This is a genomic window from Novosphingobium sp. 63-713 (assembly GCF_001898925.1).
Lineage (GTDB): Bacteria > Pseudomonadota > Alphaproteobacteria > Sphingomonadales > Sphingomonadaceae > Novosphingobium.
The window spans coordinates 740,006-796,202 of the sequence record NZ_MKVS01000047.1 but is presented as its reverse complement, the minus strand read 5'-3'; the positions used below and the strand labels follow the sequence as shown (position 1 = coordinate 796,202).

At 64.7% G+C, this 56,197-nt stretch carries 52 protein-coding genes; 13 read left to right on the top strand and 39 right to left on the bottom strand.

The window, feature by feature from the left end; all coding sequences use genetic code 11:
• Positions 1–141 precede the first annotated feature (141 nt).
• The 4 genes from speB to BGP00_RS22080 all read right to left on the bottom strand — a co-directional run bounded on the left by speB (position 142) and on the right by BGP00_RS22080 (position 5,030).
• Entirely contained in the window at positions 142–1,179 is a 1,038-nt protein-coding gene (gene speB / locus BGP00_RS22095; RefSeq protein WP_292689069.1) for an agmatinase, read from the bottom strand.
• Between the two features lie 102 nt (positions 1,180–1,281).
• Complete coding sequence (locus BGP00_RS22090; RefSeq protein ID WP_168604350.1) at positions 1,282–1,806, bottom strand: helix-turn-helix domain-containing protein; 525 nt, start codon at positions 1,804–1,806, stop codon at positions 1,282–1,284.
• 216 nt (positions 1,807–2,022) lie between these two features.
• Positions 2,023–3,540: a hypothetical protein gene (locus tag BGP00_RS22085; protein ID WP_292922001.1), complete on the bottom strand. Its 1,518-nt coding sequence runs from the start codon at positions 3,538–3,540 to the stop codon at positions 2,023–2,025.
• 2 nt (positions 3,541–3,542) lie between these two features.
• Positions 3,543–5,030, bottom strand: coding sequence for a DUF4139 domain-containing protein (locus BGP00_RS22080; RefSeq protein WP_310013037.1), 1,488 nt, complete (start codon positions 5,028–5,030; stop codon positions 3,543–3,545).
• A gap of 76 nt (positions 5,031–5,106) precedes the next feature.
• Between BGP00_RS22080 and BGP00_RS22075 the strand changes: the two genes are divergently transcribed.
• Positions 5,107–6,267 carry a DUF2157 domain-containing protein gene (locus tag BGP00_RS22075; protein ID WP_292689064.1) on the top strand — a complete coding sequence of 387 codons (1,161 nt, stop codon included), beginning with the start codon at positions 5,107–5,109 and terminating at the stop codon, positions 6,265–6,267.
• Positions 6,267–6,824, top strand: a complete 558-nt coding sequence (locus tag BGP00_RS22070) for a GDYXXLXY domain-containing protein (RefSeq protein ID WP_292689062.1) — start codon at positions 6,267–6,269, stop codon at positions 6,822–6,824. Before BGP00_RS22075 ends, BGP00_RS22070 begins: the two co-directional genes overlap by 1 nt.
• A 21-nt stretch (positions 6,825–6,845) precedes the next feature.
• Here BGP00_RS22070 and BGP00_RS22065 read toward each other — a convergent pair whose 3' ends face one another.
• Both BGP00_RS22065 and BGP00_RS22060 read right to left on the bottom strand, forming a co-directional pair.
• Positions 6,846–7,862 (bottom strand): winged helix DNA-binding protein, encoded by a 1,017-nt coding sequence (locus tag BGP00_RS22065; protein ID WP_292689060.1) that lies wholly within the window; start codon positions 7,860–7,862, stop codon positions 6,846–6,848.
• Between the two features lie 214 nt (positions 7,863–8,076).
• A complete protein-coding gene (locus tag BGP00_RS22060) occupies positions 8,077–9,366 on the bottom strand; it encodes an adenylosuccinate synthase (protein ID WP_168604346.1) in 1,290 nt (429 codons plus the stop codon).
• Positions 9,367–9,675: 309 nt separating this feature from the next.
• Here BGP00_RS22060 and BGP00_RS22055 point away from each other — a divergent pair, with 309 nt between their 5' ends.
• Positions 9,676–10,512: an alpha/beta hydrolase gene (locus tag BGP00_RS22055; protein WP_292689229.1), complete on the top strand. Its 837-nt coding sequence runs from the start codon at positions 9,676–9,678 to the stop codon at positions 10,510–10,512.
• A 61-nt stretch (positions 10,513–10,573) separates the two neighbouring features.
• On the opposite strand, the gene BGP00_RS22050 is transcribed toward BGP00_RS22055, so the two are convergent.
• Positions 10,574–11,317 carry an SDR family oxidoreductase gene (locus tag BGP00_RS22050; protein WP_292689058.1) on the bottom strand — a complete coding sequence of 248 codons (744 nt, stop codon included), beginning with the start codon at positions 11,315–11,317 and terminating at the stop codon, positions 10,574–10,576.
• A gap of 87 nt (positions 11,318–11,404) precedes the next feature.
• On the opposite strand from BGP00_RS22050, the gene BGP00_RS22045 reads away from it, so the two are divergent.
• A complete protein-coding gene (locus BGP00_RS22045) occupies positions 11,405–11,785 on the top strand; it encodes a helix-turn-helix domain-containing protein (protein ID WP_292689056.1) in 381 nt (126 codons plus the stop codon).
• Here BGP00_RS22045 and BGP00_RS22040 read toward each other — a convergent pair.
• The 3 genes from BGP00_RS22040 to BGP00_RS22030 form a co-directional block, all read right to left on the bottom strand.
• On the bottom strand, positions 11,782–12,900 hold the full coding sequence (locus BGP00_RS22040; RefSeq protein ID WP_292689054.1) for an ATP phosphoribosyltransferase regulatory subunit: 1,119 nt from the start codon (positions 12,898–12,900) through the stop codon (positions 11,782–11,784). The two genes, BGP00_RS22045 and BGP00_RS22040, sit on opposite strands and share 4 nt — an antisense overlap.
• Positions 12,901–13,240: 340 nt before the next feature.
• On the bottom strand, positions 13,241–14,833 hold the full coding sequence (gene serA, locus BGP00_RS22035; protein ID WP_168604342.1) for a phosphoglycerate dehydrogenase: 1,593 nt from the start codon (positions 14,831–14,833) through the stop codon (positions 13,241–13,243).
• A gap of 77 nt (positions 14,834–14,910) precedes the next feature.
• A complete protein-coding gene (locus tag BGP00_RS22030) occupies positions 14,911–16,038 on the bottom strand; it encodes a phosphoserine transaminase (protein ID WP_168604341.1) in 1,128 nt (375 codons plus the stop codon).
• 263 nt (positions 16,039–16,301) lie between these two features.
• Here BGP00_RS22030 and BGP00_RS22025 point away from each other — a divergent pair, with 263 nt between their 5' ends.
• Positions 16,302–16,979: an extensin family protein gene (locus BGP00_RS22025; protein ID WP_292689052.1), complete on the top strand. Its 678-nt coding sequence runs from the start codon at positions 16,302–16,304 to the stop codon at positions 16,977–16,979.
• An 83-nt stretch (positions 16,980–17,062) separates the two neighbouring features.
• On the top strand, positions 17,063–17,923 hold the full coding sequence (locus BGP00_RS22020; protein WP_292689050.1) for a creatininase family protein: 861 nt from the start codon (positions 17,063–17,065) through the stop codon (positions 17,921–17,923).
• Between the two features lie 3 nt (positions 17,924–17,926).
• Here the strand turns inward: BGP00_RS22020 and BGP00_RS22015 are convergent, their stop codons facing one another.
• The 4 genes from BGP00_RS22015 to BGP00_RS22000 form a co-directional block, all read right to left on the bottom strand.
• Entirely contained in the window at positions 17,927–18,676 is a 750-nt protein-coding gene (locus BGP00_RS22015; RefSeq protein ID WP_168604338.1) for a peptidase, read from the bottom strand.
• Between the two features lie 197 nt (positions 18,677–18,873).
• Positions 18,874–19,692, bottom strand: a complete 819-nt coding sequence (locus BGP00_RS22010) for a transglutaminase family protein (RefSeq protein ID WP_292689047.1) — start codon at positions 19,690–19,692, stop codon at positions 18,874–18,876.
• 15 nt (positions 19,693–19,707) lie between these two features.
• On the bottom strand, positions 19,708–20,643 hold the full coding sequence (locus BGP00_RS22005; protein ID WP_168604336.1) for an alpha-E domain-containing protein: 936 nt from the start codon (positions 20,641–20,643) through the stop codon (positions 19,708–19,710).
• Positions 20,644–20,653: 10 nt separating this feature from the next.
• Positions 20,654–22,090: a circularly permuted type 2 ATP-grasp protein gene (locus BGP00_RS22000; protein ID WP_168604335.1), complete on the bottom strand. Its 1,437-nt coding sequence runs from the start codon at positions 22,088–22,090 to the stop codon at positions 20,654–20,656.
• 230 nt (positions 22,091–22,320) lie between these two features.
• On the opposite strand from BGP00_RS22000, the gene uvrB reads away from it, so the two are divergent.
• Complete coding sequence (gene uvrB / locus BGP00_RS21995; RefSeq protein ID WP_292689044.1) at positions 22,321–24,507, top strand: excinuclease ABC subunit UvrB; 2,187 nt, start codon at positions 22,321–22,323, stop codon at positions 24,505–24,507.
• Positions 24,508–24,904: 397 nt separating this feature from the next.
• Here the strand turns inward: uvrB and BGP00_RS21990 are convergent, their stop codons facing one another.
• From BGP00_RS21990 to tsaD, 4 genes are read right to left on the bottom strand one after another with little or no spacing between them, the layout of a single operon-like run.
• On the bottom strand, positions 24,905–25,456 hold the full coding sequence (locus BGP00_RS21990; RefSeq protein WP_292689042.1) for a hypothetical protein: 552 nt from the start codon (positions 25,454–25,456) through the stop codon (positions 24,905–24,907).
• Between the two features lie 25 nt (positions 25,457–25,481).
• On the bottom strand, positions 25,482–27,068 hold the full coding sequence (locus BGP00_RS21985; protein ID WP_310013028.1) for a lipopolysaccharide biosynthesis protein: 1,587 nt from the start codon (positions 27,066–27,068) through the stop codon (positions 25,482–25,484).
• The gene (locus tag BGP00_RS21980; protein WP_292689040.1) at positions 27,065–28,114 is read right to left on the bottom strand and encodes an NAD(P)H-dependent glycerol-3-phosphate dehydrogenase; all 1,050 of its coding nucleotides are present in this window, start codon (positions 28,112–28,114) and stop codon (positions 27,065–27,067) included. Before BGP00_RS21980 ends, BGP00_RS21985 begins: the two co-directional genes overlap by 4 nt.
• Positions 28,111–29,145, bottom strand: a complete 1,035-nt coding sequence (gene tsaD, locus BGP00_RS21975) for a tRNA (adenosine(37)-N6)-threonylcarbamoyltransferase complex transferase subunit TsaD (protein WP_292689038.1) — start codon at positions 29,143–29,145, stop codon at positions 28,111–28,113. Before tsaD ends, BGP00_RS21980 begins: the two co-directional genes overlap by 4 nt.
• A 151-nt stretch (positions 29,146–29,296) precedes the next feature.
• Here tsaD and hemC point away from each other — a divergent pair, with 151 nt between their 5' ends.
• Genes hemC through BGP00_RS21960 form a run of 3 tightly spaced genes read left to right on the top strand, consistent with a single transcriptional unit; the run spans position 29,297 to position 31,916 of the window.
• Complete coding sequence (gene hemC / locus BGP00_RS21970; protein WP_292689036.1) at positions 29,297–30,250, top strand: hydroxymethylbilane synthase; 954 nt, start codon at positions 29,297–29,299, stop codon at positions 30,248–30,250.
• The gene (locus BGP00_RS21965; RefSeq protein ID WP_292689034.1) at positions 30,247–30,993 is read left to right on the top strand and encodes a uroporphyrinogen-III synthase; all 747 of its coding nucleotides are present in this window, start codon (positions 30,247–30,249) and stop codon (positions 30,991–30,993) included. The genes hemC and BGP00_RS21965 overlap by 4 nt, the downstream gene beginning before the upstream one ends.
• Entirely contained in the window at positions 30,990–31,916 is a 927-nt protein-coding gene (locus tag BGP00_RS21960; protein WP_292689032.1) for a hypothetical protein, read from the top strand. The genes BGP00_RS21965 and BGP00_RS21960 overlap by 4 nt, the downstream gene beginning before the upstream one ends.
• On the opposite strand, the gene BGP00_RS21955 is transcribed toward BGP00_RS21960, so the two are convergent.
• Both BGP00_RS21955 and BGP00_RS21950 read right to left on the bottom strand, forming a co-directional pair.
• On the bottom strand, positions 31,913–33,166 hold the full coding sequence (locus BGP00_RS21955; protein WP_292689031.1) for a UbiH/UbiF/VisC/COQ6 family ubiquinone biosynthesis hydroxylase: 1,254 nt from the start codon (positions 33,164–33,166) through the stop codon (positions 31,913–31,915). The genes BGP00_RS21960 and BGP00_RS21955 overlap by 4 nt on opposite strands.
• A gap of 25 nt (positions 33,167–33,191) precedes the next feature.
• Positions 33,192–34,844 carry an alkaline phosphatase family protein gene (locus tag BGP00_RS21950; protein WP_292689028.1) on the bottom strand — a complete coding sequence of 551 codons (1,653 nt, stop codon included), beginning with the start codon at positions 34,842–34,844 and terminating at the stop codon, positions 33,192–33,194.
• 294 nt (positions 34,845–35,138) lie between these two features.
• Here BGP00_RS21950 and BGP00_RS21945 point away from each other — a divergent pair, with 294 nt between their 5' ends.
• On the top strand, positions 35,139–37,139 hold the full coding sequence (locus tag BGP00_RS21945; RefSeq protein ID WP_292689026.1) for a protein-disulfide reductase DsbD domain-containing protein: 2,001 nt from the start codon (positions 35,139–35,141) through the stop codon (positions 37,137–37,139).
• Positions 37,140–37,582: 443 nt separating this feature from the next.
• On the opposite strand, the gene BGP00_RS21940 is transcribed toward BGP00_RS21945, so the two are convergent.
• From BGP00_RS21940 to ccoN, 10 genes are all read right to left on the bottom strand, one after another.
• Positions 37,583–38,896 (bottom strand): radical SAM protein, encoded by a 1,314-nt coding sequence (locus BGP00_RS21940; RefSeq protein ID WP_292689024.1) that lies wholly within the window; start codon positions 38,894–38,896, stop codon positions 37,583–37,585.
• A gap of 62 nt (positions 38,897–38,958) precedes the next feature.
• Complete coding sequence (locus BGP00_RS21935) at positions 38,959–39,192, bottom strand: hypothetical protein (RefSeq protein ID WP_292689022.1); 234 nt, start codon at positions 39,190–39,192, stop codon at positions 38,959–38,961.
• Positions 39,189–39,362, bottom strand: coding sequence for a cbb3-type cytochrome oxidase assembly protein CcoS (ccoS, locus tag BGP00_RS21930; protein ID WP_292689020.1), 174 nt, complete (start codon positions 39,360–39,362; stop codon positions 39,189–39,191). Before ccoS ends, BGP00_RS21935 begins: the two co-directional genes overlap by 4 nt.
• Positions 39,359–41,506, bottom strand: coding sequence for a heavy metal translocating P-type ATPase (locus BGP00_RS21925; RefSeq protein WP_292689018.1), 2,148 nt, complete (start codon positions 41,504–41,506; stop codon positions 39,359–39,361). The genes ccoS and BGP00_RS21925 overlap by 4 nt, the downstream gene beginning before the upstream one ends.
• A gap of 15 nt (positions 41,507–41,521) precedes the next feature.
• Positions 41,522–42,019: a FixH family protein gene (locus BGP00_RS21920; protein WP_292689016.1), complete on the bottom strand. Its 498-nt coding sequence runs from the start codon at positions 42,017–42,019 to the stop codon at positions 41,522–41,524.
• A 23-nt stretch (positions 42,020–42,042) separates the two neighbouring features.
• A complete protein-coding gene (gene ccoG, locus BGP00_RS21915; protein ID WP_168604425.1) occupies positions 42,043–43,491 on the bottom strand; it encodes a cytochrome c oxidase accessory protein CcoG in 1,449 nt (482 codons plus the stop codon).
• 11 nt (positions 43,492–43,502) lie between these two features.
• The gene (gene ccoP, locus BGP00_RS21910; protein WP_292689014.1) at positions 43,503–44,459 is read right to left on the bottom strand and encodes a cytochrome-c oxidase, cbb3-type subunit III; all 957 of its coding nucleotides are present in this window, start codon (positions 44,457–44,459) and stop codon (positions 43,503–43,505) included.
• A complete protein-coding gene (locus BGP00_RS21905; protein ID WP_168604319.1) occupies positions 44,446–44,622 on the bottom strand; it encodes a cbb3-type cytochrome c oxidase subunit 3 in 177 nt (58 codons plus the stop codon). Before BGP00_RS21905 ends, ccoP begins: the two co-directional genes overlap by 14 nt.
• Complete coding sequence (ccoO, locus tag BGP00_RS21900; protein ID WP_168604318.1) at positions 44,619–45,380, bottom strand: cytochrome-c oxidase, cbb3-type subunit II; 762 nt, start codon at positions 45,378–45,380, stop codon at positions 44,619–44,621. Before ccoO ends, BGP00_RS21905 begins: the two co-directional genes overlap by 4 nt.
• A 12-nt stretch (positions 45,381–45,392) precedes the next feature.
• On the bottom strand, positions 45,393–47,051 hold the full coding sequence (gene ccoN / locus BGP00_RS21895) for a cytochrome-c oxidase, cbb3-type subunit I (protein WP_168604317.1): 1,659 nt from the start codon (positions 47,049–47,051) through the stop codon (positions 45,393–45,395).
• A 488-nt stretch (positions 47,052–47,539) separates the two neighbouring features.
• Here ccoN and BGP00_RS21890 point away from each other — a divergent pair, with 488 nt between their 5' ends.
• On the top strand, positions 47,540–48,241 hold the full coding sequence (locus tag BGP00_RS21890; protein ID WP_168604316.1) for an OmpW family outer membrane protein: 702 nt from the start codon (positions 47,540–47,542) through the stop codon (positions 48,239–48,241).
• A gap of 181 nt (positions 48,242–48,422) precedes the next feature.
• Here BGP00_RS21890 and BGP00_RS21885 read toward each other — a convergent pair whose 3' ends face one another.
• From BGP00_RS21885 to flgM, 6 genes are all read right to left on the bottom strand, one after another.
• Positions 48,423–49,121 (bottom strand): Crp/Fnr family transcriptional regulator, encoded by a 699-nt coding sequence (locus BGP00_RS21885; RefSeq protein WP_168604315.1) that lies wholly within the window; start codon positions 49,119–49,121, stop codon positions 48,423–48,425.
• A gap of 359 nt (positions 49,122–49,480) precedes the next feature.
• Positions 49,481–50,254, bottom strand: coding sequence for a sigma-70 family RNA polymerase sigma factor (locus BGP00_RS21880; RefSeq protein WP_292689010.1), 774 nt, complete (start codon positions 50,252–50,254; stop codon positions 49,481–49,483).
• Positions 50,251–52,386, bottom strand: coding sequence for a flagellar biosynthesis protein FlhA (locus tag BGP00_RS21875; RefSeq protein ID WP_292689225.1), 2,136 nt, complete (start codon positions 52,384–52,386; stop codon positions 50,251–50,253). Before BGP00_RS21875 ends, BGP00_RS21880 begins: the two co-directional genes overlap by 4 nt.
• A gap of 3 nt (positions 52,387–52,389) precedes the next feature.
• Positions 52,390–53,346 carry a transglycosylase SLT domain-containing protein gene (locus tag BGP00_RS21870; protein WP_292689009.1) on the bottom strand — a complete coding sequence of 319 codons (957 nt, stop codon included), beginning with the start codon at positions 53,344–53,346 and terminating at the stop codon, positions 52,390–52,392.
• Between the two features lie 138 nt (positions 53,347–53,484).
• On the bottom strand, positions 53,485–53,838 hold the full coding sequence (locus BGP00_RS21865; RefSeq protein ID WP_292689007.1) for a flagellar protein FlgN: 354 nt from the start codon (positions 53,836–53,838) through the stop codon (positions 53,485–53,487).
• A 3-nt stretch (positions 53,839–53,841) separates the two neighbouring features.
• Positions 53,842–54,165 (bottom strand): flagellar biosynthesis anti-sigma factor FlgM, encoded by a 324-nt coding sequence (gene flgM, locus BGP00_RS21860; RefSeq protein WP_168604311.1) that lies wholly within the window; start codon positions 54,163–54,165, stop codon positions 53,842–53,844.
• Between flgM and BGP00_RS21855 the strand changes: the two genes are divergently transcribed.
• Positions 54,155–54,397, top strand: a complete 243-nt coding sequence (locus tag BGP00_RS21855) for a hypothetical protein (protein ID WP_292689005.1) — start codon at positions 54,155–54,157, stop codon at positions 54,395–54,397. The two genes, flgM and BGP00_RS21855, sit on opposite strands and share 11 nt — an antisense overlap.
• Here BGP00_RS21855 and BGP00_RS21850 read toward each other — a convergent pair.
• The 3 genes from BGP00_RS21850 to BGP00_RS21840 form a co-directional block, all read right to left on the bottom strand.
• Entirely contained in the window at positions 54,357–54,914 is a 558-nt protein-coding gene (locus tag BGP00_RS21850) for a flagella basal body P-ring formation protein FlgA (RefSeq protein ID WP_292689003.1), read from the bottom strand. The genes BGP00_RS21855 and BGP00_RS21850 overlap by 41 nt on opposite strands.
• Before the next feature lie 80 nt (positions 54,915–54,994).
• Positions 54,995–55,474, bottom strand: coding sequence for a hypothetical protein (locus tag BGP00_RS21845; protein WP_292689001.1), 480 nt, complete (start codon positions 55,472–55,474; stop codon positions 54,995–54,997).
• The gene (locus tag BGP00_RS21840) at positions 55,471–56,148 is read right to left on the bottom strand and encodes a MotA/TolQ/ExbB proton channel family protein (RefSeq protein WP_292688999.1); all 678 of its coding nucleotides are present in this window, start codon (positions 56,146–56,148) and stop codon (positions 55,471–55,473) included. The genes BGP00_RS21845 and BGP00_RS21840 overlap by 4 nt, the downstream gene beginning before the upstream one ends.
• Positions 56,149–56,197: the final 49 nt, after the last annotated feature.

Sequence of the window (56,197 nt, the reverse complement as noted above, 5' to 3'; positions counted from 1 at the left end):
TATCTCGGCAAAGAAAGGCCGGGAGGGCATGAGGCACCCTCCCGGCTGTCATTGTAGGGAATACCTACGCCATAGTCATGATTAGGCGGCGATCGCAACGTCCCTCCGGCAAGTTCATGCCATGGTTGCGCGGCCCATCGCCTAGGTGCGCAGCGCAACCAGACAAAGCAGTTGAAACAGCATCTGCGCCCCGGCCTGCGCAGTGATCGTGCCGGGGTCATATTCGGGCGCGACCTCGACCACATCGCCGCCGATGATGTCGATGCCCGCCAGCCCGCGCAGGATCGCAATTGCCTCACGCGTGGAAAGGCCGCCCACCTCGGGCGTGCCGGTGCCCGGCGCGAAGGCGGGGTCCAGCGCGTCCACGTCAAAGCTGACATAGGTCGGCCCGTCGCCCACCACCTCGCGCGCCTTGGCGATGACCCAGTCGATGCCGCGTTGCTGCACCTCCTCGGCATGGATCACGGTCATCCCGCTGGCATGCGAAAATTCCCAGAGATAGGTCGCCCCGCCGCGAATGCCGATCTGGACGCAGCGGCGCGGATCCAGCACGCCCGCCAGCACCGCCTCGCGAAAGGGTGCGCTATGGTGAAAGCGGGTGCCTTCGTAAATGCCGCCGGTGTCGCAATGGGCGTCGATCTGGACCATGCCCATCGGTCCGCTGCGCTCGGCCAGCCCCTTCATGATCGAGCCCGTGATCGAATGATCGCCCCCCACCGACAGCGGCACCGCCCGCGTGCGTGCGATCATGCGATAGGCCGCCTCGATATCGGCATGGCAAGCGGCCAGATCATAGCGGCTGTTCATCGGCACATCGCCCAGATCGGCCACGCGCAGCATGTTCATCGGCGCGATGCGCAAGGCATGTTCATAGGGCCCGATCCGGTCCACCGCCCGCAAGGCGCGCGGGCCATAGCGCGCGCCGGGCCGGTTGGTCACGCCCAGATCCATCGGCACCCCGATCAGCGCCACATCCAGCCCGCGCAGCAATTCGTAATTCAGCCCGCCCGCCATATAGGGCGCGCCCAACAGCGTCGAAGGATTGGCAAAGGGCCAATGGCGCTTGTCACCATCCTTGAAATTCAGCCCGGCCACTTCGCGGAAATGGGGGTCATGCATATCGGCGCCCCCGGCCCCCGCGTATAATCGGCGCAATTCATCCAGATCGAGCGGCATCATTGTTCACCCCTGCTTTTTATAATGCAGAGATGAGCGCGCCGCCGCCGAAGCGGCAATCGCGCAAATGGCGTATTACCTTATCAGGGCCGCGTATTACGCCGATCAGCCCAGCTTGCGCCCGGCCTGAATCTTTTGCAGCAATTCCAGCGCCATGCCCATTTCCGCCTCGGTCAGCACCCCGGCAAAGGCGTTCTCGATAGGCACCACCACCTTTTGCGCCTCGACCAGCGCGGTCTTGCCCGCTTCGGTGATGAACAGGCCCTGCGCGCGCCGGTCGCTCTCGATGCTTTCCAGCACCAGCAGGTTCTTGCGCGTCAGGCTGGCAATCATCTGGTGGATGGTGGCGCGGCGCATGCGGAACAGGCGGGCAAGCTGGGATTGCGTAACGCCCGGATTGGCCTGAACCAGCCAGAGGATCGAGGTCTGCTTGGGCGTCAGGTCCATCAGCCGCAGCGCCGGATCAAGGTCGAACGAGAGCGCCGCATAGGCAATGCCCAGATTGAAGCCCAGCAGGCTTTCCAGCCCGGCCGTATTGATGGCGCCCGCCAGCCCGTCGGTCTCGGGCGCGTCGGTTTCGGCAACGTCAATATCGTTCAGCCGGCGGCGAGGAGCGCGAGTGTCGAGCACGGCGGGGGAACCTTTCTGGGTGGTAGTGCCAATGACTGTATGGAATATATACAGATTGCACGCCAATGCCAATTTGTGCAGGTGCACGCAAGGCTTTGGGCCGGTTTTGCGCCTATTTTGCAGATGCAAAAGACGCACAAAGCCTTGCGGTTTGCGCGGAGTTTTCACCCAATTGGTCCGGTCAGGCCAAAAAGCCGATGCTTTTCAAAGCGTCCTTCAGCGCGGCAACTGCAATCGATAGCTTAGGCTGACCTTGCCCCCCGCCGGGATCGTCACCGCCCAAAGCGGATGCCCGTCCTGCCGCCCCAGCTTTGCCGAGGCCGAAATCACCCGTGCGCCATCGGGCAGCAATTGCTGCGATTCGAAATGCACCGGCCAGCGGTTGGCATTGCGCGCCGTGGCGGTGATCATTTCCACCCGATCATTGATCCGCCGCGTCCGGCTTTCCAGCCGCACCTGCGGCGAGGTGCCGATCTCGACATTGGCCGTCTCGCCCACCGCCTTGTCCTCCATCGCGCCCTCGCCCACGGGCAGCGCCGCCGCGCCCACCTGCTGCACCACCGCCACCCCGCCAGCGGGCAGCGCAAGGCCCAGCCCATCAGCCTTGCGGTTGGCCATGCGCAGGCGGATGCGCGCCTGCTGGCTCTCGCCGTCTTCGGCGCCCACATCGACATCGGCGCGGTGGATCAGGCCCAATTTCACCCGCCGCGCCGCCATCAGCGCCACCTGCTTTTGCGAATGAGCGGTCACATTGGTGGGCATCGGCACGCGATAGAGCCGCAGATCACCCAGCACTTCCTCTTTCACCACCACAGGAGGGGCCATCATGCGCTTGCTGCCCGTGACCATGATGTCGGCCATCATCGCCACCGGAGCAGGCGGTGCAAAGACCGGCGCGGCCTCATTCAAGGGGGGCGGCACCGGCGAAAGGCGGCAATGCAGCACCAGATCCTGCGCCTCCTCCGGTTCCTCGCGGCTCTCCTCAAACTTCGGCTTGCCGCCCACCACGGCGGCCTGCGCCTGGGCAAATCCGGTCGTGTCGCCATTGGCCAGCGTGACCCAAGCCGTCATTTCTGCGGCCTGCGCGCCGGGGGCCAGTTTGACGACATAATGCGCCTGCCAATCAAAGCCCCAGGCCAGATAGGTCAGCCGCACCCGCGCCTTTTGCGCCGAGGCCGCATGGGTGGCGATGGACAGCGTGGGCCGCGCGTTCAGCCCTTCCGGCAAACCTTCATAGGCGATGGCGTCTTTCAGCCCGCCGCAATTGGCGATCTCGAAACCCGCCTTGGTCTGGACAATCGCCGCGCCATCGGGGGCCGATCGGATGATAGCGGGTTCTTCGCGGGTGTGTCCCTTCGCGTCCGTGCGGCGCAGCGTGACCGGGCGGCCAAAGGCGCGGGCATAGAGATTGCGCGGCGAGAGCAGCTCGGCATCGAGGTTCTTTTCCGAAACCCCCGCGCCCAGCCCCTCGACCAGCGCGGTTTCGGCCAGCATACCCGCCGCCACGCCCTCGAAGCGGATCGTGGCATCGCCCGCCGGGATCGCCACCTCGCGCTCCTCGGAAATCAGCGCATAACCGCCCAGCCATGCCGGATTGATCGCATCGGCCGCGCCGCGATCGGGCGCGCGATAGATGGTCACGGCCACACGGGCCGGGCCGGATGATGTCACCACCTGCTGCGCCGCAAGGGGCGCGGCGGCCATCAGGGCCGCGCCCAGCACAATCGGCCGCACGATCAATACCGCGCGTCGATCTGGGCGGTCAGATTGACCGAGCCTTGCGCAGGGATGGTGATCTTCCAGACCCGCTCGTCGGCATTGCGCATCTCGCCCTTGGCGCTTTCGGCCGAAACGCGCGTGTCATGCCATCCGCGATCCAGCCCCGCCTGCACCACCTCGACCGTCACCGGCACCGCGCGCGCATTGGTCAGGCGGTAGGCCATATGGGTGCGCCAATAGGCCTTGGGCGCGTCGACCGAAACGGTCTCGGCCTTGCCGTCGCGGGTGATGCGATATTGGGCCACGCGTTCCCATTCGGCGCCGTCGATCTTCTCGCGCTTTTCCACTGTGGGCTGGATCTTCACATCAAACGCCTCGCCGGTTTTGAGCGCGAGGGTCGATCCCATCGGCGTGTGGCCGATATTGTCCTCGCCCACGAATTGCGGCGCGCCGGACGCATCGCGCGTATAAACGCGCACCGTGCCCGCAGGCAGCGCATCGCCAAGGCCGCCCTCGCGCGCATTGGAAAAATTGATGACGCTGGCAAAGCTCTGCGCCTCGTCACTGGTGGCTGCCCAAGCGTTGCGATACCAATAGGACTTGGTCGCGCTCGCCCCCTTCACATCCAGAAAGCTGACCTGCTTTTGCTGCGCCTGCGCCAGCGTGGTGGGATTGGCGATGGGGTAGAGGTAGAAATCGCCCACCTGTTCGCGCGCTGCGGCCTGCGTGCCGACGATGCCCGCGGGCCGGGTCGGGCGGAAACGGGGCTGCTCCGCGCCATCGCCCCCCCCACCATCGCCAACTGCGCCCGCCACCAGCAGCAATTTGGCCGCCGGATAGGTCGTGCCGCTGGTGTTGTTCAGCGTGACCCAGCCCTGCACATCCAGCTTGCCCGCCTTTTCATCGAACATGGCGACATAGTCGGCCTTCCAACTGAACCCGCGCGAGAGATAGGACAGCGTCACCGGCCTCCTGCCCCCCTGCGCCGCATCCAGCGTGACCGAAAGCGTAGGCCGCGCCTTCAGCCCCTCGGGCAACTGGTCGAACACCAGCCGCGCATCCATATCGCCCAGCACCTCGATCCGGTTGCCGATCTGGACCAGCGTACCGTTATTATTGGCCAGGATCGTGCCGCGCTCGGTGGTTTCCACGCCCGTGGCGCGGTTGGTGCGGATGATCGTCACCGGTTGCCCCACGCCCTTGTCCACCAGCCTTTCGGGGCTGAGCAGGTCATAATCGAAATTTTGTTCGACCACGGCCGCGCCGGGCGCGGCAATCGTCACCGTCTCGGGCCGGATCTGGGCCGAAACATCGGCAAAATCGGTCAAAGCCCGCCCCTTGGGCAAATCCAGTTGCCGCACATCCTGAACCAGCGCCAGATCATTGTTATAAATCGTGATCGCCACCTGACCCTGCGCATTGACCGGGGCTGCATAGGCGCCCGACGCATAAGTCATCGCGCCCAACAACAAAGGCGCCCAATTTGCCGCCCGCCGCTTCATCATCGCAATGCCCCTTCTCGCCATAAACCTGTGTGCCAAGTTAGCTTGACCTTTACTGATGCCATAGCATGATGATTTTATGGCTGAACGCAAACTGAAGGCATGGGTGGCGGCGGGATTGATCGACGCGGCCGCCGCCGACCGCATCCGCGCATGGGAGGCGCAACACAGTCGCCCGGTCGCGCTCTGGGCGGTGGTGGGGCTGGCCGCGCTGTCGATAGGGCTTGGGATCATCTCTTTGGTGGCGGCCAATTGGGCCGCGATCCCGGGCGAGACGCGCCTTGCGCTCCATGCCGCGCTGATGGTCGGGTTGGCGGCGGCGCTCTGGGCGCTCCTGGCGCAGGGGGGCGATACGGCGCGGCGCTGGGCCGAGGTGGGGATTTTCGTCTTTGCCGCGCTGGGGCTGGGCTTCATCGGCCATCTTGGGCAAGTCTATCAGACCAGTTCGCCGACATGGGTGGCCATCGGCCTGTGGCTGGCGCTGTTTGCCCCGCTGCTGCTGGGCGGGGGTCAGGGCTGGCTATCGGCCGCGCTGCTGGCGGGGGGATGCATTGCGCTGCCTTGGATGCGGTTTGGCGATCCGGCGCTGGGCTTTTCCGGCGGTCAGGCCGGGCCGGGCGTGATCCGGGGCGCGATTGAATGCGCGCTTCCGGTGGCGCTGACGCCGCTATCGGCCTTGATGCTGGGCGGTTCGGCGCGCGGCGGCTTCTGGTTGCGGTTGGGCGAGATCGGCTTTGCCTATGCCATTATCGCTGTCAGCCTGTTCGTGATCGCCTCGGGCTTTGGCGATTGGGGTCATGGCCATTGGGCGGGCGATCCGCAGGGCAATGTGGATACGGCGCTGGTGGCCGTCGCCGGGGTGCTGGGGCTGGCAGGGCTCGCGCTTTGGCAATCGGACCGCACGGTGCAGGGCGCGGCAGGCGCAGCGGTTTTTGCCATGCTGGCACTGGCCATGCTGGCGGCGGATCGGCTGAGCGGTCATGGTTTGGCGATGGGCCTGTTGTTCATGGTGCTGTGGGCCGGGCTGGCGGGGGCGGCGCTCCACGCGCGGGCGCGCTGGGCCTTTCAGATGGCGGTCGCGGTGGTTGCGCTGCGGCTGATCATTCTGGCGTTTGAAGAGGCGGGCGGATTGTTGGCCAGCGGCGTCGGGCTGATCCTTGGCGGGATGCTGGTGCTGGGCGTGGCCTGGGGCGCGCTGCGGATCTCGCGCCGGTTTGCCCCGGCGCGGGGGATCGCCTGATGCGTGGCCTGTTGCGGACATTGGCCATCATGCTGCCGCTGGCGGGCCTTGCCTACACTTGGCACGCCACGCGGCAATCGGCGGCGCAGGGCGTCGAATGGGATGTGGCCGTCACCGGCTATGATCCGCGCGACCTGCTACGCGGGCATTATATTCGCTTCACCTATGTCTGGCCTGATGACAGCCTGACAACACCGACACCGGGCACCGTCACCGATGAAGCCTCCTCGGCCACCCGCCTCTGTATCGAGGGCGAAGCCCCGGCCATCCGCCGCACGATCAGGATGACCGATGAGGATCAGGCCGGGGATTGTCAGGGCATCGCGCGGGCAGCGGGACAAGGCGCCCATCCCGGCCCGATGGCGCCAGGCCAAATCTCGAGCGTTCCGCGCGAAGGCCGCCTGTTCGTGCCGCAAAGCGAAGCGGCCGGGATGGAACGCGCGCTGACCGATCCGGCGCAGCAGGCCATTCTGCGCTTTCGCCTGAAGCCCAACGGGGAGATCATCCCGCTGCGCCTGAGCTTTCAACCCAAGCCGGCGGCCGGCGCGCAGCCTTGAGGCAGGGAGCGGATAGCCCCCTTACACCATGCCCACCCGGCCCGCCGAATTGCCAAGATCGGCAAAATAGCCCGCCATCGCATCGGCGGCCTTGTCGGTCAGGGTGATGAAGGCGCGGCGGCGATCCGATTCATCCTCGATCCGCTTGAGCAGCCCCGCCTCGGTCATCTGGCCGATCCAGCGCAGCGCAGTGGTGGGCGGCACGCTGGAAGCGATGCACAGGCTCGTGACCGACACTTTGGTCTTTTCCACATGAGCGGCGGTCAGGTCGAGCAGCATATCCCATGCCGGATCGGCAAACAGATCGCCGTCAAAGAAACGCGCGCGCATCTGGCGCTGGCGGATCACGCGGCGGACCATGCGCGGATCGGGCATTTCCGGGCGCTGCTGGGCCACCTGCCGGTCGCCCGGGGCATCCTTGCGCGCAGGGTCAAAGCGGAAGGCCGAGGCGGCCTGGGCCGGGACGGTCTGGGCCGCCGCGCCGATGCCGGGGGTCAGCGTGTTCAGCCGCTCGCCGATCTGCGTGACCTGCTCGGTCAGGCGCAGCAGCACCATGCGATCCTCGTCCGACAATTCGCGCACGCGCTTCGTCGGCATCCGCGCCATCACCTGACCCAGCGCGATCAGGCGTTCGGCCCGGCTGGGATCAACCAGAATCTGCGGCCCGGACTGATCAAGGCAACCGAACACATCGTCAAGCGCATTCACGCTGGTCGACACCACCAGCGCCGCGCCCGTCTGGCCCGCGCGCAGATCCAGCCGCGAAAGCGCCGCCATCACCTCGCAATCGACCACCGGGCAATCGAGCAGCACGACATCGCCCAGCGGCATCGCCTCGCCCGAGAGCAGGCGGGCAATCGGGCTGGCCTCGGCCAGGCGGAAACCGGCGCCCTCGGCATCCTCGCGCATCTGATCGCGCAGATAGGGGCGGTCGGCAAAGATCGAAACCTTAAGACGCAGGCCCGAGACATCATGGCCCGAGCCATAGGAGAAATCATCGGCAGCATCCAAAAAACCGGCATAGGGCGCATTGAGCATGATATCCGACTCCGTCTTTCAAGTTCCCAGTAGGAATACTTAGAACCTAGAACAAAGCGGAACACCGTCAAGATCAAAAATGGAACATTTAGAAAACATCCAAGAACAGATCATCCGTTTTGGAGGCAATTCCCGCGCCCGCCGCAAACGAAAAGGCCGCCCGGTCGCTCCCTAAACGCAACCGGGCGGCCCAATCAAACCCTTGGAATCATTATCAATCGATAAAGGGATCGCGCACCAGAATCGTGTCCTCACGCTCGGGGCTGGTCGAAACCAGAGCCACCGGCGTTTCGATCAATTCCTGCACGCGCTGGATGTACTTGATTGCCTGCGCGGGCAGATCGGCCCACGAACGCGCGCCCGCAGTCGTGCCCTGCCAGCCATCCATTTCCTCGTAGATCGGCTCAACAGCGGCCTGATCGGCGGCGTGCGAAGGATAGTAATCCAAAACCTTGCCCCGCAGACGATAGCCGGTGCAGATCCGCACCTTGTCAAACCCGTCGAGAACGTCGAGCTTGGTCAGCGCAATGCCGGTTACGCCCGAAATGGCGCAGGATTGGCGCACCAGCACCGCGTCAAACCAGCCGCAGCGGCGCTTGCGGCCCGTGACGGTGCCGAATTCATGGCCGCGCTCGCCCAGACGCTGGCCCACTTCGTCCTCCAGTTCGGTCGGGAACGGACCCGAGCCGACGCGAGTCGTATAGGCCTTCACAATGCCCAGCACGAAACCGGCCGAGGACGGACCCATGCCCGAGCCGCTGGCCGCCGTGCCCGACACCGTGTTCGAGCTGGTCACAAACGGATAGGTGCCATGATCGACGTCGAGCAGCACGCCCTGCGCGCCTTCGAACAGCACGCGCGCACCGGCCTTCTTCACCGTGTTCAGCCGCTTCCACACCGGCTCGGCAAATTGCAGCACGAAGGGCGCGATTTCCTTCAGCTCGGCGATCAGCGCCTCGCGGTCCACCGCAGGCTGGCCGAAACCGGCGCGCAGCGCGTCGTGGTGGGCGCAGAGGCGGTCAAGCTGGGCATCGAGCGAATCGAGATGCGCCAGATCGCACACACGGATCGCGCGGCGGCCAACCTTGTCTTCATAGGCCGGGCCAATGCCGCGACCGGTGGTGCCGATCTTGCCCGCGCCCGCCGCCGTTTCGCGCAGACCGTCGAGATCGCGGTGCATCGGCAGGATCAGCGGGCAGTTTTCGGCAATCGCGAAATTCTCGCGGTTGATCACCACGCCCTGCGATTCCAGCTTCTCGATCTCGGCCTTGAGCGCCCAGGGATCGAGCACCACGCCATTGCCGATGATCGAGAGCGTACCGGTCACAATGCCGCTGGGCAGCAGCGAGAGCTTGTACACCTTTTCGCCCACGACCAGAGTATGGCCCGCATTATGGCCGCCCTGAAAGCGCACCACCACATCGGCACGGCTGGCCAGCCAGTCGACGATCTTGCCTTTGCCCTCGTCGCCCCACTGGGCGCCGACAACGGTCACATTTGCCATGGATAGAATCCCTCACCCTGCCAAGTAAATCCGGAAGCGCCCTTCGACAGGACTCGGCGCAGCGGATGGGACGGTGGGGCGCGATTCCCAAAGGAAAGCCCCGATTTCGACCGCGCCGTTAGCCAGACTGATGCGCGGCGTCAATGGCCTAACCGCGCGCGATGGGTTATGCTTGGCAAAGTGTATGACAGAAAAGGATCTTGCCTGATGGCATTCCCTCTTCGCCGCGTGATCGGCGGGCTCAGCATGGCGGCCATGATGGCCGTATCGTTTCCGGCGCAATCGCAATTGCTGATGGGTGCGATGATGATGCGCCGCATGGCACGGGCCGCACACAAAGGCACGCCCGCCCCCGCCGCGCCTGCGCATCAGACCATCGCCTATGGTGCCGATCCGATGCAGAATCTGGACTTTACACCGCCCCCCGGCGCGAAAGGTCCGGTGCCGCTGGTGGTCTTTGTCCATGGCGGCGCATGGACCCAGGGCAACAAGGACAATGCCACCGGCAGTTGGAAGGCCCCGCATTACACATCACTGGGCTATGCCTTTGCATCCATCAACTATCGCCTTGTTCCGCAGGTCGGCGTCGAGGATGAGGCGGGCGATGTGGCCGCCGCGCTGGCCCGCCTGATCGCGGATGCGGATCGGCTGGGGATCGACCGGCATCGCATCGTGCTGATGGGCCATTCGGCGGGCGCGCATCTGGTGGCGCTGCTGGGCACGGATGAACGCTATCTGGCGCGGGTCGGCCTCTCGCAGGGAGATCTGGCCGGGGTCCTGCCGATTGACGGGGCGGCCTATGATGTCCCCTCGCAGATGACAGCGGCGGGGTCCTATATGCAGGGCCGGTATAAGCAGGCCTTTGGCGATGATCCCGCCCGCCAGCGTGCGCTTTCGCCTTTGACCTACGCCGCCGCGCCCAATGCCTCGCGCTTCCTGTTTATCAACGTTCGGCGCGAGGATGGGCTGGCGCAGGCCAAAGCTCTGGCCGAAGCGCTGCGCCATGCGGGCGCGCAGGTCGAGACCCAGAGCTTTGACGGGCGCGGATTGCAGGGGCATGTCGAGATCAACCGCCGTCTGGGCGATCCCGACTATGCCGCCACCCCGGTGGTGGACCGCTGGTTGAAGGGGGTGTTTGGCGGTTAGCCAAGCCCGCGCGGCGCCTGAGCGTTGCTTTGCATTCGCGTCAGCCTGAATGCAAAACGCATCAATGCGCGTTGATCATGACGATGGTCTGATCCAGCCGCCCCTCGATCTCGGCGCGGCGCAGGAATTGCACGCGCTCGACATTGATCTCGGCCGGGGTGGGGGTTTGCGCGAAGAGGCCCATCACCTCGTCGATGAAGTCGACCAGCGGCAGATAGCCCTCGCGGGTCGCCTGCCCCGGTGTCAGGTCGGTCTGCACGGCGGGCGGGGCCAGTTCGATCACCTCGACCCGCCCGGCCAGCAGCGCGCGCAGGGCCAGCGTATAGGAATGAAGCGCGGCCTTGGTGGCGTTATAGGTGGGCGTGGAGAGCAGCGGCACAAAGGCCAGCCCCGAGGTCACATTGACGATGGCCGGATTGGCCTGCGATTTCAGATGGTCGATTAAGGCATCCGTCATGCGGATCGGGCCAAGCAGGTTGGAGTTGATCATCCCCTCCGCATCGGACAGGTCGCGGGCGCCGGTCGCATCCTCGAAACGCATGATGCCCGCATTGTTGATAAGCACGTTGAGCGCGGGATAGGCCGCGATAATCTCCCCTGCGGCACGGGCAATATCGGCCGGATCGTCAATGTTCAACGCAAAGCCCGCCATGCCGGGATTGGCCGCGATGATCTCGTCGATCAGGGCCTGACGCCGCCCGGCGATGATGACCTGATTGCCTTGCGCATGAAACCGCTCGGCCAAGGCGCGCCCGATGCCCGATGTGCCGCCGGTGATGAGGATGGTGTTGCCGCTGGTCTGCATGGAATGTCTCCTTTTGGGGTGCGACACTCCATTTACGCCTTCGCTCTCCCGGTTGAAGAAGGCACCCAAAATATTTATACTTACCCTATGGAGAGTAACTATCCCGCAAGTGATCCGCGCGTCGATGCGCTCGTCAACGATCTGATCGGCCGGGTGGCCGACAAATGGACGCTGCTGATTCTGGAAGTGCTGGAGGAAGGCGGCGTGATGCGCTTTACGCAGGTGGGCCGCGCCGTGCAGGGGATCAGCCAGAAGATGCTGACGCAGACCCTGCGCGCGATGGAGCGCGACGGGCTGGTGACACGCACCATCCATCCCGTGATCCCGCCGCGCGTCGATTATGAACTGACGCCGCTGGGCCATAGCCTGAGCGCCGCGTTCTGCGGGGTCTGGCAATGGGCCGAAGCCCATCTGGAGGAAGTGGAAGGCGCGCGAAGCCGGTTCGACGCCCTCCTCAGCGCAGATTAAAGCGCGACCACCTCGCCGCCCTCAAGCCGGTGGGTGGCGCCCAAGGTTGCCGCATCGCAGGCATCGCCCAGCGCCGCCACCGTGCGCCAGCCCACCGCGCGCAGCCGCGCCGCCGCGCCCGTATCATGGCCCAGCGGCAGAAACAGCAGATCGCGCGGCGCCTCATGCGCGGCCAGCGCCGTAATCAACGGATCGGGATAGAGCGAGAAACCCACCGCCGGTTCGGCCGGTTCGCCCAGAATCGAATAGGACCCGCCACGCGCCACCGCGCCGCGCACCCCATCGGCAAAGATCTGGAAGCCAAACCAGCTCTGATATTCAAACCCATGCCGCTCGGTCGGGTCCAGCGTCATGCGCACACCGGCAGGCAGGCGCGCCGCAATCTGGCGCAGCGCGGCGATGCGCTCGTCGAGCACCTCGCCCAGAGCCAGCGCCTCAAGGCGGGCAATCGCGGCGTCCAGCGGCCCGGTGGCGTGGATCAGCGGCAGGTATGCCGCCCCGCCCTCGGTGACCAAAGCGCCCGCATCCTTGGCGTCCAGTTCGCGGCGGACAGCATCCAGTTGCGCAGACGTCAACGGCCAAGGGCCAAGGGCCAAGGCATCGACCAGACCCGGCATCGTGAAATCGACCGAAATTCCGGTGGCCCCGGCCGCCTGAAGCGCCTCGATGGCCACCGCCACCACCTCGCCCGCCGCCGCCGTGCCCGCATGGCCGATCAGCTCGGCGCCGATCTGCAAACGCTCACGCGTGGGGTCGAGGCCATCACCCTTGATCGCCGTCACCTGCCCGGCATAGGCCAGACGCAGCGGGCGCGGGGCATCCTTCAAACGCGTCACGGCAATACGACCCACCTGCGGCGTGATATCGCTGCGCAGCGCCATCATCCGCAGGGACGAGGGATCAATGAAGCGCACCATGCGCCGCGTCTCGATGCCCGCCATGCGGCTGGCCAAGGAGCGCTCGAACTCAACCCCCGGCGGCTGAACCCGGTCATAGCCATGGCTGTCCAGCACATCCATGATCGCGCGCGTAATGCGCGTCGCGGCCGCCGTATCCTGCGGCAGTCGGTCTTCCAGGCCCTCGGGCAGCAAATCGCGGGTTTCGGTGTCCATCATGGGGCGGGCTTTAGCGGGGGTTTGGCGTTTTAGGAAGGCAGAATAGATGCGAGGGACTCGTCCCTCGCGCTCCCATTACTGTCTGCGTTGCGGGTCGGGTTCAGCCAATGGGTGTCAGACGCTCCGTTGGAATTTTAAAGCCTGCGGCGCTTTTTCCGCAACTTCGCCGCGCCGCAGGCTTTTAAAACCATGGTGCCTCCGCCGAACCCCTAGCGCAACCCCATAATGGGATTGCAAAGGGCCCCCGCCCTTTGCCCGCCGGAGGCAAATTCCCAAAGAAAAAGGACGGAAGCCTCATCCGAGACCCCCGCCCTAATTTTTTCAAACCCTAACGTTCAGATCAGAACGCCAGCGCCTTGGCACGCTTCACGCCGGGCAGCTTGCCTGCGGCTTCGAGCACGTCGCCGGCGACCGGGCTATCGACCGAGAGCAGCAGGACCGCCTCGCCGCCGGCTTCGCGGCGACCGAGGTTGAACGTGCCGATGTTGATGCCGTTTTCGCCAAGGAGCGTACCGATGCGGCCGATGAAGCCGGGGGCGTCTTCGTTGACGATATACATCATGTCGCCGGTCAGTTCGGCTTCAACCTTGATGCCGAACAGTTCGACGAGGCGCGGTTCGGCGTTCGAGAACAGCGTACCCGCCACCGAGCGCTCGCCCGCTTCGGTCTTGACCGAGACGCGGATGAGCGTGTGGTAGTCACCGGTCTTTTCAGTCTTCACTTCGCGCACTTCAAGGCCGCGTTCCTTGGCGAGGAACGGAGCGTTGACCATGTTCACCGTGGCCGACTGCACGCGCAGGAAGCCGCAGAGAACGGCCGCCACGATGGGCTTGGCGTTGAGTTCGGTCGCCGCGCCTTCGGTGTGGATCGAGATGCGAGCCACGGCCGAGGGGGTGAGCTGGCCCACGAGGCTGCCCAGCTTTTCAGCGAGAGCCATGTAGGGGCGCAGCTTGGGGGCTTCTTCAGCCGACAGCGAAGGCACGTTGAGCGCGTTGGTCACGCCGCCCGTGGTCAGATATTCGCCAAGCTGTTCAGCAACCTGGAGCGCCACATTGACCTGAGCTTCGGTGGTCGAAGCGCCAAGGTGCGGGGTGCAGATGAAGTTCTTGGTGCCGAACAGCGGCGATTCCTTGGCCGGTTCGGTCTGGAACACGTCGAGAGCGGCGCCCGCAACATGGCCCGAATCCAGAGCATCCTTGAGAGCCGCTTCGTCGATCAGGCCGCCACGGGCACAGTTGACGATGCGCACGCCCTTCTTGGTCTTGGCCAGATTTTCGCGGCTCAGGATGTTCTTGGTTTCCGCCGTCAGCGGCGTGTGCAGCGTGATGAAGTCAGCCTTGGCCAGCAGCGTGTCGAGGTCGGCCTTTTCAACGCCCATTTCCACGGCGCGCTCGGGCGTCAGGAACGGATCGTAAGCGACGACCTTCATGCGCAGACCCAGCGCGCGCGAAGCAACGATCGAACCGATGTTGCCCGCGCCGATCAGGCCGAGCGTCTTGCCGGTGACTTCAACGCCCATGAAGCCGTTCTTCGGCCACAGGCCCTTCTGGGTCTGCTCGTTGGCTTCGGGGATCTGGCGGGCCAGAGCGAAGATCATGGCGATGGCGTGTTCGGCGGTGGTGATCGAGTTGCCGAAAGGCGTGTTCATCACGACAACGCCCTTGGCGCTGGCATAGGGGATGTCCACGTTATCCACGCCGATACCGGCGCGGCCGATCACCTTCAGATTGGTGGCGGCGTCGAGCACTTCCTTGGTCACGCGGGTCGACGAACGGATGGCCAGACCATCATAGTCGCCGATGCGAGCGATCAGCTGTTCGGGGGTTTCGCCGGTGATGACGTCCACATCGCAGCCCATTTCGGTGAAAATGCGGGCGGCGTTGGGGTCCATCTTGTCCGAAATAAGGACGCGGGGCTTGCGAGTCTCGGTCATGGGAATCGTATCCTCATGTGAATGGGGGAAAATGGCGGGGACGACTTGAGCGCGTCCCCGCAAAAAATCAGCTTGGTTTAGCCAGCCTTGACGGTGGCGTAGGCGTAATCCAGCCAGGGGCCGAGGTCTTCGATATCCTCGACATTGACCGTGGCGCCGCACCAGATACGAAGGCCAGCGGGCGCATCGCGATAGCCCGCGATGTCATAGGCGGCATCCGCCTTTTCCAGCACAGCGGCGAACTTCTTGATGAAGTCAGCGTCCGCGCCTTCAACGCTCAGGCAAACCGAGGTCTTCGAACGGGTCGCTTCATCAGCGGCCAGATGCGAGAGCCACGAACGCTCTTCAACGATCTTGTTCAGCGCGGCGGCATTGGCGTCGCTGCGAGCCTGAAGACCCTTCAGACCGCCCAGATCCTTGGCCCATTCCAGCGCGAAAATCGCGTCTTCCACGGCCAGCATCGAGGGGGTGTTGATGGTTTCGCCCTTGAACACGCCTTCGGCCAGCTTGCCCTTCGACACAAGGCGGAACACCTTGGGCAGCGGCCATGCGGGGGTGTAGGTTTCAAGGCGCTCAACAGCGCGGGGGCCGAGGATCAGCACGCCATGGCCGCCTTCGCCGCCCAGAACCTTCTGCCAAGAGAAGGTGGCGACGTCGATCTTCGACCAGTCGATGTCGTAAGCGAACACCGCCGAGGTGGCGTCAGCGAAAGACAGGCCCTCGCGGTCGGCGGGGATGAAATCGGCGTTCGGAACGCGCGCGCCGCTGGTGGTGCCGTTCCAGGTGAACAGCACGTCATTGGTCCAGTCGATCGTGTTCAGATCGGGGATCTGGCCATAATCGGCGCGGATGATCGTGGGGTCCAGCTTGAGCTGCTTGGCAACGTCGGTGACCCAACCCTCACCGAACGATTCCCATGCAAGCGTGGTGACGGGCTTGGCGCCCAGCATGGTCCACATCGCCATTTCGAAAGCGCCCGTGTCCGAACCGGGCACGATGCCGATGCGGTGCGTTTCAGGGAGCTGGAGAATTTCGCGCATCAGATCGATGCAATAGGCCAGGCGCGTCTTGCCGATCTTCGCGCGGTGCGAACGGCCCAGCGACTCGGTCGCGAGCTTGGCGAGATCGTAGACAGGCGGCTTGGCGCAGGGCCCCGACGAGAAAAAGGGGCGAGCCGGCTTCTTGGCCGGAACTTGGATAGTCATGTAGTCTCTCCTTACAGAGAGCACGCGCGGCGTTGGGACCGCGTGGCCCGCCGGCCGCTCTAGAGATCGGCGCGGAACAGTCAAGCAGACTTTTTTGCAACAGATGCGAAAATTTTCCATTGGCCGTGAAGAATTTCGCGCCAATCCGGCAAAAATGCGGCATTTTCCTGCGTAGGCGCCGCATACTTCAACCCGATGATAAACCTCGTTTTAACCACGCGCCATTACCTAGTATCCGGCCGCCACAGGGTTCATCACGCCATATGGAACAGCCCCCTCGTTCAACATTGCTGGCCACGCTCGCCATCACCCTCACGCTGGGCGGATGCGGCGGGGCCATTCCCGACACGCCCCACCGCGCCCGGCCGCAAGCCACCATCGCCTATCAGCCCATCCGCCCGGACGAGGGGCAATGCCTGTCCGATCTGGGCGCCAAGGCCGCCGGTTTCACGCCCCTGCCCGACCAATATTACGGCGCGGGATGCGCGACCTTCAACGCGGTGCGTCTGGCCAGCCTGTCGGGCGACAGCCAATCCTTCAACATTTCCAATCTCGGCCCTGTCACCTGCCCGCTGGCCAACACCTTTGCCGGATGGGCGCGATTCGGGGTGGACCGCGCCGCCCGCGCGATTCTGGGCAGTCCGCTGGTGCGCATCGAAACCATGGGCAGCTACAGTTGTCGCAACGTGGCGGGCACCGACAAGCGCAGCGCCCATGCCACCGGCAATGCCATCGACGTGGCCGCCTTTGTACTGGCCGACGGGCGGCGAATTACCGTGCTGAACGGATGGAATTCGCCGGATCCGGCCGAGCGCGAATTTCTGCGCACCGTTCATCAATCGGCCTGCCGCCGCTTTGGCACCACTTTGGGGCCTGATTTCAATGCCGCCCATCGCAATCATTTGCATGTGGACCTGATGAACAACGGCATCTGTCATTAAACGGGACGGCCGTTAACCATCGTCCAGCTTGACAATGGGGTGCCTCCCTCCAATCTGAACCGCTGTTCGGGAGGGTTTGGGCCATGTTTCGTCAATCAATCGCCATCCGCCGCTGGGCCTGCGCACTGGGTATGGTTGCTTTGGCGGCCCCTCTGTCGGCGGCCCCGCGCATCATCCCGCGTGCGCCCAGCGTCTGGCTCGATGACTATACCACCGCCGAGCTGAAGAGCCGAATAGACAAGGGTTGTCCGGTGGTTATCGTGTTCAGCGGCGGCACCGAAGAGACAGGGCCCTATCTGGCGCTGGGCAAACATGCCGCGCGCATCCGCGCCTATGGCGAGGCTATTGCGCGCAATGTGGGCGATGCGCTGATCGCGCCGGTGCTGCATTATGCGCCCAATCCGCCTTATATAACGCCCTTTCCCGGCACGATCAGCCTGCGCCCCGAGGTCTTTGCCGCCGTTAACGAAGATGTTGCCCGCAGCCTTATCAATGGCGGTTTCCGCCGGATCGCGCTGATGAGTGAACATGGCCCCAGCCAGAAGCCGCTGGCCGAAGTCGCGGCCCGCCTCAATGCCGAATTTGCCGACAAGGGCGCGCAGGTCTTCTACATTTCCGACGGTTATACCCGCGCCCGCCGCGAGATCGAGGCCGCCATCCGCGCCGAGGGCAAGGTGGGCGGCGGCCATGGCGGATTATGGGATACATCCGAAACGCTGGCGGTCGATCCCTCGCTGGTGCGCCCTGGCCCCTATCTGCCCGGCACAATCGACAATGACGGCAACGGGCCGGTCAACGCATTGGGCTATTCGGGCGACCCCACCGGGGCCAACGCGCGCATCGGCCACGAATTTGGCGCGATGCGCGTGCGCCTGGCCAGCGCGGAATTGAGCGCGGCGCTCAAATCCGCCGGAGCTTGCCGAAGGCAGGAGAGCCGGAAATAAGGATCAACCCTGCGCGGCGTGAAACGGAAAATCGGGCAACCCGTCAAGCGCGGCCTTGAGGCTGTCGCTCCAGCTGGCCGAGATCACGCGATACCACGAATCATTGGCCTCGATCCGGCGCTCATACTTGATGCCCAGATCGTCGCGCCCGATCACCACCAGATCCAGCGGCATACCCACCGACAGATTGGCCTTGAGCGTCGAATCGAAGCTGACCATCAGCAGCTTGACCGCATCCTCGAAGGCCATCTTGCGGTCATAGCCGCGCAGGATGATCGGGCGGCCATATTTTGTCTCGCCGATCTGGAAAAAGGGCGTGTCGAGCGTCGCCTCGATGAAATTGCCCTCGGGATAGATCATGAACAGACGCGGCTCCTGCCCCTCGATCTGTCCGGCCAGAATCAGCGTCGCGCCAAATTGCCCGGCCGCCTGCGGGCCGACATCGGCGTCGCGCTCGGCAATCGTCTCGCGCAGCGTCTTGCCCACGATGCCCGCCATCTGAAACATGGTCGAGGCCTCCAGCACGCAATTGTGCCGTTCGCTGGGCAGTTTGAACCGTTCCTCAATCTTGGAGACAACCGCCTGGGTTGTCGCCAGATTTCCGCTGGTCATCAGCGCCACGACCCGCTCGCCCGGCACTTCCCAGTGAAACAGTTTGCGGAAGGTGGAGATGTTGTCGACGCCCGAATTGGTGCGGGTGTCGCTCATCAACACCAGCCCGGCATCCAGCATCATGCCAACACAGTAGGTCACTTTCTTCCCCTCGGGCGCCGGACACAGCGCGAAATGTAGCGCAAAACCCGCGCGAATCCTTAAAGTCGCGGTTGCACAAAATTAGACCTCCCCGTCAAGGGAAGATGGCCTTGATGGCCGACCCTATGGCAAAATGCCAAGCATCCCGTCACCGCTCCCCTGCGTAGGCTCCTATAGGCCGAATGCGCGCAAAGGGCTTACTGTTCCACCACCTGCTGCTGGGCCACCTGCACCGCCACGGACAGCACCGCCGCGCCGCCGCCCTGCGCCATGCTGGTGACGGGCGCGGCATCGCGGTAATCCGCGCCCACGGCCAGGCGCACATAGGTGTCATCCGGGCAGGTGTCATTGGCCGCATCAAAGCCCACCCAGCCCAGCCCCGGCACATGCACCTCGGCCCAGCCATGGCCCGCATCCTGATCCACGCGCCCCTCGATCACCAGATAGCCCGAGACATAGCGCGCAGGCAGGCCCATCAGGCGCGCGGCCGCCATGAACACCTGCGCATGGTCCTGACACACGCCCTTGCCGGTGGCCAAAGCGGCCTCGGCCGTGGTGGCCGCGCCGGAATGGCCCGCCTCATAGACCACCGCCTTATTCACCGCCGCCATCAGATCATGCAGCACGGCAATCGTATTGCTGCCGTCATCGCTGAATTTCGCCGCCAGGGCGCGGATCTTCGGCCCCGGCTTGGTCAATTCGGTGGGATTGGCCAACCGCCAAAGCGGCATGAAGCCGGTATGCGTGCCCACCACGCCCGCCTTGTCATAGGTTTCGATCATCCCCTGCCCGGTGATCGTGATCTCGCCATTGCCCGTGCCCAGCGAGATCAGCGAGACGAGATTGCGGTTGTGATCCTCATAGGAACATTCGATCGCCCCGCCCTGAACCGACAATTGCCAGCCCAGCACCTTTTGCATCGCGCAATCGCGCGGGGTCAGGCGCAGGCGTTGCACCCCATGCCAGACCGGCTGGTCAAAGCGGTAATGCGTCTGGTGCTGGATCGAGATACGCATGAGCTGGCTCCGGGCCTATTCGGTGAAACGGTAATCGGCGGCAATGGCATCGGCCACCAGACGGTTGGTGGCGAGGAATTCGGTGATGAATTCATGCAGGCCATGTTCGAAAATATCGGTGATCGTGGTCTTACCCAGCCTGTCGCTGGCCTCTTTCTGCATCCGATAGGCGGCCGTTTCCTGATGATAATCGCGGCACAGCCATTCCATATTGCTGGTCAGTTTACGCAGGCAATAGGTCAGGCTGCGCGGGAAACGCCCGTCGAGGATGAGGAATTGCGCAATCCCCTTGGGATCAAGCGCGCCTGCATGAAGCCAGCGGAACGCCCGCTCGCCCGCGACGCTGCGCAGCACCATTTCCCATTGCGCATTGTCCAACCGCGACCCCACCCAGGCGGCGGAAGGCAACAGCACATGGTATTTCACGTCCAGAATGCGCGCCGTATTGTCCGCCCGCTCCAGATGGGTGCCGATGCGGGCAAAGTTGAAAATGTCATTGCGCAGCATCGTGCCTTCCATCGCGCCGCGCACGCTGGTGGCTTGCCGCCGGATAACGTCGAGGACATGCCCCAGATCGGCTTCCTTGACCGGCTTGGCCAGCAGCGACTGAAGCTGCATCCAGCTTTCATTGGTCACTTCCCAGACCTCGCGGGTGATGGCGGTGCGCACCATGCGCGCGTTCGTGCGCGCGGCCTCCATCATGGACAGCACGCTGCCCGAATTGCCCGCCCCCCGCAGCAGCCAGTTGGTGATGGCAGGCCCCGACATATCGCCGGTATAGCCATCATCCATCCCCAGCGTGACCAGCACGGAGCGCCATTCATCGCTGGCCACCGTATTGCCGCGCGTCAATGCCATGCGAAAACCGGCGTCGAGCAAGCGCGCGGTGTTCTCGGCGCGCTCCAAATAGCGCGCCATCCAGAAAATGCCCCAGGCGGAACGTCCCAACATATCCTATCCCTTATTCCGCCAGAACCCAGCTGTCCTTGGTGCCCCCGCCCTGCGAGGAATTGACCACCAGCGAGCCTTTCTTGAGCGCCACGCGGGTCAGGCCGCCCGGCGTGATGTTGATGCCATGGGGCGAAACCAGCACGAAGGGCCGCAGATCGACATGGCGCGGGGCCAGTCCCGCCTTGGTAAAGATCGGCACGGTGGAGAGCGAAAGCGTGGGCTGGGCGATGTAATTGTCCGGGTTGGCGCGCAGCTTCTTTTCAAAGGCGGCGATTTCTCCCTTGCTGCTGGTCGGCCCGATCAACATGCCATAACCGCCGCTGCCATGCACCTCCTTCACCACCAGTTCGGGCAGGTGATCGAGCACATAGGCCAGCGCATCGGCCTCGCTGCACCGCCATGTCGGCACATTCTTCAGGATCGGTTTTTCGCCGGTATAAAACTCGACGATCTCGGGCATGAAGGAATAGATCGCCTTGTCGTCCGCTATGCCTGTGCCGGGCGCATTGGCGATAGTGATGCCCCCGCTGCGATAGACATCCATGATGCCCGCCACGCCCAGCATCGAATCGGGATTATAGGTCAGCGGATCGAGGAAATTGTCGTCCACCCGGCGATAGAGCACGTCGATCGCCCGCCAACCCCGCGTGGTGCGCATACAGACACGCCCATCGACCACCCGCAGATCTGCCGCCTCGACCAGTTCGGCGCCCATCTGATCGGCAAGGAAAGCGTGTTCGTAATAGGCCGAATTGTAGATGCCCGGCGTCAGCACCGCCAGCACCGGCCGGTCGCTCCCTTGCGCGGCGGGCGGGGCGCAGGCGGCCAGCGAACGAGCCAGCGCGCGCGGGTAATCCGACACCGGCTGGACCGCGACCTTGGTGAACAGGTCGGGGAACATCGCCATCATCGTCTCGCGGTTCTCCAGCATATAGGAGACGCCCGAAGGCGTGCGCGCATTATCCTCCAGCACCATGAAATCATCAGGCCCGGTGCGCACAAGGTCGATGCCCACGATATGGGTGTAAACCCCGCCCGGCGGCGTAAAGCCCACCATTTCGGGCAGAAAAGCCTCATTCTGGGCCAGCAAGCGTTCGGGCAGCTTCCCCGCCTTCACAATCTCGCGCTTGTGATAAAGGTCGTGGAGGAAAGCGTTGAGCGCGCGCACCCGCTGGTCAATCCCGCGCGACAGTTTCTTCCATTCATCCGCCGTGATGATGCGGGGGATCATGTCAAAGGGGATCAGGCGTTCCTGCCCGGCATCCTCGCCATAGACATTGAAGGTGATGCCGGTGCGGCGAAACACATCCTCGGCATTCTTGCCCTGTTTCTCCAGCCACTTGGGACTTTGGGCTTCGTACCACTCGCGATAGCCGGCATAGGCGGGACGCACATTCCCCTCGGCATCGAGCATCTCGTCATAAGACGAGATCGTGGTGGATGGCATAGAACACCCCTTGAATACTGTCCGGCTCGAACACCCACGGCCGGTTATCTGGGCTCAAGCTGCAACAAACTTCTGCCATTGCCAAGCGCCTTGCTGCGTATGCGAAAGAAAAAATAGCGGTGTATAGACAAGCGCCGATTTGCCTTTAAAGTCCGCCGCGCCGCGTCCTTGTTCGCCTCTTGCGCGGCCGCGCCCTTGCAGAACGCATCGCGAACGCCCATAGATGGATCATGGCTGAACTCATCATCCGCCGGGGCCTTTCCGAACCCGATACCGATGGCACCTTTGTCCCCCATCGCCCTGCCCGCCCGCCCAAGGCCGAAGGCAGCCCACCCCTGCGTATCGTCAGCGATTACACGCCCAGCGGCGACCAGCCCACGGCCATCGCTGAACTGGTGCAGGGCATCGAGAGCGGGGATAAAACACAGGTTTTGCTGGGTGTTACGGGCTCGGGCAAGACCTTCACCATGGCGCAGGTCATTCAGGCGACGCAGCGCCCCGCGCTGATCCTGGCGCCCAACAAAATTCTGGCCGCGCAATTGTATGGCGAGATGAAGAGCTTCTTCCCCGACAATGCCGTGGAATATTTCGTCTCCTATTACGATTACTATCAGCCCGAAGCCTATGTCGCGCGTTCGGACACCTATATCGAAAAGGAATCCAGCGTTAACGAGGCCATCGACCGGATGCGCCACTCGGCCACGCGCGCCTTGCTGGAACGCGAGGATGTGATCATCGTCGCCTCGGTGTCCTGCCTCTACGGCATCGGCTCGGTGGAAACCTATGCCGCGATGATCTTTGACCTGAAGGTCGGAGAATCGCAGGATCAGGGCGAGATCATCCGCAAGCTGGTTGCGATGCAGTATAAGCGCAACGAGGTGGCCTTTGCGCGCGGCACATTCCGCGTGCGCGGCGACAATCTGGAAATCTTCCCCAGCCACTATGAGGACATCGCCTGGCGCATCAGCTTTTTCGGCGATGAAGTCGAGGCGATCAGCGAGTTCGATCCCCTGACCGGCAAGGCGGGGGCCAAGCTGGACAAGATCCGCGTTTACGCCAACAGCCACCACGTCACCCCCGGCCCGACCATGAAGCAGGCGATGGAGGCGATCCGTTTCGAACTGCAGGTGCGGCTGGAGGAGCTGAACGCGGAAGGCAAATTGCTGGAGGCGCAAAGGCTGGAACAGCGCACCAATTTCGATCTTGAGATGATCGCGGCAACGGGTTCGTGCGCAGGCGTCGAAAATTACTCGCGCTTCCTCTCCGGCCGCCTGCCAGGCGAGCCGCCGCCGACCCTGTTTGAATATCTGCCCGACAATGCGCTGCTGTTCGTCGATGAAAGCCACCAGACCGTGCCCCAGATCAGCGCGATGGCCCGAGGCGACCATCGGCGCAAGATCACGCTGGCCGAATATGGCTTTCGCCTGCCCAGTTGTATCGACAACCGCCCGCTGCGCTTCAACGAATGGGATGCGATGCGGCCCCAGACGGTGGCGGTTTCGGCCACGCCCGGATCCTGGGAGATGGAGGAATCAGGCGGCACCTTTGCCGAACAGGTGATCCGCCCCACCGGCCTGATCGATCCTCCGGTCGAAATCCGCCCGGTCGAGGATCAGGTGCAGGATTGCATCGAGGAATGCCGCAAGACCGCCGCCAACGGCTATCGCACGCTGGTCACGACGCTGACCAAGCGCATGGCCGAGGATCTGACCGAATTCATGCATGAAGCGGGCGTGCGGGTCCGCTATATGCACTCCGATGTGGAAACGCTCGAACGTATCGAACTGATCCGCGACCTACGCCTTGGGGTCTATGATGTGCTCATCGGCATCAACCTGCTGCGCGAAGGGCTCGACATTCCCGAATGCGGGCTGGTGTGCATCCTCGACGCGGACAAGGAAGGCTTCCTGCGCTCAGAAACCTCGCTGGTGCAGACCATCGGCCGCGCGGCGCGCAATGTCGATGGCCGCGTGATCCTCTATGCCGACCGCATGACCGGCAGCATGGAACGCGCCATCGCCGAAACCGACCGCCGACGCGCCAAGCAACAGGCCTATAACGAGGCCCACGGCATCACGCCCCAGAGCATCAAGCGCAACATCCACGATATCGTCGCCGACACCGCCTCGCGCGATGGCGTGCTGGTCGATATCGAGGATGACGGCGTCAACAACCTCGTCGGCCACAACCTGCGCGCCTATATCGAAGACCTCGAAAAGCGGATGCGCACCGCCGCTGCCGATCTTGAGTTTGAAGAAGCCGGGCGGCTGCGCGACGAAATCCGGCGTTTGGAGGCGACCGAGCTTGGTCTGCCCGAGGGTGAGCGTAAGGCCCCCATCGTCGGGCGCTCGAATGAGGGCAAGCCGGGGACGCGCAAGACGCGGTTTGGCAAGCAGCAGAAGAAGTGGGGGAAGTGAGCTTGCCTGAGGATCTCGTTTTCGAGCCACATGATCTCAAATTTATTTGAAGCTAAATGCGTTCTTGCAAACAGGAGCGCAAACATGAAACCACTCGATCTGGCCAATCACGATCTCCAACTTCTGCTGGTCGTGATTGGGATCATCACCATTGCCTTCTTGGCCTTTCAGGCTGGCAAAAAGGAAAGATAGATGCGAGGGACTCGTCCCTCGCGCTCCCCTTACTGTCTTTGCCGCGCCCAGCCTCTCCCAAGGCGCGCCCCCTCACCGCCGGAGGCCATAAATGCCTGCGGCGCTGCCCCAAAGAGCAACGCCGCCAGCCCAACACAACATAGACACTATCGGGATTGTTAAGGGGCCCCGCCCTTAACCCGCCGGAGGCATCAAACCCAAAACCTCACAACTTCCCAAACTTCGCCTCATACCCCGCCACATCCCCGGCTGCGAGGAACTGCGCCTGCGCGACCCACTGATCCCGCGTGGCGCGCCCGGCGAACGTGCCCAGTTGCGCATCGATCTTGGCAATATCAGCCTCGCTCCACCCTGCAATCTGGGCAAAGCTGACCACGCCCAGCTCGGCAAGGCGCGATTTCAGCTTCGGCCCCAGCCCCTTGATGCGGGTCAGATCATCGCTCTGGGTGGCGGCCTCCTGCGCGGCCACGGCTTCGGCCAGTTCGCCAAAAGCGTCCGGCTCGACCTCGGCCTCGACCTTGACCGCCACATCGGCCACCGGCTCCACCGGCCGCAGCGACACTTTCGAGGCGGCGCTGGGCGCGTTGATAAGCGCGGAATTGCGCTGTGCGGGCCCTACGCCCTCGTCCATGGCATCGGGCGCGCGGTGGCGTTCGCGCGTCGCCTTGCCCCGGCGCAGCAGCAGGCCTGCCAACAGCGCCAGCAGAACCAGCGCGCCGGCAAGGACCAGAGGATAGGACTGGAACAACTCAACCATCAAAACGCCTCACAACATCAATCGATTACGCGGTCGGCTCGCCCTTCTGGCGGCGAAACAGCAAGCGGTCGGCCGGGCCAAAGCCCAGCCTCCAGATGACGAGACAATAAAGCCCCAGAATCGCGGGAATGCCCAGAGCAATCTGCGCCCATTCCGGCAGAAACCGCACCACCGCCCAGCCCAGCGCGCCCGCCGCCACCGCCGCCACAAACAGCGACCAGCGCAGCGTCTCGACCTTATAGCCCAGATGCCATTGCAGCAGCCGCGACTTGACCAGACTGGCGATGGAGAGCGTGACCATCAGCGCGCCTGCGGCAGAGGCGGCCTGATCCATCTCGTCGAAGTAAAATCCGCCCGAAATCAGCATGCCCGCCAGCGTGAAGATCGCCTGCAGCCCGATCGTGGCCAGCGAAAGCCAGAGATTGCGCAAGGGCGCGATATAGATCAGCGCCGCCTCGCTCACAACCGCAGGCGCGGCGCAGACTTCGGCGCCCAGCAAAAACGCCAGCGCCAGCATCCCGCCGGTGAATTGCGGCCCGACCAGCCCCAGCACCCCGTCGCCCGGAATGCCCAGCGCCAGCGCGATGCCCGCCTGCGCCGCAGTGATCCAGAAGCCGACCTGACACACCTGCTTGGCAATCGCTTCCAGATTGCCTTCCTTCAGATTGCGGGTGATGACCGGGCCAAGGATCGGCTCGAAACTTGTTTTCAGCTTTTGCGGCAGGCTGGCCACCTGCTGCGCCACATAATAGACGCCGACCGAGGTGGGCGTGGCAAACATGCCCAGGATGGCGATGTCGATGCGCCGCGTGCCCCATTCCACCGCATCGGCCACCGCCAGCGGCATGGTGTTGAGCGCAAGCCGCCCGATCCGCAGCGGATGCGGCGTCCAGTCCAGCGGCAGACCATAGGAGCGCAGCAGCGGCAGCGCCGCCGACAGCATCGCGGCCGACACCGAAACCACATAGGAAAGCGTCAACCCGCTGGCGCCCAGATGGGTCCACCAGCCATGCGTGCCGCCCCATTTACCCGCCGCCCAGAACACGCCCGCCGCGATGGAAAGCGTCCATGGCTCGATCACCGAACGCGCACGCACCGTGGCGCCCACGTCAAAGCGATAGGCCAGCGCCGCCAGCGCAATATCGGTCAGTGCCGTCGGCGCAATGGCCAGCACCAGCCAGCGGTCCCATGCGGAAAACTCGCCCGAGGGGAACATCGGCCAGGGAAAGAGGAACAGGCCCACCGTCACCGGCACCGCGATCAGCACCGTCAGCACCACGCCATCGGCAATCACATGGGCCGCATCGCGATCGTCATCGGACAATCTTTGCGCGATCCCGCGCTTTTGCCCCAGGGTGCAGAGCTGCGAGGCCAGTTCGATCACCACCAGCGCCGAGGCAAACCGCCCCAGCGCATCGGCGCCATACAGCCGCCCGGCGATGAACAGAAACGGCAGACGCGCGGCCAGACGCAGCAGGAAACCAAAGAAATTGGTCCGCCCACCCTTGGCCAGCGTGTTGAGATCGCGATTGACCACTTCGTCCAGCGCGGCGCCGGACGCGGCACCCGGGGCGGCCGCATCGGTCAGGGGAAGGGCAACAGGTTGACTCAAGCAAAACTCCCGTGCGCCGGGGTATCATCCCCCGGCTCGGATGGATCGGCCAGTTCGGCCTTCAAAGGCCTTGCCAACAGATCCGACACCACCGCCCCCGCCGGTGCTTTCCCCGTAAGCAACCGACAGACGGCATCAACAATCGGCATGGCGATCCCGGCCCGACGGGCCAAATCCGCCAGAACCGGAGCAGTGTGCGCGCCCTCCGCAACACTGGATTTCCCCGACAATGCCTGTGCAGCGCTCTGCCCTTGGCCCAGCGCCTTGCCAAGTGAATAATTGCGACTGGCCGTGCTGGCGCAGGTCAGGATGAGATCACCCAGCCCGCACAGGCCCGAAAGCGTTTCGGCCCGCGCGCCCCGCGCCACCCCAAAACGCAGCATCTCGGCATAGCCGCGCGCGATCAGCGCCGCGCGCGCATTCTCGCCCAGCTCCAGACCTTCCACCACGCCGCATGCAATCGCCAACACGTTCTTCACCGCCCCGCCGATCTCGGCGCCCACCACATCGGGCGAATAATACGGGCGGAAAGCTGCACGGGCGATGACTGGCGAGAGGCGCCGCCATTGTTCCTCGCCGCCCGAACAGGCAAGCGTGATGGCGGTGGGCAATCCCATCGCCACTTCGCGCGCAAAGGTCGGGCCCGACAGGACGGCGATCTGCGCCGAGGGGTGAGCCGCAGCGGCCACATCGGCCATCAGCCGCCCCGTCCCCGCCTCGATCCCCTTCGAGCACAGCACCAGATCGCGCGGGGCATCAGGCAGCCCCGCCAGCACGCCGCCCATGAATTGCGCCGGGCAAACCACCAGAATCGTCGAGAGACCGGCCAGTTCGCCCATATCGCAGGTGGCGCGCACAGGCGCGGCGATGGTCACGCCGGGCAGATAGGTCGCATTGGTCCGGCGCGTGTTGATTTCCTCGACCAACGCCGCCTCGCGCGCCCAAAGGATCACAGGCGTGCCATCGCCGGCCACCATTTGCGCCAGAGCGGTGCCCCAGGCGCCTGCGCCAATGACGCCAACGCTGATGTTCCGGGCGGCACTCACGCCTTCACTCCCGCCCCGCGCGCGGGCGCGGCATCGGGGTCCAGCGGCCAGCGCGGCCTTGCGGCAAAATCGAGGGGATCGCTGATGCCCAGAGCGAAACGTTCAACGCCCGCCCATGCGATCATCGCGGCATTATCGGTGCAAAGTTTGAGCGGTGGTGCAACAAAGCGCAAGCCCGCCCCCGCCGCCAGCCCTTCGAGCGCGGCGCGCACCGCCTTGTTGGCCGCAACGCCCCCCGCCACGACCAGCGCGGTCACATCGCCCGCCGCCGCCATCGCGCGCTTCGTGCGGTCCACCACGCAGTCCAGAGCGGCCTGCTGAAAACTGGCGGCCAGATCAGCCTTGGAATATTGGCCCGTTTCATAGGCGCGCAGCACCGCGCTTTTCAGGCCCGCAAAGGAGAAATGCGGTTCTGTCCCGCCCAGCAGCGGACGCGGCAGAGGCACCGCGCGCGGATTACCCTCCAGCGCCAGCCTTTCCACCGCAGGCCCGCCCGGATAGCCCAGACCCAAAACCTTGGCGGTCTTGTCAAACGCCTCGCCCAGCGCGTCGTCGATGGTGGTGGCAAGGCGGGTATAATCGCCCACACCATTGACGCGCAGCAACTGGCAATGCCCCCCGCTGACCAGCAGCAGCAGATAGGGATAGGCAAGCTCGCTGTCGGCCAGACGCGGCGAAAGCGCGTGTCCTTCGAGATGATTGATCGCCAGCAGCGGCTTGTCCGCCGCCATCGCCAACGCCTTGGCCGTCACCAGCCCGACCATCACCCCGCCGATCAGCCCCGGCCCGGCCGTGGCCGCGATCGCATCGACATCATCCAGCCCCAGCCCCGCGTCCGCCAGCGTCGCCTCGACCATCGGGGCCAGCCTTTCGGCATGGGCGCGCGCGGCGATTTCGGGCACCACGCCGCCATAGGGGCGATGCTCTTCGTCCTGACTGGCGATGCGCTGGGCCAGAATCACCCGGCCATCGGTGACCAGCGCCACCGCGGTTTCATCGCAGGATGATTCGATACCCAGAATAATCTTCAAGGGTTTGGCCACCCGTCCTCATGCGTCTGCGCGTTGGCGCAACCTGAACCTTGCGCGCATGTCGTACTTTATCACAACACGCGCCCGCGCACCCTGACATTGCGCGTTCTGTGCTTCCCCTTAGCGAGATTGCAGTTTAGCACAACCCACCATGCCTGAATCACCAGAAACCCAAATCCGCATTTTGCGCCTCGGCACCCGTGCCTCCCCCCTCGCCATGGCCCAGGCCCATGAGACCCGCGCCCGGCTTTGCGCCGCCCATGGCTGGGACGAAAGCGCGGTGGAAATCGTGCCCGTCACGGCCAGCGGCGACAAGGTGCTCGACCGCCCACTGGCCGATATTGGCGGAAAAGCCTTGTGGACCAAGGAGCTGGACCTGTGGCTGCACGAAGGCGTGATCGACTTTGCGGTCCACAGCCTGAAAGATGTGGAAACCATCCGCCCTGACTGGCTGACCATCGCGGCGATTCTCCCGCGAGAGGATGTGCGCGATTGTCTGGTCGGCGCACAGAGCATCGCAGCCCTGCCCCATGGGGCGCGGCTGGGCACCAGCGCGCCGCGCCGCGCGGCGCAGGCGTTGAATTTGCGGCCCGATCTGAAAATTGTGCCCTTTCGCGGCAATGTCGCGACGCGCCTTGGCAAACTGGCGGCGGGGGAAGCCGATGCCACCTTGCTGGCCATGGCGGGCCTCAACCGGCTGGATCAGGGGGATGCGGGCACGCCGCTGGAGGCTGACGAATGGTTGCCCGCGCCGGGCCAGGGGGCCATCGCCATCGAATGCCGCAGCGACGATGCCGCCACGCGCGCGTTGCTGGCCGCGATTGACGATGCCGACAGCCGCATCGCCGTGCTGGCCGAACGCGCCTTGCTGGCAGGGCTCGGCGGCACATGCCATTCGGCCATCGCCGTGCGCACCGTTCAGCAATCCGGCAGTTGGCATCTGCTAGCCAGCCTGTTCAGCCCCAATGGCGCGGACCGAATCGACGGACAGACTGCTTTTGCCCCGCTCGACCATGGCCCGATTGCCGCTCTGGCCACCGATCTCCTGTCACGGGCGCCTGATACGATTGCCATGCATTTTTCCGGAGCCGTTACGCCCTCATGAATCCCCCCATCGTGATCCTGCGCCCCGAACCGGGCGCCAGCGCATCGTTGCAGGCAGCGGTGGCGTTGGGGCTGGATGCTTATGCCTTTCCTCTGTTCATCACGGCGGCGCGCGAATGGGATGCGCCCGCGCCCGATGCTTTCGACGCCCTGCTGCTGGGCAGCGCCAATGCGCTGCGCCATGGCGGCGAGGGTCTGGACGCCTATGCGGGCAAACCGGCCTATTGCGTGGGCGATGTCACGACGCAGGCGGCCGTGTCGCGCGGGCTGGCCGTGGCGGGGCAGGGCAGCGGCGGGCTTCAGGATGTGCTGGACAAGGTTTCGGGCCATACCCGCCTGCTGCGCCTCTCGGGCGAGGAGCGGGTGACGCTCTGCCCTCCCCCCGGCGTGACGGTTGAAGAGCGGGTGGTCTATGCCAGCCTGCCCGCGCCCATGCCGATGGAGCTGGCGCGGCTGATGGGAGTGGCGGCGCTGCCGGGCCTAATCGTGATGCTGCATTCGGGCGCGGCTGCGCGCCATTTTGTTGCCGAATGCGCCCGACTGGGCCTGTCTCGGGCGCGGATCGTCGCCATCACCATCGGGCCGCGCGTCGCGCAAATCTGCGACGAAACGGGGGGCTGGCGCGATGTGTTGACCGCATCGGAGCCAAGCGATGCCGCCATGCTGGCATTGGCGCGGCAAACGTGCCAGACTGAAACGGGTTTGCATGGCACTGGTTTAGATGGGGGTCTGGCCGGACAATGAATGAGGAATATCCCAATCAGCCACGCGCCGCCAAGCGGGCGGGCTGCGCCGGGCGGGCGGTCGCTTTTGCGCTGGTTTTTGCGCTGGGCGCGGGGGTGACGGGCTTTGCCGGGTGGCAGATGGGCTGGATGCATCATGGCATCATGCCGATGATGACCCCCAATGCCCCGGCCATCAATCCGCTGGACGAGGCGCAGATGAATGCGCGCATCGTCGCGCTCGATCAAAAGCTGCGCGCGATTGAAACGCAGGCCGCGCTGGCCAGCGGTCAGGCCGGGCGGGCCGAGGCGCTGCTGGTCTCCATCGCCACCCGCCGCGCCATCGAGCGGGGCACGCCGCTGGGCTATCTGGAGGGGCAATTGCGCATCCGCTTTGGCGAGGCGCTGCCGCAGGTGGTCAATGGCGTGATCGCCTTTGGCCGCGCGCCCATCACGCAGGACCGGCTTTCGGCGCAGCTCGATGTTCTGGCCCCGCAATTGACCGGGCCGGAGGAAAAGCAAAGCACATGGGCCAAGGTCCAGCGCGATCTGTCGGGCCTGTTCGTGCTGCACAGCGAGACGCGCCCCGCCGCGCCCGATCCCAAGGTGCGGCTCGATCATGCACGCCTGTGCCTGCGTGAGGGGCGGATCGAGGATGCGATTGCGGATGTGCGCCTGTTGCCGGGGGCCAAGGCGGCGCAGGGCTGGATTACGGACGCACAGCGCTATGCCGCCGCGATGCATGCGCTCGATGCGCTGGATACCTCCGCGCTGCTCGAACCCAAGGGCCTGCGCGATGGTCAGGGACGGCTGATCGAACAGGCCAGCCCGCTGGCCGGGCCTGCGCAGGTTCCTGCGACGCAGGCCAGCGGAGCGCCGGTTGCCGGGGTTCAGGCGTCGGCAACGCCGTCTCCGGCCCCCGCGCCCTCGCCAGTCAAACCTTAACGCAGCAGATTGGGGAGCTGGCCCGAAAGGCCGCGCGCCTCGTTCATGAAGAAGGTTTTCAGGCTTGGCATCCGCTGCACCGTGCCCATGCCAAGCCGCCGAACCGCACTTGCCGTGCGCCCCGGCACGCCGAACAGGCGCACGATGCCGTCCATCACGCTCATCGTTGTGAAATTGTCCAGCGCGCGCCAGTTTTCATAACGCTTCAAAACCTGCGCATCGCCCGGCTCCAGCCCAAGGCGCATGCTTTCGGCCAGCACCTCGACCAAGGCCCCCACATCGCGCAGGCCAAGGTTGAGCCCCTGCCCCGCAATCGGGTGCATCCCATGCGCCGCATCGCCCACCAGCGCCAGACGGTCGCCCACGATGCGCGTGGCGTTCTGATAGGTCAGCGGATAGGCCATACGCTTTGCAATCAGCTCGATCCCGCCGAACATGCCCTGCATCCGCTTTTCGATTTCGGCAATAAACGTACCGTCCGACAGCGCCTTGACCCCGGCGGCATCCTTGGTCGGCACGGTCCAGACCAGCGCGCTGCGATGCACGCGGCCCGAAGCGGTCGGCTCCTTCAGGTCCAGCAAGGGCAGCAGCGCAAAAGGCCCCGCCGAATAGAAAATTTCCCAGGCCACATTGTCATGCGGCTTGTCATGGGCCAGCGCGGTGACGATCGCAGTATGGTGATAGTCCCACGCGACAAGGCCGATGCCGTCCTCTTCGCGGGTCGGGCTGCGGCGCCCCTCGGCCCCGATCAGCAGATTGCCCGGCAGGACGCGGCCATCGGATAAGGTGGCCGACACGCCATGCGGCCCGCGTTCGCGCTTCACCACATCGGCCTTGGTATGCCATGCGATATTCGGCTCATGGCGCGCGGCCTCGAACAAAGCGAGGCGGATATCGCGATTGGAATACATCCGGCCCAGCGTGCCCTCGTCGGCCTTGGGGCGGAAATCAATGCGGCCGGGCTTGTGCTGGTCGGTCACGGCAATTGCGTCGATCGGACATCCCAGCGGGGCCAGCACATCGCCAAGGCCGATATTGGCAAACAGGTTCCAGCTTGCCGCGCTGATCGCCGAGGCGCGCCCATCGACGCCCTCGGCGGTCAGATCGGCGGGGTCCTCACGCTCGACGACATGCGAGGTGATGCCCTGTTTCGCCGCGGCAAGGGCCAGCGTCATGCCGACAAGGCCGCCCCCCAGAATAACCAGATCTTTGGACGGCAAAAGCGTTGCGGAGTCGGGATGGCTGTTCATGCCATCCCGCTACGCCTGTTATGCCTCAGCGGCAAGTGTCCGCAGGGCCACCGTCAACATCAAGACAGCGCCCGTCGAACGCGCCCTCGGGCACTTTCAGCCCGATCAGCGCGGCCAGAGTGGGCGCAATATCAACCGTTTCGACCGGTTGGGGCTGCTCCATGCCCTTCATGCCCTTGCGCCAGAAGATCATCGGCACGCGGCGGTCATAGTCCCAGATGCTGCCATGGGTGGTGACATAGCCCGGCCCGGCCTTGGGCATGGCGATGATCGCGCGCTTCAGGGCCGCATAGACCTGTCCCGAACGGGTGGGATCGAACGAGGCGCGGGCGCGCTGGATCAGGCTCCAGTCCTGCGGATGGCCATGGGGGTATGGGGTCGCGGCGATCTCATCGGCGGTAAAGACGGCCTCGACCTGCGGATGAGCCTTCAAACGGGCCACCAGCTTCTCGCTGACCTTGGCGCGTTCTTCGGGCGTCAATTGCGGGCTGATCCAGTAATCGCCACCCACGCCGTCCGAGCAGACGATATTGCCCGCCACATCCGGCCCCGGATTGCACGAAGGCAGGGGCTTGGTGATGCCCAACTCTGCGGCAATCGCGCGGCCCAGCACCTCGCCGCTCAGCGCAGCATCGCCGCGCCCGGCCTCGGGCACGCCCTGTTCGCGCAGGCGTTCGGGCAGGTCGATCCCGCCATGGTCGGCCGAAAGCATCACGGCATAATCCACGCCCGATGCATCCAGCTTGGCAAAGAAAGCGCCCAGCTTCTGATCCAGCTCATGCTGCTGGATGCACATTTCGAGCCCTTCCGTGCCATAGGCATGGCCGACATAATCATTGGCCGAAAGGCTGACCGAGAGAATGTCGGGAGCGGTCCCCTTGCCCAGCTTCATCGAAGTGAGCAGCGAGGCGGCCAGATCAAGCGTTGCGGCATCGGCGCGCGGGGAAACGCGCAGCTGATCGGCAGGCTTCACCTTGCCCTTGGGGTCCAGCACGAAGCGGCCCGTGCCCACCGTAACCGATCCGGCCTGAACCGCGCGGTCGCGCGCGGCGCACCATGCCGGAACCGCCATCGCGGGGGCACCCTTGGCCAGCAGCGCCTTGAGGCCATCGTTGAGCTTCAACACTTCGGGCGGCAGAGGCGCGCCGACAAAGCTGGTATAGGCCCCGCGATCATACCAGAAGGCCGCGTCAATCTGATGCCCGCCCATCATCACCACGGCGCGATCCTTGGTGGAGACGGCGACATTGCGGCTGGCGGGCCACTGCTTCTTGGCCCATTCGCCAAGCGTGGGCACCTTGAGATGCACCGAGGACACGAAGGGCTTGGCGGTCGAGCTTTCGGGCTTGCTCTCATCCTCGACGCAGTAAACCTTCTTTTCCGCGCGCGCCGCCGACAGATCGACCCAGGTGTTGGCGATGATCCCGGTGCGCGCCGGATGGGCGCCGGTCATCAGCGTCGAATGGCCGGGGCAGGTTTCGGTGGCCGCGTGGCTCTGGAAACCGGCGGGGAACACCGCGCCCTTCAGCAAGCGGGCAAGGCCGCCGGTGTAATGTTCGCGATATTCGGCAAACAGATCGGCGCTGAACTGGTCCACCGAAATGGCGACGATCAGCTTGGGCGCGGCCGGTTTGACCTCAGTCTGGGGCGCATCGGCGGCGGGGGCCTCCTTGGCCATGGCCGGGGCGGCGACCAGACAAAGCGCCAATGCGGCAAGACACGACTTATGAGAAATGGCAATGGATCGGGCCACGGGGCTTTCCTTGCAAAATGTTTCGATCGGCGGCAGGGGTAGGTGATGGCGCGTGGGCGCGATTTTCGCAAGTGCGAGAACCACCTTTGCCCCCAAGCCGATCTGCCTGCCCCCCGACGGAGAAGACGATTGATGACCGCCCCCGCCTTGCATCGCCATGTTGCGCCTTTATGGCAAGGCATCCTGTTATGCTTGGCGATTTTGGGATTTTGCGCGCCATTGCGGGCGGCTGATGCGCCGGGCGCAAACCATATTGCCGCGCAATTGATCGCCGAACATGGCGTCGCGCCGGGCGGCACGGTGACGCTGGCGGTGCATTTCACGCCGGAAAAGACCTATCACGGATACTGGCAGAACCCCGGCGATGCAGGCCTTGGCACGGTTTTGACATGGACGGGGCCGGGCAAGGCGGGGGCGCCCTCCTATCCTGTGCCCGAAACCCTGCTGATTTCCGGGCTGATGAACCATGTCTATCAATCCGATTTCGCACTGCTGGTGCCCTATACGGTGCCGGTGGACGCAAAGGCGGGCAGCGAGATTCCTCTGAAACTCAAGGCCGACTGGCTGGCCTGCACCGATACGATGTGCGTGCCCGAATCGGGCGAGATGAGTACGGTGCTGAAGATCACGCGGGCGAGCGGCGAGGGGCCTTCCGATCCGCGCTTTGATGCATGGCGCGCGAAATTGCCCGCGCCTTTGGGCGCGGCGGCGCATTGGGCGATTGCGGGCGATACTTTGCGCCTCGCCATCCCCTTCCCCGCCAGCGGCAAGGTGGAAAATCCGCATTTCTTCGCTGCCTCGGAAAACGCCGTCGCCTATGCCGCGCCGCAGAGCTTCTCGCGCAAGGGCGACATGCTGATCGTCACGCTGAAACGCGCGGGCCAAGGGGCGTTGAAGGATCTGTCAGGCGTGCTGCGCCTGAACAGCGCGGGCGATGGGGTTGAGGTGTCGGCCACGCAGGGCGCCGTGCCCGCCGATGGCGAACCTATCGCCACGGGCGAGAGCAAGGGGCCGGAATTGCCCGCGCTGCCATGGCTGATCCTGGCCGCGGTGGCGGGTGGGCTGCTGCTCAACATCATGCCCTGCGTGTTTCCGGTCCTCTCCTTGAAGGCGCTCTCACTGGCCCGCGCGGGCGAATCGCAGGCCGAGGCCCGCGCCGAGGGGATCTTCTATTCTGCTGGCGTGATCGTCGCCTGCTCGCTGCTGGGCGCGCTGCTGCTCTCGCTGCGCGCGGCAGGGCAACAGGTCGGCTGGGCGTTTCAGTTGCAGGAGCCGGGCGTGGTCGCCGCGCTGCTGATGCTGGCGGTGGCGATCACGGCCAATCTGCTGGGCCTGTTTGAATTTTCGGTGCCGGGTTTTGCCTCGCATGGCGCGGGCTCTTCACGCTCGGCCTTCGCCACCGGCCTGCTGGCGGCCTTTGTCGCCACGCCCTGCACCGGCCCCTTCATGGCCAGCGCGATGGGCGCGGCGTTGCTGCTGCCGGTTCCGGCGGCGATGCTGCTGTTCGCCTCGCTGGGCCTTGGCATTGCGTTGCCGTTTCTGGCGATTGCCTTTGTGCCTGCGCTGCGCCGCGCGCTGCCGCGTCCGGGGGCATGGATGAACTGGTTCCGCCGCGCGATGGCGGTGCCGATGGGGCTGACGGCGCTGGGCCTGCTGTGGCTGGCTTCGCGGCTGGGCGGTAATGGCTTTGCGGGCTTCTGCCTCGTGCTAGCCATCGTGCTGATCGCGGTGCTGGCCATGCTGGGCGATGGACAGCGCAAGGGTCTGGGCCGGGGCGTCAAGGCGCTGGGCCTGATCGCGGCGGGCGCGGTGGCGGCGGCGGTCATCATGCCGCGCACGATCCAGCACCCCGGCGATGAAGGCGCCGACCTGCTGGGCGCGCAGGCCTTCAGCGAGGCCGCCCTGGGCGCCGCGCTGGGCAGCGGACAGCCCGCCTTCGTCTATTTCACCGCCGACTGGTGCCTGACCTGCAAGGTCAACGAACGCGTCGCCATCGAGCGCGAGGAAACCCGCGAAGCCTTCGCCAAAGCGGGCGTCAAAGTGTTCAAGGGCGACTGGACTCGCCGCGATCCGGCGATCACGCGATATCTGACTGCCCATGGCGCGGCCGGTGTGCCGCTCTACGTCTGGTATCCCAAGGGCGCGAAACAACCCAGCCAGTTGCCCCAGGTCCTCGGCCCCGAAACACTGGCCGAACTGGCGCGCGGCACAAAATCGTAAGGCAGGGCAGATTGCCCATCATCTTTTGACAACGATCAAGGTGGGGAGCGGCGGCTTTCGCTAATCAAACCTCAAGACCGGCGGGTTTTCTTTTGGAAATCCCCCCAGACTTTAAGGCTTTCTCCCCACCTTGGGCGGTTTCCTTTATGGATGCCGCCCATCTTTTTATTGGGTTTTGGGGTTTTATGCCTCCGGCGGGCAAAGGGACTTGTCCCTTTGCAATCCCGTTACTGGGGTGCGTGAGGCTGACGATGGAGTGTGTTGTGCGATGGTTGCAAAAGCCTGCGGCGCGGCGATATTGCGCTGATCGGCGCCGCAGGCTTTAAATTCCAAACCCCGCACCCGACGCCAATGGTCGACCCCATAGCGCCACCATGACAATATCGGGATTGTTAAGGGCCCCCGCCCTTAACCCGCCGGAGGCACAACCCCCAAAAACCCAATTAAACCGCCGAAGAAAACTTCTTCCCTGAATCCACCCGGTAGGGATCGAACAAAGCCGCAATTGTGCGCGCATAGGGCAGCCCGCCCGGCAAAATCGCCAGACGCCCGCCCTCCAGCCGCGCCAGCCCCCGTTCGATGAAGGGCGCAAGAGAACCGCGCAAAGCCGCCGCCAGTTCGCCGCCGATGTCCGCCTCCCCTTGACACAGCAGCGCCTCGATGATCGCACCGCGCTTTTGGTCGTCGGCGCTGCGGCGAATGCCGCCAACGCCCGTCAGCCGATCCTGCGAGAGGAGCATGCGATAGCGCCCCGCGTTCTTCTCGTTCTGGATGATCCGGTCGGGGAAGCAGGAAATGGCCGAAGCCCCCAGCCCGATCAGAACCGGTGCTGTATCCTCGGTAAAGCCCTGAAAATTCCGATGGAGCCGCCCCGCGACTGTCGCCTGCGCGATAGCATCGCCGGGCAGCGCGAAATGGTCGAAGCCCACCGGCTGATAGCCCGCATCGACAAGGTAATCATGCCCGCGCGCGGCCATCATGAAACGCTCGTCCTGACCCGGCAGGTTCTGCGCGTCGATCCGGCGCTGGCGCGGCAGCATATGCGGCACATGGGCATAGCCAAAGAGCGCGATACGATCCGCGCCCAGTTCGCAGGCGCGCGACAGGCTCTCCTCCACCATGTCCCAATCCTGACCCGGCAGGCCATACATCAGGTCATAGTTGAGCGAATTGACACCTGCCCCGCGCAGCATGGTGGTGGCGCGCTCGATCATCTCGCCCGGCTGGATGCGACCGATCGCGGCCTGCAACGTAGGCGAAAAGGTCTGCACGCCAAGGCTCGCCCGCGTGATGCCGACAAAACTCAGCACATCGCCCCAATCCTGCGTCAGCGTGCGCGGATCGAGTTCGATCGACCAGACGGGATTGTCCAGGCTGAAATGCACGGTGATCGCATCGACCAGCCGGACGAAATCGGTCGGGCTGATCGCATTGGGGCTGCCCCCTCCAAAGGCGATGCGGCGCACCTTGATCCGCCCGTCCAGACGCGGCCCGACAATCGCGATCTCCCGCGTCAGCGCGTCCAGATAGGAAGCCAACCGCTGCCTCTTGCCCGATGCGCCCGTGTTGCACCCGCAATACCAGCAGATCTGCTCGCAATAGGGAATGTGGATATAGAGCGAGACCTCGCCCACCGTGGCGCGCAACGCTTCATCCAGCGCATCCGCGCCAATGGCAGGCGTGAACTCCGCTGCGGTCGGATAGCTGGTGTAACGCGGCACAGGCCGTTCCAGCAGTTCAGGATGATAAGGCCACATGCAGATCGTAATGCCCGCGCGCCGGGCGGTTTTCTTTGCGCGCGATCAAGGGTGAAAAAAGTTCAGCAGCACTTCTTTCCCGTGCGCTTGCGCTCGCCGCCATGGCATCCCTTGACACAGCAGCCGGGGGTCTGCTTGCCCGGAACATCCTGCGGCCCCACCGGCACGGAGATGCTGCGCGTCACCCCGTCGCCCGAACAGATCGCGGCGACAATCGCCCCCTTCGCCGCCGCCGGGGCCGCATTGAACACCGCCGGCGCCATTGCGATCAGCGCAAAGAGCGAAATCCGCCTCATCCGCGCTCCCCCTTCGTTTCCACGGGCAATTCCTCGTCATCGATCAGGATGCGCGCGGCGGCCCCATCCAGATCCTCGAACTGGCCATTGCGCAGCGACCAGAAGAAGGCTGCCAGCCCGGTCAGCCCCATCAGCAAGGCCACAGGGATCAGAAAAGCCAGTCCGGTCATGCTTTTGGCTCCCTTGCCGCCATCGCCAGACGCAGCGAATTGCCGATCACGATCAGCGAAGAGGTGGACATCGCCACCGCCGCGATCAAAGGCGTAACCAGCCCCGCCATCGCCATTGGCACGGCCAGCACATTATAGCCAATCGCCAGCACGAAATTCTGCCGCACCACGCGCATCGTCGCGCGCGAAGTCGCCATGGCGCGCGGGATCGCCAACAGCGAATCGGAGAGGAACACAAAGTCCGCCGCCTGCCGCCCGACATCGCTGGCCGTGCCCGGCGCGATGGAGGCATGGGCGGCGGCCAGGGCGGGGCCATCGTTCAGCCCGTCGCCCGCCATCAGCACATGATGCCCCGCGCCCTGCAAACGCTGGATCGCCTCCAGCTTGTCGGAGGGGCTGGCGTGGCCTTGCGCGGTCATATGCGTGGCGCGGGCCACCTCGGCCACGGCGCCCATGGCATCGCCCGACAGAATCGAAGGCTCGACCCCCATGGCGCGCATCCAGCCCAGCGCCTGATTGGCATCGGGGCGCAAACGGTCGGCAAACAGGATCAGGCGCACCGGCATACCTTCGATATCCAGCGCGCTGGCCATACTTCCATTGGTGCCGGCGGTCGCCCCATCCGGGCGGCGCAGCGCCACCGGGCCGCCGTGCCAGAGCGCATGAACGCCCTGCCCCGCCACTTCCTCGACCTGTGTCAGCTCCGCCGCCGTCACGCCCCGCGCGCCCAGCGCCTCGACCAACGCGCGGCTGAGCGGATGGCGCGAATGGCTGGCCAGCGCGAGGGCGACCTGCGCGGCCTGCGCGGGCAGAGCATCCAAAGCCTGCGGATCAGGCGTAGGGCGCCCCAGCGTCAGCGTGCCGGTCTTGTCCAGCAAAGCGCGGTCGATGCGGGCCATGCGCTCCATCGCGCTGCCATCCTTGACCATGATCCCGCGCCGCATCAGCGCGCCCGCGGCCACCACCTGCGCCACCGGCACGGCCAGTCCCAGCGCGCAGGGGCAGGTGATGATCAGCACGGCAATCGCAATCTTGAGGCTCTCATAGGCCCCCGCGCCCGCCACCATCCACCCGACAAAGGTCAGCGCCGCCAGCGTATGCACGGCGGGCGCGTAAAGGCGGCTCGCCCGGTCGGCGATGCGGACATAGGCGCTGCGATGCTGGCCCGCTGCCTCCATCGTGCGCGCGATTTCGGCAAGGGTCGTGTCCGAACCCGCCGCCGTCACGCGCACATCGACCGGCGCGTCCATATTCAACATGCCCGCATGAACCGCATCGCCCTGCGCCACCGGCACCGCCGCGCTCTCACCGGTCAGCAGGCTGCGGTCGAAACGGCTCGCGCCGCTCACGATCTCGCCATCGGCGGCCAGACGCTCACCCGAGGCCACGCGCATCACCATGCCGGGCAGCAGATCGCGCGCAGGAACCCAATCGATGGCTCCCTTGGCCACCACCATCGCGCCGGGCGCGGCCTGACGCAGCAGCGCATCCACCCCGGCCCGCGCCCGGTCGCGCATCATCGCGTCCAGCACTCGGCCCGCCAGCAGAAAGAGCAGCAGCATCAGCGTGCCGTCAAACCATGCTTCGGCGCCATGGTTGAGCGTTTCATAGAGACTGAGGCCGGTCGCCAGGATCACGCCGATGGAGATCGGCACATCCATATTGGTGCGCCCATGTTTGAGCGCCCCCCATGCCGAGGCAAAGAACACCCGCCCCGCATAGAGAATCGCGGGAATGCCGATAGCCGCCGAGAGCAGGTGAAACAGATCGCGCGTCGAACCTTCGGCCCCCGACCAGATGCTGACCGAGAGCAGCATGACATTCATGCAGGCAAAACCGGCCACCGCCAGCGGCGCCAGCAAGGGTTTCACCGCAGAGGGCGGCGGGGCCAGATCCTCGACGCGAGGCTGGCTGGGGAAACCGATGGCGACCAGCGCGCCCACCAGATCGGGCACGCCCAGCGCCGCGTCATGCGCCACATTGACTTGCCGCGCGGTCAGATTGACCCGCGCCGATTGCACGCCGGGCAAAGCGCCCAGCGCCCGCTCGACCTTGCCCATGCAACTGGCGCAATGCATGCCCGGAACCACCAGCGTGGTGGTCTCGATGCTCTCGCTTTGGGTCAGGGGCGGGGCGCTGGCCATCTCATGCGTCCTTGGTCAGAGCATCTGCTGCAGGCGAACAGCGTGATGGCCGGCGGCATCATCGCCGTCCAGCTTCAGCCGCAGGCGCCAGCGGCCTTCGGGCAGCGGATCGATCGAGATCCAGCGCCCGTCGCCCGCCTTGCGGAAGGATACGGTGCGGTCCGCTTCCTGGCCCAGCGGGTGCCATGCCTCGCCGCCCAGCACGGCGTTTTGCGGGCGAGCCTCACCGATCAGCGAGACCGCGACGCGGCCATCGGCCTGCCGCACCGCGCTCACCTGCCAGCCCAGCGCCTTTTCCTTCGCCGCCTCGTCCAGCCATGTGTTGTAATGCTGGCTGGCGACATAGGAATTATCGACCACCACGCCGCTGAAACTGCGACTGGCAAGGGTGGCCATATAGACGTTGACGACGATCACGATGCCGAAAAAAGCCACCAGGATCATGGTCATATGCCATCCGGTGAACCGGAAAGCGCGGCGGGCGGCAGGAGCAGGCGTCACAGGAGCAGTCATGGCGGGGGTACTCCTCTTAAGGTTCAGTCGTGGTCTTCATCGGGCGCGTCAAAGCGCGTTGCATAGCTCACCTCGCCGCCGTCCTGATCCAGCGCGCGAAGAGTAAAGCTGAGCTTGCCCTCATGCGTTCCGACCGGCGCCGTCACATAGATCCTTAGCGGAGCGGTGGTGTCGGCGGGAATGATCCGCGTCAAATCGCGCGCGGCCATCTCCTTTGCCATGTCCTCGCTCCACATTTTCGCGCCTGCGGGGCCATCCAGCGTCAATTGCATCTTGCGCGGGCGACCTTCCATGTTCTTCCAGCGCACCGCATAGGCATTGCGGATCTCGCCCGAGGACAGGATCATATAGGGCGGGTTGCGATCCTTGCTGACCGCGATGGACAGGTGCTGGCGCGTGCCCAGCGCGAAGAGCAGAGCCGCGCCGATGGCCGACCAGATGCCCAGATAGATCAGCGTGCGCGCATGCCAGATCAGCTTCCAATGCGGCGTTGCGGGCAGGCCCTGCCGCTCGCGGGCCGAATCCTCCAGCGTCACATAGTCGATCAACCCACGCGGGCGGCCGGTCTTTTCCATCACCCCGTCGCAGGCATCGATGCACAAAGCGCAGGTGATGCAGCCGATCTGGGGCCCTTCGCGGATGTCGATGCCGGTGGGGCAAACCGCCGCGCACAACCCGCAATCAATGCAATCGCCCAGCGGCGCGCCGGTCGGGCTCTTCTTGCCGCGCGGTTCGCCGCGCCAGTCCTTATAAGTGACCAGCAGCGATTTCTCGTCCAGCATTGCCGACTGAATGCGCGGCCAGGGGCACATATAGATGCACACCTGTTCGCGCATGAAGCCGCCGAACCACATCGTCGTGCAGGTCAGCACAAAGACGGTGGAATAGGCGATGGAGGGCGCCTGAAGCGTGACGAATTCACGCGCCAGCGTGGGCGCATCGGCGAAATAGAAGATCCATGCGCCGCCCGTCGAAATGGAAATGAGCAGATAGATGCTCCATTTCCCCAGCCGCCGCGCGATCTTGGCCGGGCCCCACGGGGCCTTGGCCAGCTTCATCTGCGCATTGCGGTCGCCGTCGATCAGGCGGTCGACATGCTGAAACAGGTCGGTCCACACCGTTTGCGGACAGGCATAGCCGCACCATGCGCGCCCCACCGCCGATGTGACCAGAAACAGGCCGATCCCGGCCATGATGAGCAGGCCCGCGACGAAGTAGAACTCCTGCGGCCAGATCTCGATCGCAAACATATAGAAGCGGCGGTGTTCAAGATCGATCAGCACCGCCTGATCGGGGGAATAGGGCCCGCGGTGCCAGCGCAGCCACGGGGTAATGTAATAGACGGCGAGGCAGAAGGTCATCACCGCCCATTTCAGGCGCCGGAAACGGCCGTCCACCGCACGCGGGTGGACGGCCTGAGTTTCCGCATGGAGCCGCTTAGGAGGCTGTCTGGTCAGCCCTTTGGGGTCCATGTTGGTCATAGTTATTGTCCTGTGCTTGCAGCGGTTTCCGCCGCAGGGGCCGCCGGAGCGGCAAAGGCTTCACCACCGCCAAGGCTGTGGACATAAGCCGCCAGCATCTTGATCGTGGCCGGGCTGAGGCGATTGCCCCAGGCAGGCATCACGCCGGCATGGGCATTGGTCACCGTTTCGGTGATCGCGGTGCGGCTGCCGCCATAGAGCCAGACCTTGTCGGTCAGGTTCGGCGCGCCGAACATGCGGTTGCCCTTGCCATCGGGATTGTGGCAGGCCACGCAATTGGCCGCAAACAGGGCCGCGCCGCGCTGAGCCGAGGCATTGCCCGGTTCCTGGCCCGAGATCTGGCGGACATAGCTGACCACGTCCTGCACATCGGCGGGTTTCAGGATGCCGTCGCGGCCAAAGCTGGGCATCATGCTGGTGCGGGTGGCATCATCGCCGGGCTGGCGGATGCCATGTTCCAGCGTGGTCTGGATGTCGGTCAGCGTGCCGCCCCACAGCCAGTCATCGTCATTCAGGTTGGGATAGCCGATGGAACCGGCCGCGCCCGAACCGTGGCAGGGAACGCAGTTGACCTTGAAGGCCGCCTTGCCGCCCGCAACCGCCTTGGCCAGCAGTTCCGGGTTCTTGGGCAGGTCTTCGATGGGCGTGGCGTCGAGCGCTGCCAGAACCGGCGCGCGGGCCGCCTTGGCCGCATCCATTTCCGAGGCGAGCTGGCCACGGCTGGTCCAGCCGAAGGTGCCGTGGCTGCCTTCCTTGATGCCCGGAATGGCCGGATAGACCACGCAATAGCCGATCGCGAAAACGATACAGGCATAGAACGTGTAGAGCCACCAGGTGGGCAGCGGGGTGTTCAGTTCCTCGATGCCATCCCATTCATGGCCCATGGTGGCGGTGCCGGTCGGCTCGTCCACGCGTGGGCCGCCGTGCTCCTTGGCATGTTCATTCTCAGGTGCGGACATGATCGTCCTCCTCGAAAATCATGGTGGCGGCCTCGTCGCTGTTCTTCCGCCCGCCGGGGCGGAAGGGCCAAGCGCAAAGCACCACAAAGCTGATCGTCATCGCCAGCAGCCCCCAGCTGTCGGCGAACTGGCGCAGGGCCTGATAGGTTTCGGTCTGGTTCACCGTCCCTTCTCCTTGGCCAGAGCTTCCTGCGCGGCGGCGCTTTCGGTATCCACAAAGGTGCCCAGCACCTGCAGATAGGCGATCAGCGCGTCCATTTCGGTCAGCTTTTTCGGATTGCCGTCAAAATCGCGGGCCTGCGCCTTGGGATAGCGCTTGAGCAGGTCGGTGTTGTCGGCATCGGGGTTGGCCTGGTTGATCAGGTCGTCCTTGGCCTTGGCGATATCGTCCTTGGTATAGGGCACGCCGGTGATCGACAGGGCCTTCACCTCGGCGGCGATATCGGGCTTCTTCAGCTCGTTCTTTGCCAGAAAGGCATAGTTGGGCATGATCGATTCAGGCACAACGCTGCGCGGCGCGGTCAGATGCTGGACATGCCAAGCGTCGGAATATTTGCCGCCCACGCGGGCCAGATCCGGCCCGGTACGCTCCGAGCCCCACTGGAACGGGTGGTCATACATCGATTCGGCGGCAAGGCTGTAATGGCCATAGCGTTCGGTCTCGTCACGGAACGGACGGATCATCTGGCTGTGGCACAGATAACAGCCCTCGCGGACATAGATGTCGCGCCCGGCCTGTTCGAGCGGGGTGTAGGGACGAACGCCCTTCACCTTCTCGATAGTGTTGTCGATCCAGAACAGCGGCGCGATTTCCACGATGCCGCCCACCAGAACCACCAGCAGCGACAGGACGCCGAGCAGCGTGATGTTCTTTTCAATGGCGCCATGCCAATGGAACGGTTGCTTCTCTTGGGTAGCCATGATCGGTCCCCCTTATTCGGCAGGCTGAGCGACGAGAGGCACGTCGTTCGCCTTGTTCTGGTCGATGTTATACAGCGGCGCTTCGGCGCGCAGCGGGCTGCCCGCGATGGTCTTCCAGACGTTGATGACCATGAAGGCCGCGCCCGAGAGATAAAGCACACCGCCCAACCCACGCAGCACATACATCGGATGGATGGCAGGCAGCACGTCGGCAAAGCTGTTGAGCAGATAGCCGTCGGCGCCATATTCACGCCACATCAGACCCTGCGTGATCCCGGCCACCCACATCGAGGCCGCATAGAACACGATACCGATAGTGGCGGTCCAGAAGTGCCAGTTGACCATGCGCAGCGAATAGAGCTGCGTGCGGTTCCACAGGCGCGGCGTCAGGTAATAGATGGCGCCAAAGGTGACCATGCCGTTCCAGCCCAGAGCGCCGGAGTGAACGTGGCCGATGGTCCAGTTGGTGTAGTGCGACAGCGAGTTGACGCTTTTCACCGACATCATCGGGCCTTCGAACGTGGACATGCCGTAGAAGGCAAGGCTCATCACGAACATGCGCAGCACCGGATCGGTACGCAGCTTGTCCCATGCGCCGTTCAGCGTCATCAGACCGTTGATCATGCCGCCCCAGCTGGGCATCCACAGCATCACCGAGAACACCATGCCCAGCGTCTGCGCCCAGTCGGGCAGCGCGGTATAGTGCAGGTGGTGGGGACCGGCCCAGATATAGAGGAAGATCAGCGCCCAGAAGTGGATGATCGACAGGCGATAGGAATAGACCGGACGCTGGGCCTGCTTGGGCACGAAATAATACATCATGCCAAGGAAGCCAGCGGTCAGGAAGAAGCCCACCGCATTATGGCCATACCACCATTGCACCAGCGCGCCCTGAACGCCCGCGAACCAGCTGATCGACTGGCTGCCCAGGAAGCTGACGGGAACGGCCAGATTGTTGACCAGGTGCAGCATCGCCACGGTGATGATGAAGGACAGATAGAACCAGTTGGCGACATAGATATGCGGTTCGCTGCGCTTCATGATCGTGCCGCCATAGACGACCAGATACGACACCCAGACCACCGTCAGCCACAGGTCGACATACCATTCCGGCTCGGCATATTCCTTGGCCTGCGTGACGCCCAGCAGGTATCCGGTGGCCGCCAGCACGATGAAGAGCTGATAACCCCAGAACACGAAACGGGCGAGGCCGGGGAAGGCCAGCCTCGCCCGGCAAGTGCGCTGGACCACGTAAAACGACGTGGCGATCAGCGCGTTGCCTCCGAAAGCGAAGATGACCGCAGAAGTGTGCAGCGGGCGCATGCGGCCAAAATTGAACCAGGGTTCAAGGTTGATCTGCGGATAGGCCAGCTGAAAAGCGATGACGACGCCGACCAGAAAACCGGCGACGCCCCAGAACACCGTGGCGATCACGCCCCAGCGGATCACATCGTCGTCATACTTTGATGCGTCCCCGGTGGGGGCGGCCAGCCCACGGCTCACCCGTTGATAGTCGGGCGAACGAATGGCGAAGATCAGACCGACAAGGCAGGCGACAGCCACCGTAGCTGCCTGGATGGCAAAGGCGGTGTCATGCGCGGCCACGCTGGCCATGATAGATAGAAGCAGAAGCACCAGCCAGATGCCTGCTCGCGAGACTAGGGTAACCATGAGCCTTCCCTCTCAGGTTTGTGGAAGCCTCGCCTATGGGCGGGGCCAGACCGGATCACATTGATTCCCGTCAAAAGCGCGGGCGCGCGGGGGAATTCATTTTCAGAATATCCTAAAATGGAAAATTTATGAAGCGATGCAGATAGTTAATTGGTCCAATTGTGCGTCTGCGATAAGGCGTTTATCCGCCCGGCGGCCGTTCTGCGCCCCCTTGCGCGCAAGTTGATGGATTTTTGCCGATTCGCGCAGGGGGTGGCCAGAACGCGATATTGGCGCCGACCGAATTGTCGCAGCATAAAAAATCAGGCTTATTAATATTGGTCTCTGTAGAGACCCGATTTGCCGCAGTTGCAGCATGAATTGAGCAGGATCAACTCGGCCCTTGTCCGCGATCAATGCCCGATGCCAAGTACAGGCCCAAAGACACATCCAACGCCGCGCAAGAACGGCTCGCACAGGGCGGGCTCGGCGGCGAAAGATGAGGGACTATGCGCAATTTCACCAAGGCTGCGGCCGCCCTGACCGCTCTTGCCGCCGCCACCATGATGGCCGGCGCGGCCCATGCCGAAGGCAAGGCCGACGGCAAGATCCAGTTCAAGGTGCTGGCCACCGCCGTTCTGCCGGATGGCGCGGTGAAGCAGGTCAAGACCGACGTTCTGGGCCTGGTGCCTGCCGCTGTGGGCAACACCGTGGCCAGCGACAATGTGACCCCCACCGTGTCGATCGAATATTTCTTTACGCCCAATATCTCGGTGGAAACCATCGCGGGCGTGACGGCGCACCATGTGTCGGCCTCGGCGGGCGCGCTTAAGGGCACCGAGCTGATCAGCAAGATCCACATCGTTCCGGCCACGCTGACCGCCAAGTATCATCTGCCGCTGGGCCACGGCATCAAGCCCTATATCGGCGCCGGTCCCGCCCTGTTCATCGTGCTGGCCGACGAGCCCAGCGCCGCGCTCAAGGCCGCGCTGCCCGCCGTCACCCGCACCAAGCTGAGCAGCGAATTCGGCGTGGCGCTTCAGGGCGGCATCGATATCGCGCTGGGCAAGGGCTATGGCCTGTCCTTCGACGCCAAGAAATACTGGGTCGGCACCGATGCCACCGTCTATGCCGGTTCGACCCGTGCCCTGGTGACCCGCAACAAGCTTGACCCGTGGGTGCTGAGCGCGGGCGTGTCCTACCGCTTCTAAGGGCTGCTCTGCCCGCCGTGGTCCTTGCGTCTGATCTTCTGGCTCTGGATCAGGCGCAATCGGCGGGCAGACAGACAGGTCCGCCACACAGGCGACCGGACGGGTGAAATGTGGGAAGGCATGTTTCACCCGTCAAACCGGCCCCGCACAAACGGCGGGGGCCTGACAGGCAAAAGCGCGATCAGCCCGCTTCGGCGGTCAGCGCAAAACGATCGGTGATGATCACCTCGCGGCGCGAAGGCAGATCGATGATCCCCTCGCCGCGCAAACGGGTAAACTGGCGGCTGACGGTCTCGATGGTCAGGCCCAGCACATCGGCGATCTGCTGGCGGCTGAATGGCAGGACAAAGCGGTTCGCCTTGCCCTCGTCGCCCGGCTCGCACGTGGCCGGGGCCAGACGGTCCGACAATTCGAGCAGGAAGCTCGCCACCTTCTCACTGGCAGACTTGCGGCCCAGCAGCAGCATCCAGCGCCGCGTGCGATCCAGCTCGGTCAGCGTGCGTTGCAGCAGCTTGTGCTCAAGGCCGGGATGTTCACGCGCGAAATTATCAAAGTCGCCCCGCGAAAACACGCAGACCCGCGCGTCGGTCAGCGCCGTCACGCCATGGTTGGTCGTGCCGCCAAAGGGACGCCCAATGAAATCGCTGGGATAAACCACGCCCACGATCTGCTCGCGGCCGTCCTCGGTCCCGGTCGAGAGCTTGAGCACGCCCTCGATCACATTGGCGACCAGCACCGAATCCTCGCCTTCCCAGATCAGCGATTCGCCGGCCACAAGGCTGCGCCGCCGCCCAATCCCGTTGAGCGAGTTGATTTCATCCTTATCCAGGGCCGAACAGATCGCCCGGTTACGGACTACGCATTGATCGCAAGAAGACATGTATGCGTATCTAACAGCCTTGCCCCCTTCGGGCAATGCTGCACTTTGGTGGAGTATGGGTTGGGAGCGTTTTATTTTAGGGGATTTGGAAAGTGTAAAGTTGCCTCCGGCGGGCAAAGGGCGGGGGCCCTTTGCAATCCCGTTATTGTCAGCGGTGCGTATTGGGTCTGGCCTTTGGTGCCGGGCGCGACGTTTGGATTTGAAAGCCTGCGGCGCGGACAGGGATAACCTTACCGCGCCGCAGGCTTTCAAACATGGCCCCAAACACCATCTCGCCAATTTTGGCCGCCCAAAAAATGGGATTGCAAAGGGCCCCCGCCCTTTGCCCGCCGGAGGCCCCCTTAAAACCTCAACCAAACCTACAAAATATCCGCCACACCCTGCAACGCATGGCGCAATTTCTCGATCGCCTGCGCCTTCAACTGATGCACGCGCGGGATGGACACCGAGAGCACCTCGGCAATTTCGGCAAGGTTGAGCTCCTCAACGAAATAGAGCTGGATCACCATCTGAAGCCTCTCGGGCAGCTCGGCGATGGCGCCTGCCACGCTCTGGCGCAATTCCTCGTCGGCCAGCAGCGCGAGGCTATCAGGCGCATCGTCGGCAAAGGCCATGTTGCTGTCGGAATAGGCATCGTCGATAGCCTCGAAACGCAGCGGTTCTGAGGAATTGCGCAAGGCCTCAAGCTCGCCCAGAGTGATGCCCAGCGCGCCGGACAATTCCACATCATAGGGTTCGCGCCCCAGTTTCCCGGTCAATTCCTGCGTCTTTTCGCGCATAAGCCGCCGCCGCTCGACCGCCCCGCGCGACAGGGGGACATGGCGGCGGATCAGATCGACCATCGCCCCCCTCACCCGCATCTTGGCATAGGCGGCAAAGCCGTCCTCGGTCGGCCCCTGATGGCGCTGGGCGCATTCGGTCAGGGCGACAAGGCCCGCCTGCATCAGATCCTCGACCTCTATGCCATCGCGGCCCGAGGACTGGAGATGCCAGGCAAGGCGCCGCACCATCGGCATAAAGCGGCGGACACGGTCGGCAATATCGCCGCCATAGGCCCTAGCCGCGCCGCCATAGGCGCGCGCCGCATTGCCTGCCGGCCGGGGTTTTGCGAAAGACTGGGGATCATGTTTCATGCGGCCATACTTTCAGAGGTCTGGCTGGAAGGATCGAAATCGGGCGAAGGCAGGCCCAGCGCTTGCGGGGCCGACGCGCCGATGACCGCGATCACCTCGACAGGCTGGGTTTCGGGCAATTCGGCAATCGACATCACCACGCATCCGGGCGCGCGCAGCCGCAGCAGCGCGGCCAGCGGGCGGCGCAGGCGCGGCTGGACGATCAGGGCGACGGTCGCCCCGGTGCCGCGCTCGGCCACGATGGCGCTGGCCTGCTCGCCAATGTTGCGGGCAAGGTCGGGTTCGATGACAGGCTGGCCGCTGATCGGATCGACCAGGCCGCCCGCGATCATCGCCTCCAGCCCGGCGTCCAGCGTGACCACCGGCAGGCGTTCGCGCGGCGAACAGATCCGCCCGACGATCAGCCCGCCAAGATCCGCCCGCACCAGATCGACAATGCGGTCATGGTCCTGCGTCTGCTGCACCGCCTGCGAAATCGAGGAAAGGATCGGCAGCGGATGGGCCACCGAAATGCCGTCCTCCAGCAGATTGCGGAACAGGCGCGTCAGAGCCGCCAGCCCCAGCGGCGAAGGATAGACCGTTTCCACCAGCCCCGCCGCGCGCGTCTTGATCGCCTCGATCAGCGTTTTGACCTCATCCGGCCCCAACAGCATATGCGCGCGCTCGGACAGGAGCTGGTTCAACTGCGTGGCGATGATCGTGGAGGCGTCAACGGTCAGGAACCCCTCGGCAATCGCCAGATCGCGCGAGGCCGGGTCGATCCACCATGCCGGACAGCCAAAGGTGGGGTCGGTGGTCTGCTCGCCCTGAAGGCGGGCATGGGGGTTGGCCTCGCTGGCATCAATCGCCATCACCTTTTCCGTGCGCAGCGTTGCCCCGCCCAACGGTACGCCGCCCAACAGGATGCGGTAATCATTGGGCGCGATCTCCAGCGAATCGCGCACCCGGAATTGCGGCACGATAAAGCCGAAGCTCTGCGACAATTGCTTGCGCACGCCCGTCACCCGGCTGACAAGAGGCGACCCGCGCCGTTCATCGACCAGTTGCACAAGGCCATAGCCCAGCTCGATGGTGACAAGCGTATGGTCGGACACATCCTCCAGCTCGATGCGGGTCGGGTCGGCCTTGGCGACAGGCGCGGGGGCAGCCTCGGCAATCTTGCTCCTGGCCTCGCGCTCACGCAGCTTTTTCCAGAGGAAGAAGGCCAGCCCCGCCGCAGGCAGGAAGACCGTCTGAGGCATGGCGGGGATCATGCCGATCGCCCCCAGAATGCCCGCCACCGGCAGCCATGTGCGTGAATCGGCAAATTGCCCGCCGATCTGCCCGGCAAGATCACGGCTGTCGGTGACGCGCGTGACGATCACGGCGGCGGCGATGGAGAGCAAGAGCGCGGGCACCTGCGCCACCAGCGCGTCGCCGATGGAAAGGCTGATATAGCGGCTCGCCGCATCGCTGGCCGACAGGCCATGGGTAATCATGCCAAGGCAAAAACCGGCGATGATATTGACGCCAAGGATCAGCAGAGCGGCAATCGCATCGCCCTTCACGAATTTGCTGGCGCCATCCATCGAGCCGTAGAAATCGGCCTCGGTGGTGATTTCCCGGCGGCGGCTGCGGGCCTCATCGGCGGTGATCAGACCGCCCGCCAGATCGGCGTCGATCGCCATCTGCTTGCCCGGCATCGCGTCCAGCGTGAAGCGGGCCGAGACTTCCGACACGCGCCCCGCGCCCTTGGTTATCACCACCATGTTGATGATCATCAGGATCATGAACACAAACAGGCCGACCGCGAAATTGCCGCCGATCAGGAAAGCGCCGAAAGCCTCGATCACATGGCCCGCCGCCTCGGGCCCTTCATGGCCATGGACCAGCACCACGCGGGTGGAGGCCACATTGAGCGCCAGACGCAGCAGCGTGGCAAACAGCAGAACGGTGGGAAAGGAAGAGAAATCCAGCGGTTTTTCCGCATTCATCGAGGCCATCAGCACCGCCACCGAGAGCGCGATGTTGAACACGAAAAACACATCCAGCATAAAGGCCGGGATCGGCACCACCATCAGCACGATGATGGTCAAAATGCCGAAGGGCAGCGCCAATTGGCGCGGACTGGCGATGGTCAGCAGCTTGTCCATCACCTACATCCCCAACGCGCGCAGGCGCCCATAGGCATTGCGGACAAATTCGGGGGTGGCGCCATTTTCGGCCCCCAGCCCAAAGGCCGATTGCAGCGTATCGGCCATCGAATGCGCGGATGCGGCGGGCGCGGCCGCCTGCATCGCATTGAATTCGCGTGAGAGCGGGCCGCCGGTCTGCGGCGGGGCCGAAGCGGCGCCGGTTGTGGCGGGATCGGAGGGCATGGCCCATGCCATACCCCCAATCCCCATACCCTCACCGCCATAGGCCGCGCCGCCCGCCATCACCGCATCCGCGCTGATCCCTTCTGCGGCCAGCGCGCCTTCCATCCGCCCCCGGATCAGGCCCATGACCGCCGCCACGCTGCGCGGGTTTTCGGCATCATCGTAAAAGATCGAGCGATTGGCCGAGGCCGCCTTGGGCAAGAGTCCCGCCGCCGGTTGATCCGGGCTAGAGCCGAGGGCCGAAAGGAATTTGGCCGCGCCATCCGCGCCCAGAAAATGCGCGACATACAATTCGCTGGCATCGGGCGCGCGGCCCAGCACGGCGGTCAAGGCATCGGCATTGTCGCTGGCCAGACTGGCCGCCATCATCGCGGAGGCATGGGGATCGCCGCGCAGGCCCAGCAGCGCCGTGCGCTGGGCCGGATCGGCCACCGCCGCCCCCGTATTGCCCAGCCCCAGCATATCGCCATGCTTTTGCAGCGTCTGCAGCCAGGTGCTGTTGGTGAACTGATAAAGGCCCGACGCGCTGGAGGCGCCGTTGCGGGCCGCAGGGTTCAACCCCGATTCCAGCCGCGCCTGCGCCGCCAGATAGGAGAAATCCACCCCCGTGGCGCCCGCCGCACGGGCAATCGCGGCGCGGACATTGCCGCCGGGCACGCCATTGGCCGCCCCGCGGGCGGACTGGATCTTGTCGAGGTTGGCCGCCCATGAGGGCGACATATCCGGCTGGCTCAAGCCCAACTCCCAAAGCAAAAGGTTCGGGAGCAGATTCTGCAAAAGCCGTGCCAATTGGAGCGAAAACCGCGCCCATCGGGCAAAGCGGTGCTTTATCGTGCCACAGCCGCGCCAGCGCAGGCCATGGCGGGCCACGCCCTACCCCCGGGCCGCCGCATAGGCATAGGCGGGCGCGTTGGCCCGCGCGCGATAGACCGAGGAACCGCCGGTAAAGGCCTCAAGCCGCGCGGCCACGTTGGCTGCGATCAGGTTGCGCACCTGGCGATTGACTTCATTCATCTTTTTGGCCGCTTCGAGCAATCCGCGACATTCATCGTCGATCGCACTGATCCCGGCCATGTCAATGGCATCGCACATCGTGCTCTTGGCCGAGGCCGAACCCATGATCCCGTCCAGATCGAGCCCGGCCAAGGCCTGCCGCTCCTCTTGCAGGACGGCAACCATTTGCCGCAGCGTGTCACGCAGATCGAAAGGGGAAAGGGCCTGGCTCATGGGTCAAACTCGCAGCATCATGCCAGCGGCGATCATCGCGTCGCTGATCTTGGTGGGGATGATGGGATAATTGCCGTCCGCGATGGCCTTGCGGATCGAGGCCACGCGATCGGTGTCCACAGGGGCATCGCCCGCGCTGATCGCGGTGGTGCTGACCACGGTGGCGCCATCGCCGTTGACGGGCGAACCGGCGGCCGCCTGACCGGCGCTGCGCGTTTCGGTGGAAACCGAAGGCGTGGCAGCCGAAGAGGTGGCGACGGGGCGCACCGCATTCACTTGTAATTTAGGCCCTGAACCAATGCCAGGGCCGGAACCGATGCTGGACATCGAACCGCTCCTTGCTTTCTACAAGGCCAAGAACGGAGAAGGTTTGCCGGTTTTAAGAGATGGCGGCAAAAATTTGCGCGATTTTGCCGGGTGGCGCGAACACGGGCGGCGCAGCGTGGCGCCATCCATGACGGCCAAACATGAAAAAGCGCTTAAAACCGCGCGCAAGGGAAAAAGACCGCATGGGCGCGTCATTCGCGCAATTCGACCTCAACCTCGCCGGGGCGGGTGATGCGCGCGCGCACGGCGTCGGTTTGCGAATAGGAGGCCGCCCCGCTGCGCAGGGTGCGCACCCGGATCCAGTCGCCCACCGCGCCCGCATCCAGCGCCTCGCCCGGTTGCGAAACGGCAAAACCCTCACCCACCACGGCAATCGTCACCGCCTCGCCGCGGGCAACGGCCGAGGGGGCATTTTCGGCCATGCGGACCGGTACAAAGACGCGCCAACTGCCCGGATCGGGGCATTGCACCAGCACCGCATCGCGGCGGGTGGTGCGCCAACTGAGCGCAAGGGGGGACATGCAGGCGTTAAGCCGCAGCCGCCGATCCACCGGCATCATCGCGCCGCCACTCTGGCCGATCGCCTTGCCGGTGAATTCGGCCACCTCGCGGTCGATCGCAACCAGATCGACAAAAGGGCTGGCGGCGGGGCTGGCGGCGGCATGGGCCTGGGGCGGGCTGATCCAGACCAGACCGGCCGTCAGCAACGCCGCACGCAGGGTGAAAGGGGTGAAAGCCTTGTTTCGCATGATCGTCCTTGCCCGATGCAATGGGGCCCGGCGCGAAAGGGCGCCGGATACAGGGACGATCAAAGCATATTCTGTGCCAATCAGGCGGGCCCCTTGTCATAGGCCAGCGCCGCCAGCGCCTCGATGCCCGTAGCCTCCGCGACCGGTTCGATCACGATACGCGCCCGCGCGCCCTTGCCGCCCGCCGCCGCCGCCATTTGCGCGGCAAGGCGCAGCGCCTCGGCCTGTGCGAGAGGGGGATAGCGCAGGGTGATCGAAAGCAACTGGCGACTGTCCGCCTGTTGTTCAGCCAGCCATTGCGCCAGCGTGGGGCCTCCGGGCGCCGGGCGCCAGATGGCCAGAGGCTCGCTGATGGCGGGCGCGGTGGATGCAGGGGCAGCAGCGGGCCGGGATGTGCCTTTGCGATCAGGTACATCGGCCATCGCGGCGGCCGTCACCATGAACAGGATCAGCGACAGATCGGCCAGCATCGTCTGCCAGCCGACCGGCGAGCGGGGCACAAAGACGGCCCCCGCGCGCAGACGGTCGCCGGGGCGTTCGACGGGCCGTGAGCGGATCATGCCGCCACGCCGGGCTGGTGGTGATGGCCGCGTGCCTCATGCTGCGGCACCATGGCCGGGGCGATCTCGGCCTCGAACCACTGGGCCAGAGCATGGCGAGCCGCTTCCTCGGCGCGGGCGTGGCGTTCGACCACGCGCGCCAGCGGGGCCAGGAGCAGATTGGCCAGCACCAGCCCGTAAAGCGTGGCATGGACCGCCATGCCGATGGCGGCCAGATAGGCCCCGCGATCCACCCCCTGCGCGGGCATTTGCGACAAGGAAATCAGCGTTCCGGCCAGCCCGAAAACCGGAGCCAGTTCGGTGGCCTGCATCAGTGTACGGATGGCCGCCTCGACCGGACCCAACCGCTTTTCGCGCGCATCGGCCAGCGCATCGTCAAAGCGCGCCATCGAGCGATGCGCCAACAGCGCATGAAGCGCATCGTCGAATTCGCCATCGCCGGTGCTGCGCGGATTGGCGCGCAGCGGGCCGTTGCGCTGAAAATCCTGCGCCGCACGGGCGAGAGAGGCGCGCACCGCCTCGCCGTCAAAGCGGCTGGGCGCCAACATCTGGCGCGCGGCGACGCGGATCGTGGCCGTCACGTCCGAGCGCCCGCAGCGCAGCACCGTGGCCAGCGCCGTGCCGCCCACAACGATTGCCAGCGTGGTGCCATCATAGAGGGCGGTAAGATCCATGCCTGCCGAAATCCTTTGACCCAAATCTTTGCGATACACGGCCAAGAAC

What these genes read in the sequence shown, in the direction of transcription:
- flgM (WP_168604311.1), bottom strand. Translation starts at nt 54,165, where the DNA reads ATGTCCAGCATCGGTTCCGGCCCTGGCATTGGTTCAGGGCCTAAATTA.
- BGP00_RS21950 (WP_292689028.1), bottom strand. Translation starts at nt 34,844, where the DNA reads ATGGCCAAGGAGGCCCCCGCCGCCGATGCGCCCCAGACTGAGGTCAAA.
- serA (WP_168604342.1), bottom strand. Translation starts at nt 14,833, where the DNA reads ATGACCGAGACTCGCAAGCCCCGCGTCCTTATTTCGGACAAGATGGAC.
- BGP00_RS21855 (WP_292689005.1), top strand. Translation starts at nt 54,155, where the DNA reads ATGCTGGACATCGAACCGCTCCTTGCTTTCTACAAGGCCAAGAACGGA.
- BGP00_RS22010 (WP_292689047.1), bottom strand. Translation starts at nt 19,692, where the DNA reads ATGCGTATCTCGATCCAGCACCAGACGCATTACCGCTTTGACCAGCCG.
- BGP00_RS21990 (WP_292689042.1), bottom strand. Translation starts at nt 25,456, where the DNA reads ATGGTTGAGTTGTTCCAGTCCTATCCTCTGGTCCTTGCCGGCGCGCTG.
- BGP00_RS22080 (WP_310013037.1), bottom strand. Translation starts at nt 5,030, where the DNA reads ATGATGAAGCGGCGGGCGGCAAATTGGGCGCCTTTGTTGTTGGGCGCG.
- hemC (WP_292689036.1), top strand. Translation starts at nt 29,297, where the DNA reads ATGCCTGAATCACCAGAAACCCAAATCCGCATTTTGCGCCTCGGCACC.
- ccoO (WP_168604318.1), bottom strand. Translation starts at nt 45,380, where the DNA reads ATGGCTACCCAAGAGAAGCAACCGTTCCATTGGCATGGCGCCATTGAA.
- BGP00_RS22065 (WP_292689060.1), bottom strand. Translation starts at nt 7,862, where the DNA reads ATGCTCAATGCGCCCTATGCCGGTTTTTTGGATGCTGCCGATGATTTC.
- BGP00_RS22005 (WP_168604336.1), bottom strand. Translation starts at nt 20,643, where the DNA reads ATGTTGGGACGTTCCGCCTGGGGCATTTTCTGGATGGCGCGCTATTTG.
- BGP00_RS21940 (WP_292689024.1), bottom strand. Translation starts at nt 38,896, where the DNA reads ATGTGGCCTTATCATCCTGAACTGCTGGAACGGCCTGTGCCGCGTTAC.
- BGP00_RS21845 (WP_292689001.1), bottom strand. Translation starts at nt 55,474, where the DNA reads ATGATCCGCTCACGGCCCGTCGAACGCCCCGGCGACCGTCTGCGCGCG.
- BGP00_RS22000 (WP_168604335.1), bottom strand. Translation starts at nt 22,090, where the DNA reads ATGCCATCCACCACGATCTCGTCTTATGACGAGATGCTCGATGCCGAG.
- ccoP (WP_292689014.1), bottom strand. Translation starts at nt 44,459, where the DNA reads ATGTCCGCACCTGAGAATGAACATGCCAAGGAGCACGGCGGCCCACGC.
- BGP00_RS22075 (WP_292689064.1), top strand. Translation starts at nt 5,107, where the DNA reads ATGGCTGAACGCAAACTGAAGGCATGGGTGGCGGCGGGATTGATCGAC.
- BGP00_RS22050 (WP_292689058.1), bottom strand. Translation starts at nt 11,317, where the DNA reads ATGCAGACCAGCGGCAACACCATCCTCATCACCGGCGGCACATCGGGC.
- BGP00_RS22025 (WP_292689052.1), top strand. Translation starts at nt 16,302, where the DNA reads ATGGAACAGCCCCCTCGTTCAACATTGCTGGCCACGCTCGCCATCACC.
- BGP00_RS21925 (WP_292689018.1), bottom strand. Translation starts at nt 41,506, where the DNA reads ATGGCCAGCGCCCCGCCCCTGACCCAAAGCGAGAGCATCGAGACCACC.
- BGP00_RS21955 (WP_292689031.1), bottom strand. Translation starts at nt 33,166, where the DNA reads ATGAACAGCCATCCCGACTCCGCAACGCTTTTGCCGTCCAAAGATCTG.
- speB (WP_292689069.1), bottom strand. Translation starts at nt 1,179, where the DNA reads ATGATGCCGCTCGATCTGGATGAATTGCGCCGATTATACGCGGGGGCC.
- BGP00_RS21865 (WP_292689007.1), bottom strand. Translation starts at nt 53,838, where the DNA reads ATGAGCCAGGCCCTTTCCCCTTTCGATCTGCGTGACACGCTGCGGCAA.
- BGP00_RS21935 (WP_292689022.1), bottom strand. Translation starts at nt 39,192, where the DNA reads ATGAGGCGGATTTCGCTCTTTGCGCTGATCGCAATGGCGCCGGCGGTG.
- BGP00_RS21965 (WP_292689034.1), top strand. Translation starts at nt 30,247, where the DNA reads ATGAATCCCCCCATCGTGATCCTGCGCCCCGAACCGGGCGCCAGCGCA.
- ccoN (WP_168604317.1), bottom strand. Translation starts at nt 47,051, where the DNA reads ATGGTTACCCTAGTCTCGCGAGCAGGCATCTGGCTGGTGCTTCTGCTT.
- BGP00_RS21880 (WP_292689010.1), bottom strand. Translation starts at nt 50,254, where the DNA reads ATGAAACATGATCCCCAGTCTTTCGCAAAACCCCGGCCGGCAGGCAAT.
- ccoG (WP_168604425.1), bottom strand. Translation starts at nt 43,491, where the DNA reads ATGGACCCCAAAGGGCTGACCAGACAGCCTCCTAAGCGGCTCCATGCG.
- BGP00_RS21920 (WP_292689016.1), bottom strand. Translation starts at nt 42,019, where the DNA reads ATGACTGCTCCTGTGACGCCTGCTCCTGCCGCCCGCCGCGCTTTCCGG.
- BGP00_RS22055 (WP_292689229.1), top strand. Translation starts at nt 9,676, where the DNA reads ATGCGCCGCATGGCACGGGCCGCACACAAAGGCACGCCCGCCCCCGCC.
- ccoS (WP_292689020.1), bottom strand. Translation starts at nt 39,362, where the DNA reads ATGACCGGACTGGCTTTTCTGATCCCTGTGGCCTTGCTGATGGGGCTG.
- BGP00_RS22040 (WP_292689054.1), bottom strand. Translation starts at nt 12,900, where the DNA reads ATGATGGACACCGAAACCCGCGATTTGCTGCCCGAGGGCCTGGAAGAC.
- BGP00_RS22030 (WP_168604341.1), bottom strand. Translation starts at nt 16,038, where the DNA reads ATGACTATCCAAGTTCCGGCCAAGAAGCCGGCTCGCCCCTTTTTCTCG.
- BGP00_RS21890 (WP_168604316.1), top strand. Translation starts at nt 47,540, where the DNA reads ATGCGCAATTTCACCAAGGCTGCGGCCGCCCTGACCGCTCTTGCCGCC.
- uvrB (WP_292689044.1), top strand. Translation starts at nt 22,321, where the DNA reads ATGGCTGAACTCATCATCCGCCGGGGCCTTTCCGAACCCGATACCGAT.
- BGP00_RS21850 (WP_292689003.1), bottom strand. Translation starts at nt 54,914, where the DNA reads ATGCGAAACAAGGCTTTCACCCCTTTCACCCTGCGTGCGGCGTTGCTG.
- BGP00_RS21840 (WP_292688999.1), bottom strand. Translation starts at nt 56,148, where the DNA reads ATGGATCTTACCGCCCTCTATGATGGCACCACGCTGGCAATCGTTGTG.
- BGP00_RS22060 (WP_168604346.1), bottom strand. Translation starts at nt 9,366, where the DNA reads ATGGCAAATGTGACCGTTGTCGGCGCCCAGTGGGGCGACGAGGGCAAA.
- BGP00_RS21885 (WP_168604315.1), bottom strand. Translation starts at nt 49,121, where the DNA reads ATGTCTTCTTGCGATCAATGCGTAGTCCGTAACCGGGCGATCTGTTCG.
- BGP00_RS21960 (WP_292689032.1), top strand. Translation starts at nt 30,990, where the DNA reads ATGAATGAGGAATATCCCAATCAGCCACGCGCCGCCAAGCGGGCGGGC.
- BGP00_RS21875 (WP_292689225.1), bottom strand. Translation starts at nt 52,386, where the DNA reads ATGGACAAGCTGCTGACCATCGCCAGTCCGCGCCAATTGGCGCTGCCC.
- BGP00_RS22070 (WP_292689062.1), top strand. Translation starts at nt 6,267, where the DNA reads ATGCGTGGCCTGTTGCGGACATTGGCCATCATGCTGCCGCTGGCGGGC.
- BGP00_RS22045 (WP_292689056.1), top strand. Translation starts at nt 11,405, where the DNA reads ATGGAGAGTAACTATCCCGCAAGTGATCCGCGCGTCGATGCGCTCGTC.
- BGP00_RS22020 (WP_292689050.1), top strand. Translation starts at nt 17,063, where the DNA reads ATGTTTCGTCAATCAATCGCCATCCGCCGCTGGGCCTGCGCACTGGGT.